General features: G+C 38.9%; 54 protein-coding genes, 1 tRNA gene and 3 pseudogenes. 29 read left to right on the top strand and 29 right to left on the bottom strand.

Features of this window, described 5'->3' with window-relative positions:
• The first annotated feature begins 54 nt into the window (after positions 1 to 54).
• Together MKL51_RS06715 and MKL51_RS06710 are read left to right on the top strand one after the other, a co-directional pair.
• A complete protein-coding gene (locus tag MKL51_RS06715) occupies positions 55 to 1,080 on the top strand; it encodes an IS30-like element ISAba125 family transposase (protein WP_004994718.1) in 1,026 nt (341 codons plus the stop codon).
• A 7-nt stretch (positions 1,081 to 1,087) separates the two neighbouring features.
• A pseudogene (locus MKL51_RS06710) lies at positions 1,088 to 1,168 on the top strand (hypothetical protein); the annotation flags it as partial.
• Between the two features lie 18 nt (positions 1,169 to 1,186).
• Here the strand turns inward: MKL51_RS06710 and rlmKL are convergent.
• A complete protein-coding gene (rlmKL, locus tag MKL51_RS06705; protein ID WP_002121585.1) occupies positions 1,187 to 3,397 on the bottom strand; it encodes a bifunctional 23S rRNA (guanine(2069)-N(7))-methyltransferase RlmK/23S rRNA (guanine(2445)-N(2))-methyltransferase RlmL in 2,211 nt (736 codons plus the stop codon).
• 239 nt (positions 3,398 to 3,636) lie between these two features.
• Here rlmKL and MKL51_RS06700 point away from each other — a divergent pair, with 239 nt between their 5' ends.
• From MKL51_RS06700 to MKL51_RS06680, 5 genes are all read left to right on the top strand, one after another.
• Positions 3,637 to 3,981 (top strand): hypothetical protein, encoded by a 345-nt coding sequence (locus MKL51_RS06700; protein ID WP_002121583.1) that lies wholly within the window; start codon positions 3,637 to 3,639, stop codon positions 3,979 to 3,981.
• 124 nt (positions 3,982 to 4,105) lie between these two features.
• Positions 4,106 to 5,122, top strand: coding sequence for an aspartate carbamoyltransferase catalytic subunit (locus MKL51_RS06695; RefSeq protein ID WP_002121555.1), 1,017 nt, complete (start codon positions 4,106 to 4,108; stop codon positions 5,120 to 5,122).
• A 12-nt stretch (positions 5,123 to 5,134) separates the two neighbouring features.
• A complete protein-coding gene (locus MKL51_RS06690; RefSeq protein ID WP_002121616.1) occupies positions 5,135 to 6,370 on the top strand; it encodes a dihydroorotase in 1,236 nt (411 codons plus the stop codon).
• A gap of 213 nt (positions 6,371 to 6,583) precedes the next feature.
• Complete coding sequence (locus tag MKL51_RS06685; RefSeq protein WP_002121601.1) at positions 6,584 to 8,005, top strand: OmpA family protein; 1,422 nt, start codon at positions 6,584 to 6,586, stop codon at positions 8,003 to 8,005.
• A 93-nt stretch (positions 8,006 to 8,098) separates the two neighbouring features.
• Entirely contained in the window at positions 8,099 to 8,878 is a 780-nt protein-coding gene (locus tag MKL51_RS06680; RefSeq protein WP_002121590.1) for a Rossmann-like and DUF2520 domain-containing protein, read from the top strand.
• A 13-nt stretch (positions 8,879 to 8,891) separates the two neighbouring features.
• Here the strand turns inward: MKL51_RS06680 and MKL51_RS06675 are convergent, their stop codons facing one another.
• Entirely contained in the window at positions 8,892 to 9,518 is a 627-nt protein-coding gene (locus tag MKL51_RS06675; RefSeq protein WP_002121564.1) for a glutathione S-transferase family protein, read from the bottom strand.
• 172 nt (positions 9,519 to 9,690) lie between these two features.
• Positions 9,691 to 10,407, bottom strand: a complete 717-nt coding sequence (trmB, locus tag MKL51_RS06670; protein ID WP_002121537.1) for a tRNA (guanosine(46)-N7)-methyltransferase TrmB — start codon at positions 10,405 to 10,407, stop codon at positions 9,691 to 9,693.
• Positions 10,408 to 10,552: 145 nt separating this feature from the next.
• Between trmB and MKL51_RS06665 the strand changes: the two genes are divergently transcribed.
• Positions 10,553 to 12,991: an ExeM/NucH family extracellular endonuclease gene (locus tag MKL51_RS06665; RefSeq protein WP_002121532.1), complete on the top strand. Its 2,439-nt coding sequence runs from the start codon at positions 10,553 to 10,555 to the stop codon at positions 12,989 to 12,991.
• A gap of 207 nt (positions 12,992 to 13,198) precedes the next feature.
• The gene (locus MKL51_RS06660; RefSeq protein WP_002121577.1) at positions 13,199 to 13,810 is read left to right on the top strand and encodes a glutathione binding-like protein; all 612 of its coding nucleotides are present in this window, start codon (positions 13,199 to 13,201) and stop codon (positions 13,808 to 13,810) included.
• A 61-nt stretch (positions 13,811 to 13,871) separates the two neighbouring features.
• On the opposite strand, the gene MKL51_RS06655 is transcribed toward MKL51_RS06660, so the two are convergent.
• Positions 13,872 to 14,216: a hypothetical protein gene (locus MKL51_RS06655; protein ID WP_002121546.1), complete on the bottom strand. Its 345-nt coding sequence runs from the start codon at positions 14,214 to 14,216 to the stop codon at positions 13,872 to 13,874.
• 172 nt (positions 14,217 to 14,388) lie between these two features.
• On the bottom strand, positions 14,389 to 15,954 hold the full coding sequence (gene ahpF, locus MKL51_RS06650) for an alkyl hydroperoxide reductase subunit F (RefSeq protein ID WP_017481372.1): 1,566 nt from the start codon (positions 15,952 to 15,954) through the stop codon (positions 14,389 to 14,391).
• Between the two features lie 256 nt (positions 15,955 to 16,210).
• On the opposite strand from ahpF, the gene MKL51_RS06645 reads away from it, so the two are divergent.
• Positions 16,211 to 16,429, top strand: coding sequence for a DUF1653 domain-containing protein (locus MKL51_RS06645; RefSeq protein WP_002119929.1), 219 nt, complete (start codon positions 16,211 to 16,213; stop codon positions 16,427 to 16,429).
• A gap of 45 nt (positions 16,430 to 16,474) precedes the next feature.
• Complete coding sequence (locus MKL51_RS06640) at positions 16,475 to 17,062, top strand: O-methyltransferase (RefSeq protein WP_005802662.1); 588 nt, start codon at positions 16,475 to 16,477, stop codon at positions 17,060 to 17,062.
• A 65-nt stretch (positions 17,063 to 17,127) separates the two neighbouring features.
• On the opposite strand, the gene MKL51_RS06635 is transcribed toward MKL51_RS06640, so the two are convergent.
• Positions 17,128 to 17,343, bottom strand: a complete 216-nt coding sequence (locus MKL51_RS06635) for a KTSC domain-containing protein (protein ID WP_005070287.1) — start codon at positions 17,341 to 17,343, stop codon at positions 17,128 to 17,130.
• Between the two features lie 195 nt (positions 17,344 to 17,538).
• Complete coding sequence (gene ahpC / locus MKL51_RS06630; protein ID WP_003652649.1) at positions 17,539 to 18,102, bottom strand: alkyl hydroperoxide reductase subunit C; 564 nt, start codon at positions 18,100 to 18,102, stop codon at positions 17,539 to 17,541.
• Between the two features lie 352 nt (positions 18,103 to 18,454).
• Here ahpC and hrpA point away from each other — a divergent pair, with 352 nt between their 5' ends.
• Both hrpA and MKL51_RS06620 read left to right on the top strand, forming a co-directional pair.
• A complete protein-coding gene (gene hrpA, locus MKL51_RS06625) occupies positions 18,455 to 22,312 on the top strand; it encodes an ATP-dependent RNA helicase HrpA (protein ID WP_005802660.1) in 3,858 nt (1,285 codons plus the stop codon).
• A gap of 95 nt (positions 22,313 to 22,407) precedes the next feature.
• Complete coding sequence (locus MKL51_RS06620; RefSeq protein ID WP_005802658.1) at positions 22,408 to 23,514, top strand: beta-ketoacyl-ACP synthase III; 1,107 nt, start codon at positions 22,408 to 22,410, stop codon at positions 23,512 to 23,514.
• A 101-nt stretch (positions 23,515 to 23,615) separates the two neighbouring features.
• On the opposite strand, the gene MKL51_RS06615 is transcribed toward MKL51_RS06620, so the two are convergent.
• The 7 genes and pseudogenes from MKL51_RS06615 to benA form a co-directional block, all read right to left on the bottom strand.
• On the bottom strand, positions 23,616 to 24,872 hold the full coding sequence (locus tag MKL51_RS06615; protein ID WP_017481373.1) for an OprD family outer membrane porin: 1,257 nt from the start codon (positions 24,870 to 24,872) through the stop codon (positions 23,616 to 23,618).
• A 44-nt stretch (positions 24,873 to 24,916) separates the two neighbouring features.
• Positions 24,917 to 26,275, bottom strand: a complete 1,359-nt coding sequence (locus MKL51_RS06610) for an aromatic acid/H+ symport family MFS transporter (protein ID WP_017481374.1) — start codon at positions 26,273 to 26,275, stop codon at positions 24,917 to 24,919.
• A 478-nt stretch (positions 26,276 to 26,753) separates the two neighbouring features.
• Entirely contained in the window at positions 26,754 to 27,947 is a 1,194-nt protein-coding gene (gene benE, locus MKL51_RS06605) for a benzoate/H(+) symporter BenE (protein WP_270904253.1), read from the bottom strand.
• A 57-nt stretch (positions 27,948 to 28,004) separates the two neighbouring features.
• Positions 28,005 to 28,790 carry a 1,6-dihydroxycyclohexa-2,4-diene-1-carboxylate dehydrogenase gene (locus MKL51_RS06600; RefSeq protein ID WP_017481376.1) on the bottom strand — a complete coding sequence of 262 codons (786 nt, stop codon included), beginning with the start codon at positions 28,788 to 28,790 and terminating at the stop codon, positions 28,005 to 28,007.
• Between the two features lie 18 nt (positions 28,791 to 28,808).
• Positions 28,809 to 29,825 (bottom strand): benzoate 1,2-dioxygenase electron transfer component BenC, encoded by a 1,017-nt coding sequence (benC, locus tag MKL51_RS06595; RefSeq protein WP_017481377.1) that lies wholly within the window; start codon positions 29,823 to 29,825, stop codon positions 28,809 to 28,811.
• A gap of 52 nt (positions 29,826 to 29,877) precedes the next feature.
• A pseudogene (benB, locus tag MKL51_RS06590) lies at positions 29,878 to 30,397 on the bottom strand (benzoate 1,2-dioxygenase small subunit).
• Positions 30,394 to 31,776, bottom strand: a complete 1,383-nt coding sequence (gene benA / locus MKL51_RS06585) for a benzoate 1,2-dioxygenase large subunit (RefSeq protein ID WP_270904252.1) — start codon at positions 31,774 to 31,776, stop codon at positions 30,394 to 30,396. The pseudogene benB and the gene benA overlap by 4 nt, the downstream one beginning before the upstream one ends.
• Positions 31,777 to 31,882: 106 nt before the next feature.
• Between benA and MKL51_RS06580 the strand changes: the two are divergent.
• Positions 31,883 to 32,012, top strand: a pseudogene (locus MKL51_RS06580) (hypothetical protein).
• A 44-nt stretch (positions 32,013 to 32,056) separates the two neighbouring features.
• Positions 32,057 to 33,016, top strand: a complete 960-nt coding sequence (locus MKL51_RS06575) for a LysR family transcriptional regulator (RefSeq protein WP_004702719.1) — start codon at positions 32,057 to 32,059, stop codon at positions 33,014 to 33,016.
• Positions 33,017 to 33,064: 48 nt separating this feature from the next.
• On the opposite strand, the gene MKL51_RS06570 is transcribed toward MKL51_RS06575, so the two are convergent.
• From MKL51_RS06570 to MKL51_RS06540, 7 genes are all read right to left on the bottom strand, one after another.
• Positions 33,065 to 33,946 (bottom strand): SphA family protein, encoded by an 882-nt coding sequence (locus tag MKL51_RS06570; protein WP_017481379.1) that lies wholly within the window; start codon positions 33,944 to 33,946, stop codon positions 33,065 to 33,067.
• Between the two features lie 184 nt (positions 33,947 to 34,130).
• The gene (locus tag MKL51_RS06565; protein ID WP_017481380.1) at positions 34,131 to 35,192 is read right to left on the bottom strand and encodes an NADH:ubiquinone reductase (Na(+)-transporting) subunit F; all 1,062 of its coding nucleotides are present in this window, start codon (positions 35,190 to 35,192) and stop codon (positions 34,131 to 34,133) included.
• Positions 35,193 to 35,206: 14 nt separating this feature from the next.
• On the bottom strand, positions 35,207 to 35,569 hold the full coding sequence (locus MKL51_RS06560) for a phenol hydroxylase subunit P4 (RefSeq protein ID WP_017481381.1): 363 nt from the start codon (positions 35,567 to 35,569) through the stop codon (positions 35,207 to 35,209).
• A gap of 59 nt (positions 35,570 to 35,628) precedes the next feature.
• On the bottom strand, positions 35,629 to 37,155 hold the full coding sequence (locus MKL51_RS06555) for an aromatic/alkene/methane monooxygenase hydroxylase/oxygenase subunit alpha (RefSeq protein ID WP_017481382.1): 1,527 nt from the start codon (positions 37,153 to 37,155) through the stop codon (positions 35,629 to 35,631).
• A gap of 45 nt (positions 37,156 to 37,200) precedes the next feature.
• A complete protein-coding gene (locus tag MKL51_RS06550; protein ID WP_000049450.1) occupies positions 37,201 to 37,467 on the bottom strand; it encodes an MmoB/DmpM family protein in 267 nt (88 codons plus the stop codon).
• Positions 37,468 to 37,478: 11 nt separating this feature from the next.
• Positions 37,479 to 38,480 (bottom strand): aromatic/alkene monooxygenase hydroxylase subunit beta, encoded by a 1,002-nt coding sequence (locus MKL51_RS06545; protein WP_017481383.1) that lies wholly within the window; start codon positions 38,478 to 38,480, stop codon positions 37,479 to 37,481.
• A gap of 21 nt (positions 38,481 to 38,501) precedes the next feature.
• Complete coding sequence (locus tag MKL51_RS06540) at positions 38,502 to 38,789, bottom strand: phenol hydroxylase subunit (protein ID WP_000193471.1); 288 nt, start codon at positions 38,787 to 38,789, stop codon at positions 38,502 to 38,504.
• Between the two features lie 370 nt (positions 38,790 to 39,159).
• Between MKL51_RS06540 and mobR the strand changes: the two genes are divergently transcribed.
• The gene (gene mobR / locus MKL51_RS06530; protein WP_017481384.1) at positions 39,160 to 40,830 is read left to right on the top strand and encodes a phenol degradation transcriptional regulator MobR; all 1,671 of its coding nucleotides are present in this window, start codon (positions 39,160 to 39,162) and stop codon (positions 40,828 to 40,830) included.
• Positions 40,831 to 40,886: 56 nt separating this feature from the next.
• Here the strand turns inward: mobR and MKL51_RS06525 are convergent, their stop codons facing one another.
• Positions 40,887 to 41,087, bottom strand: coding sequence for a heavy-metal-associated domain-containing protein (locus tag MKL51_RS06525; protein WP_078210158.1), 201 nt, complete (start codon positions 41,085 to 41,087; stop codon positions 40,887 to 40,889).
• A gap of 166 nt (positions 41,088 to 41,253) precedes the next feature.
• Here MKL51_RS06525 and MKL51_RS06520 point away from each other — a divergent pair, with 166 nt between their 5' ends.
• The 3 genes from MKL51_RS06520 (at position 41,254) to MKL51_RS06510 (ending at position 44,638) form a co-directional block, all read left to right on the top strand.
• On the top strand, positions 41,254 to 43,725 hold the full coding sequence (locus tag MKL51_RS06520; protein ID WP_017481385.1) for a heavy metal translocating P-type ATPase: 2,472 nt from the start codon (positions 41,254 to 41,256) through the stop codon (positions 43,723 to 43,725).
• Between the two features lie 75 nt (positions 43,726 to 43,800).
• Positions 43,801 to 44,202 (top strand): Cu(I)-responsive transcriptional regulator, encoded by a 402-nt coding sequence (gene cueR, locus MKL51_RS06515; protein WP_005070253.1) that lies wholly within the window; start codon positions 43,801 to 43,803, stop codon positions 44,200 to 44,202.
• Between the two features lie 28 nt (positions 44,203 to 44,230).
• Entirely contained in the window at positions 44,231 to 44,638 is a 408-nt protein-coding gene (locus tag MKL51_RS06510; RefSeq protein WP_017481386.1) for a GFA family protein, read from the top strand.
• A gap of 607 nt (positions 44,639 to 45,245) precedes the next feature.
• Here MKL51_RS06510 and MKL51_RS06505 read toward each other — a convergent pair.
• Both MKL51_RS06505 and MKL51_RS06500 read right to left on the bottom strand, forming a co-directional pair.
• Positions 45,246 to 45,602 carry a four-helix bundle copper-binding protein gene (locus MKL51_RS06505; protein ID WP_017481387.1) on the bottom strand — a complete coding sequence of 119 codons (357 nt, stop codon included), beginning with the start codon at positions 45,600 to 45,602 and terminating at the stop codon, positions 45,246 to 45,248.
• 459 nt (positions 45,603 to 46,061) lie between these two features.
• The gene (locus MKL51_RS06500; protein WP_030039608.1) at positions 46,062 to 46,391 is read right to left on the bottom strand and encodes a hypothetical protein; all 330 of its coding nucleotides are present in this window, start codon (positions 46,389 to 46,391) and stop codon (positions 46,062 to 46,064) included.
• A 439-nt stretch (positions 46,392 to 46,830) separates the two neighbouring features.
• On the opposite strand from MKL51_RS06500, the gene MKL51_RS06495 reads away from it, so the two are divergent.
• Both MKL51_RS06495 and MKL51_RS06490 read left to right on the top strand, forming a co-directional pair.
• Positions 46,831 to 47,424 carry a LysE family translocator gene (locus MKL51_RS06495; RefSeq protein ID WP_005802640.1) on the top strand — a complete coding sequence of 198 codons (594 nt, stop codon included), beginning with the start codon at positions 46,831 to 46,833 and terminating at the stop codon, positions 47,422 to 47,424.
• A 48-nt stretch (positions 47,425 to 47,472) separates the two neighbouring features.
• Positions 47,473 to 47,691, top strand: coding sequence for a hypothetical protein (locus MKL51_RS06490; protein ID WP_017481389.1), 219 nt, complete (start codon positions 47,473 to 47,475; stop codon positions 47,689 to 47,691).
• Positions 47,692 to 47,944: 253 nt separating this feature from the next.
• Here the strand turns inward: MKL51_RS06490 and xseB are convergent, their stop codons facing one another.
• Both xseB and xseA read right to left on the bottom strand, forming a co-directional pair.
• Positions 47,945 to 48,139, bottom strand: a complete 195-nt coding sequence (xseB, locus tag MKL51_RS06485; RefSeq protein WP_002119890.1) for an exodeoxyribonuclease VII small subunit — start codon at positions 48,137 to 48,139, stop codon at positions 47,945 to 47,947.
• Positions 48,129 to 49,394 (bottom strand): exodeoxyribonuclease VII large subunit, encoded by a 1,266-nt coding sequence (gene xseA, locus MKL51_RS06480; RefSeq protein ID WP_017481390.1) that lies wholly within the window; start codon positions 49,392 to 49,394, stop codon positions 48,129 to 48,131. Before xseA ends, xseB begins: the two co-directional genes overlap by 11 nt.
• Positions 49,395 to 49,649: 255 nt before the next feature.
• Between xseA and MKL51_RS06475 the strand changes: the two genes are divergently transcribed.
• A tRNA-Met gene (locus MKL51_RS06475) sits at positions 49,650 to 49,726 on the top strand.
• 175 nt (positions 49,727 to 49,901) lie between these two features.
• Positions 49,902 to 50,135, top strand: coding sequence for a hypothetical protein (locus MKL51_RS06470; RefSeq protein WP_005070233.1), 234 nt, complete (start codon positions 49,902 to 49,904; stop codon positions 50,133 to 50,135).
• A gap of 152 nt (positions 50,136 to 50,287) precedes the next feature.
• Here the strand turns inward: MKL51_RS06470 and MKL51_RS06465 are convergent, their stop codons facing one another.
• Positions 50,288 to 50,959 carry an XRE family transcriptional regulator gene (locus MKL51_RS06465; protein ID WP_017481391.1) on the bottom strand — a complete coding sequence of 224 codons (672 nt, stop codon included), beginning with the start codon at positions 50,957 to 50,959 and terminating at the stop codon, positions 50,288 to 50,290.
• Between the two features lie 672 nt (positions 50,960 to 51,631).
• Here MKL51_RS06465 and MKL51_RS06460 point away from each other — a divergent pair.
• The 3 genes from MKL51_RS06460 (at position 51,632) to MKL51_RS06450 (ending at position 53,061) form a co-directional block, all read left to right on the top strand.
• Positions 51,632 to 51,886: a hypothetical protein gene (locus tag MKL51_RS06460; protein ID WP_017481392.1), complete on the top strand. Its 255-nt coding sequence runs from the start codon at positions 51,632 to 51,634 to the stop codon at positions 51,884 to 51,886.
• A 209-nt stretch (positions 51,887 to 52,095) separates the two neighbouring features.
• Entirely contained in the window at positions 52,096 to 52,485 is a 390-nt protein-coding gene (locus MKL51_RS06455; RefSeq protein ID WP_002119864.1) for a hypothetical protein, read from the top strand.
• Positions 52,486 to 52,515: 30 nt separating this feature from the next.
• A complete protein-coding gene (locus MKL51_RS06450) occupies positions 52,516 to 53,061 on the top strand; it encodes a glycoside hydrolase family 108 protein (RefSeq protein ID WP_017481393.1) in 546 nt (181 codons plus the stop codon).
• A 96-nt stretch (positions 53,062 to 53,157) separates the two neighbouring features.
• On the opposite strand, the gene MKL51_RS06445 is transcribed toward MKL51_RS06450, so the two are convergent.
• The gene (locus MKL51_RS06445) at positions 53,158 to 53,775 is read right to left on the bottom strand and encodes a LysE family translocator (RefSeq protein ID WP_017481394.1); all 618 of its coding nucleotides are present in this window, start codon (positions 53,773 to 53,775) and stop codon (positions 53,158 to 53,160) included.
• 239 nt (positions 53,776 to 54,014) lie between these two features.
• Between MKL51_RS06445 and MKL51_RS06440 the strand changes: the two genes are divergently transcribed.
• The 3 genes from MKL51_RS06440 (at position 54,015) to MKL51_RS06430 (ending at position 55,953) form a co-directional block, all read left to right on the top strand.
• Positions 54,015 to 54,947 carry an LpxL/LpxP family acyltransferase gene (locus MKL51_RS06440; RefSeq protein ID WP_017481395.1) on the top strand — a complete coding sequence of 311 codons (933 nt, stop codon included), beginning with the start codon at positions 54,015 to 54,017 and terminating at the stop codon, positions 54,945 to 54,947.
• Positions 54,948 to 55,290: 343 nt separating this feature from the next.
• Positions 55,291 to 55,506 carry a cold-shock protein gene (locus tag MKL51_RS06435; RefSeq protein ID WP_005070223.1) on the top strand — a complete coding sequence of 72 codons (216 nt, stop codon included), beginning with the start codon at positions 55,291 to 55,293 and terminating at the stop codon, positions 55,504 to 55,506.
• Positions 55,507 to 55,728: 222 nt separating this feature from the next.
• Positions 55,729 to 55,953 carry a hypothetical protein gene (locus MKL51_RS06430; protein WP_002117453.1) on the top strand — a complete coding sequence of 75 codons (225 nt, stop codon included), beginning with the start codon at positions 55,729 to 55,731 and terminating at the stop codon, positions 55,951 to 55,953.
• Between the two features lie 337 nt (positions 55,954 to 56,290).
• On the opposite strand, the gene MKL51_RS06425 is transcribed toward MKL51_RS06430, so the two are convergent.
• Positions 56,291 to 57,316, bottom strand: coding sequence for an IS30-like element ISAba125 family transposase (locus MKL51_RS06425; protein WP_004994718.1), 1,026 nt, complete (start codon positions 57,314 to 57,316; stop codon positions 56,291 to 56,293).
• Between the last annotated feature and the right edge of the window lie 54 nt (positions 57,317 to 57,370).

The following is a 57,370-nucleotide window of genomic DNA, read 5'->3' as shown; positions in this document are numbered from 1 at the left end:
GGCAGAGTAAAACTTGAAGTGCGACATAAACCACCTAATTAATTTAAAGGGTTTATGGAGTATATAAAATTGTCATACCATCATCTTAACTTTGAAGATCGTACTGCATTAATGCTTGAGTCAAGAAAAGAAGGCTTTTCAGCCAGAAAATTTGCTGAACTCATTAAAAGACATCCTAGTACGATCTATCGTGAGCTTAAAAGAAATAGCATCAATGACGTTTATCAAGCTCGATATGCTTCTGATAACACCTTCGCTAGACGTAGACGTGGTCACAGAAAACTCAAAATCGATTCAATCCTCTGGAAATTTATTGTTGAAGCGATCCGTTGTTTATGGTCTCCTCAGCAAATAGCAAAGCGTTTAAAGACATTTCCTGATTTGGATCAAACAATGAATGTAAGCCATACAACGATTTATTCAACGATACGAGCATTACCCAAGGGTGAGTTGAAAAAAGACTTATTATCCTGTCTGCGTCATGAAAATAAAAAGCGAAAAGCTAACGGTGAACCTAAAAAAGATTCTATATTACAGGATATTAAAACTATTCATGAGCGCCCAGCCGAAGTTCAAGAAAGAAAAATACCGGGTCATTGGGAAGCTGATTTAATTAAAGGTAAAGACAATAAAAGTTCGATAGCAACACTTATTGAACGAAATACACGGCTCTGTATCTTGGCAACATTACCTGATGCAAAGGCAGAATCAGTGCGCAAGGCTTTAACTGAAGCTCTGAAATATTTACCTGCAGAACTGCGTAAAACGTTGACCTATGACCGTGGACGCGAGATGTCAGAACATAAAATACTCGAAGAAGATTTAGGCATAGATGTATATTTCTGTGACCCACATTCACCTTGGCAAAAAGGCACATGCGAAAATATGAATGGTTTAATTAGGCAATATTTACCTAAAGGGATTGATTTAAATCAGGCAGATCAGCATTATTTAAATCAAGTTGCCATGTCACTGAATACTCGTCCTAGAAAGGCGTTAGATTGGCTTACACCATTAGAGAAATTTGCTCAGCTTGTTGATTATCATATGGCTTTTGAAACTGTCGCACCTCATGTTTGAATTCGCCCCCGAAAGAGCAGACCGATTTACCAAATATGATTTTGAATCAAAAAATGTTCATGGTGAGGTTATTATTACCGTGAAGTAATAATAACCTCTAATCTTATTAATATTGATCTAGACCAGGATGCTGGATTTTCCATGCACGGTGGATTTTCTGATTACGTTTAAAATCAGGGCCAATGGTTTCAGAAGTGATTTCTTCAACCTGAAAAATAGCTTCGATCTCTTCATCCATTTCAAAACCACGATAGTTGTTTGAGAAATAGAGCGTTCCTTCACTGTTTAAACGATTCATTGCACGTTTAATGAGTGAAACATGGTCACGTTGGACGTCGAAAGTACCATAGAACTTTTTAGAGTTTGAGAATGTCGGTGGATCGATAAAAATAAGGTCATATTGTTCGTGACCTTCTTTTAACCACTCAAAACAGTCGCTCGCAAAGAACATGTGCTGTTCATCTGCGTGATCTACAGTCAGGCCATTTAAAACGAAGTTTTCTTTTGACCAGCTTAAGTAGGTATTAGATAAGTCTACACTTGTCGTGCTTGCAGCACCGCCTAAAGCAGCATGTAAGCTTGCTGTAGAGGTGTAGCTATATAAGTTCAAGAAGTGCTTACCACGAGCTTCTTGAGCAATACGTAAACGCATTTGACGGTGGTCGAGGAATAAACCTGTATCTAGGTAATCTGTCAGGTTAACTAAAATTTTAGCTTTACCTTCCTGAACGATAAAACGTTTTGAAGCTGTGCTTTGTTTTGTATATTGATTTGTACCAGTTTGGCGCGCACGTGTCTTAATGAAGATAGCATCGCGGTTTAAACCAGTAACAGCACGAATTGCAGCGAGTGCTAAATTAAAACGTTTTTTTGCTTTTTCAGGATCGATTGTTTTTGGTGGTGCATATTCCTGCACATGTAAGCGATCGCCATATAAATCTACAGCGACATTAAAGTCAGGTAAGTCTGCATCATACAAACGTAAGCAATAAACATTTTCTTTCGTTGCCCATTTTTTCAATGCAGCCATATTTTTTTGCAAACGATTAGCAAAATCTTGAGCTTCTTCCATTTCAATAGGTTGAGCTTGCCAAGTTGCTAAGAATGGCTGAGTTACTTTTTCTGGCTTAATTGAACCAAAACGAATGTAAATTGGTAACTTACCATTCATTAAACGTAAGGTTTCAGGTGCTTCAAACGCTAAAACATCGGCTTGTTCAATTTGCGCTGCAATAATTGCTGCATATTGATTTGGGAAATGTTTTTGTAGAAGTGCAGATAGACCTAAGTAAAGAGAGCGGTTAGATGCTTTATCACCTAAACGTTCACCATATGGAGGGTTAGTCACAATAAATGCAGTTTTGCCTTCAGCTGAAAAATCAGGCCAGTCCGCTAAAGTACGTTCTTCAATCTGAATTTGACCTAATACTTTTTCAAAACCTGCCGCAATAATATTTTCACGAGTAGCTTTTACAGCTTCCCAGTCTGCATCGTAGGCATAAAACTTAGGTAAAGGTAATTCAAGCGCCTTTTCGTGACGTTCTGCTGCTTCAGCTTTAAGTGAAAGCCAAAGTTCACGGTCATGACCATGCCAACCATTAAAACCAAAACGGCGTACAAGTCCTGGTGCACGGTCAGTTAAAATCATTAATGCTTCAATAATAAATGTACCTGAACCACACATCGGGTCGAGCACAATCTCTGGGTTGCGCTGTTGAAGCTGAGCTTTTTGTAAGATTGCCGCAGCAAGGTTTTCTTTGATTGGTGCATCCGTCATATAACGACGGTAACCACGTTTATGTAATGAATCACCTGATAAATCTAGGCAATATGTATGCTCAGTTTTACCTGCTAAAACATACAACGTAATTTCTGGTTGTTTAGTATCAATGCTCGGACGACGACCTACAGCTTCCATAAAGGAATCTACAACACCATCTTTTGCTCTAAGTGTTGCAAATTGAGTGTTAACCTTAATTTCACGTTCAGCATGTAAGCGAATAGCGAAGGTACTTTGTGGTGCAAAAATAAGTGACCAATCAAAGCTAATCGCACCTTCATAAAGCTCTTCTGCTACATCACGTGCATCGTGTGTATGTTCAAGTTCATAAGTATGAATAGGCAATAAAACACGAGAAGCAAGGCGCGACCACATACAGATGCGGTAAGCATGTTCAAGCGTCCCTTCAATGATTAAACGTCCTGCTTTACGTTCTGTCACTTTGGTGCCAAGCTGTTCTATTTCTTCTTGTAAGAGGGCTTCTAAACCATCAGCACAAGTAATCCAATAGTGGTTTAAACGTAAAGAGGTATTCATAAACTCGATTGACCAAAACATATAAATATTAACGATGCAAAGTTTAACTTATTTTGATGTGTAAAGGTTTTTAAATTATTGCAACCTATCATAATCCAACCAATAAACTGATTTTTAAAGATTAAAACAATTAAAGTGGTATGTATTTTGCTAACTCAATCCTATCAAGGGTTATTTAATTAACAAACATAGCCAGTTTTTAACCACTTTATTATTTTAAATTGATGGGGTAATTATAAATGAAAGACATGATGGGGAATGGTTTTATTGCTAATGCAGATGCTTTCTCAGTATCTACACAAATATATGTACGCATGCGTAGGGTGACGGGGCGGGTAATAGATGCAATGTACGTTGTCCAAAATAAAGATTATGCAAAATATGTCATTGCGCTGGCACTAGAATCAGAGGATGACGAATTAAAACGATGTGTTGAACGATTGAAATCGTTGGTTGATACAATACCTGAGCCTTCTCAAAAAGAAAAAATTGCTGTTGTTAAAGTCGATGAAGAGTCGGAAATTACCGCCGAGGATATTTATCGGGCACAAGTTCCGCACCATTACATTGGTGCATTAAGGTAATTGCCAATAAGGTTCTAAATTTTCTGGTCAATTTAGGGCCTTATTCTGTAAAGTTCTTCTGCGAAAAGAGCGGAATTCAGCTACACTATGCACGTTTTCGCGATTCGACCCATAGGAATCCATTATGCATATTGCAGCGTTGCATCAACCGAGCCAGGTTCAGCTCAATCAAGACGGAAATTTAAAACATTTTTTAACGATTGAGGGACTTTCAAAAGAAAACCTCACCAAGATTTTAGATACCGCACAAAGCTTTTTAGACGATAATAATAATTTAATTAACCGTCCGCTCTTAGAGGGATTGACGGTTATGAATCTCTTCTTTGAAAACTCCACACGTACCCGTACTACTTTTGAAGCAGCAGCAAAACGTTTGTCTGCCAATGTACTGAACATTGATATTGCACGTTCAAGTACTTCAAAAGGTGAAACTCTGCGCGATACGCTCTGGAACCTTGAAGCAATGGCAGCGGATATCTTTGTTGTTCGCCATTCATCTTCGGGTGCTGCACATTTCATTGCTAAAGATGTATGTCCAAAGGTCGCGATTATTAATGCAGGGGATGGACGTCATGCTCATCCGACGCAAGCGATGCTTGATATGCTGACTATTCGCCGTGAAACTAAAAAACCATTTGAAGATTTAAGCGTTGCTATTATCGGGGATATTAAACACTCTCGTGTAGCACGTTCGGATGTAGCTGCATTACAAACTCTAGGTTGTAAAGACATTCGTGTGATTGCACCGAATACATTATTGCCAGTGGGCTTTTCGGAATATGGCGAGCACGTTCGTTTGTTTAACAAGATGGATGAAGGTATTACCGATTGTGATGTGATTATTGCCTTACGTATTCAAAACGAACGTATTGACTCTCCAGCGTTATCTTCACAGTCTGAATTTTACAGAATGTATGGTTTAAACAAAGAACGTCTTGGTTTAGCTAAACCAGATTGCATTGTGATGCATCCGGGACCAATGAACCGTGGTGTAGAAATTGATTCAAGTGTTGCTGATGGAGATCAGTCGGTTATTTTAAAACAAGTAACCAATGGTATTGCAGTTCGTATGGCCGTATTGGCGTTATCGATGCAAGGCCAACTCCAAGAGCAAGGTTTAATTGAAGCGATTACGTTGTAAGGAATGGATCACATGAGTATTGTAAAAATTGAAAATGTACGTGTGTTAGACCCAATCCAAAAAACAGACAGCGTACAAACTGTATATATTGAAAATGGCAAGTTGGTTGCTCCAGTAGAGCAAGTGGAGCAAACCATTGACGGCCAAGGCAAATGGTTAATGCCAACCATGGTTGATTTATGCGCGCGTTTGCGTGAGCCGGGTCAACAGCAACATGGGACATTGAAATCGGAAGGTAAGGCAGCACGTGGCAATGGTATTTTGCATGTTATTACACCACCTGATTCAAAGCCGATTGTACAAGACAACGGTGCTCTCATTCATGGCTTGATTGAAAAGGCATGGCATGATGGGGGCATTCATATGCATATCATTGGTGCTCAGACCCAAGGTTTAAATGGTAAGCAACCAGCAAACATGGCGGGCCTGAAAAAAGGTGGTTGTACTGCTGTTTCTAATGCGAATGCTGCTTTTGAAAATGACGATGTAGTTATTCGTACCTTGGAATATGCAGCGGGTCTTGGTCTAACGGTTGTGTTTTATGCTGAAGAGCCACAGATTGCTAAAGACGGATGTGCACACGAAGGCTTTATTGCTTCTCGCCAAGGTTTGCCAATGATTCCGGCAATTGCTGAAACTGTGGCGATTGCGAAATATTTGCTTATGATTGAAGCAACTGGCGTAAAAGCCCACTTTGGTTTGTTATCTTGTGGTGCAGCGGTTGAATTAATCCGCGCAGCAAAAGCAAAAGGTTTACCTGTGACTGCCGATGTAGCAATGCATCAGTTGCATTTAACTGAACACTTAACTGATGGTTTCAATTCGCTAGCACATGTTCGTCCACCATTGCGTTCTGAGCAAGATAAAGAACTTTTACGTCAAGGTTTAAAAGAGGGCGTGATTGATGCAATTTGTACGCATCACGAACCTTTAAGCAGCTCCGCAAAAATGGCACCATTTGCTGAAACTCAACCGGGCATTACTGCTTTTGATACTTATGTATCTTTAGGCATTCAACTCATTAATGAAGGCTTATTTGAACCTTTAGAGTGGGTGGAGAAAGTGACTAGCGTACCTGCGCAGGTTGCCAATATGACTACGCGTTGGAAAGATGAAGCAGGATGGGTGTTAGTCGATCCTGAATTAAGCTGGACAGTAAGCAAAGACACGATTTTATCGCAAGGGAAAAATACTCCATTGTTGGGCCAAAACCTTAGCGGTAAAGTACTTCAAACTTTTGCTAACTGATAAAGTGGTTATTTAAAGTAAATTTAAAATATAAACAGGTAGATCAATAAGATCTGCCTGTTTTGTAAAGACTAGATGCAAATTTGTATATAAATTATTTAAAAAACAATAAAACATTGAACGCAGATTAGAATAAAAAACTATCAGCAAAGAGAAGTATTTGAATAATCAAAAGTTGCTGGTTACGACGTATAAAATTCGGGAGAATAACCAATGTCGATAAACCCTATAGAACTGCTTAAAGAAAAAGTATCATCAACTATATTAAATAATCAGGACGGATACCTAGGCGAAAAATCGAATGCTTTATCTAAGTTTTATCCAATTTTACTTTCATTGTTAGCTGCTAAACCTGATCTTATTGGACAATTAAAAAATAGTTTGACTCCTTCATTATCAGACCTCTTTTCTCATAATGACCAAATCAAGAATACGGTACTTACTCATTTAAGCGGTACGGCACCAAATAATGAAATCGAAAGTACACTCAATAGTGCAATTAAACCCAGCCTTAATGCAATTTCGGATGTTGCCGGAAATGATCAACAAAGTATTGTGAATTATTTACGTCAGCATGCCGAAACAATTCGTTCACATTTACCGGGATGGGCTGTTGGCCTATTAGCGCCACTAGGGCTTGGTGCAGGCTTGTCTTCTGTTACACCGTCAACAGCACCACCACTTGCCGCTGCGACTGAAAATACAGGCAAATCTCGTGGATTCTTGCCTATTATTGCACTCATTATTCTGGGTCTTATCATTGCTTGGTTATGGCGTTCTTGCCAACATAAGGAGGCTGTGCCAGCACCAGAACCAACGGGTGCAAGTGGTGTTGAAGCTACTACCGCAGCTGCACCTGCGAGTTTAACATTAAGCACAGATGATAAAGGTGCTGTGAGCCAGTGTCAGGCAGGTATTGGAGATCAAGGATTCTTAGCAACACTACAAACTCAAGTTAAACAGGTTTTCTCATCAACCCAAGATTGTAATGTTGATACTAGTCAAACATATGCAGCTGGATTTACAGATAAAGATGCACTTGCTGGCGTGCTTGGTGCCTTAAAAGGTGTGCCAAATGCATCTTTAGAATGGATAGGTGACAAAATTACTTTGAAAGCAGGTGATGCAGCAGCATTAGCAGCATTAACCGCAAAAGTAAAAGCTCTTGTTCCTCACACTGAAGTTGTTTCTACTGCACCAGAAACAGCTGAGCAATCTGTAAGCAATAGTTTAACTGCTTCGCAAACTGCTCTAGGCTCAATTGATCCGAATAATGTCGATGTAAATGCTTTAGTAAAAGCACTTAACTTGCAAATCATTAACTTTGCGAGTGGCTCAAGTGATATTCCAGCAGACAACAAAGCCATTCTTGATCAAGCTGCAACACTTTTAAATAAAGTCAGTGGTGTGAAATTAAATGTGGGTGGTCATACTGACTCGACAGGTAATGCAGCAGCAAATAAAGCTTTATCACAACGCCGTGCTCAAGCAGTAGTTGACTATTTAATATCTAAAGGTGTAGACGGGACTAAATTAGTTGCACAAGGCCATGGCTCTGATCAGCCTGTTGCAGAGAATACAACAGAAGAAGGACGTTTTAAAAACCGTCGTATTGAGTTTTCAGTAGCTCAATAATATTCTGATTTATGAAAAATTAGATATTTTAATTTGAAAAAAGCTTCTCATTTTGAGAAGCTTTTTTGTTGAAATAAATAGTGTTGGATCGATATGAAAATCAGTTTGGTGGGAAGTGGGCGAGTTGCCTTTCATTTGGCAAAGGCTTTATTGGGCCAAGGTCATCACATCGTACAAGTCTATGCGCGTGATTTTGAGAAAACCCAAAAGTTTGCAGTGCAATTTCAGGCAAAAGCATGTCAGTCACTTCAACAATTCCAATCAACTGATCTTATTATTTTAGCGGTTTCAGACAGTGCAATTGCAGAGCTTGTAAAACAGATTCATGAATTGTTTCCTGAAACACTTATGGTTCATACCTCTGGTAGCACAGATATTGAAGTCATTAGTCATGTGCATACAAAAGCAGGGGTATTTTATCCATTACAAACATTTAGCCTTGAGAGAGACGTTGACTGGTCTGCAACACCATTATTTGTTGAAGCGGTAACAGATACTGATCAAGAACTACTTTCAGATTTAGCAAATAGTCTAAGTAAACGAGTATATCAATACACCTCAAAACAGCGTTTAACTTTGCATTTGGCAGCTGTGTTTGCTTGTAACTTTAGTAACTATTGTTTTGATATGGCAAAGCAGGTTGTAGATAAAGAGCAGGTCGACTTTAGCTTGCTCTATCCTTTAATTATAGAAACAGCAAAAAAAGCGACTGAAAATGATCCAAAGCAAATGCAAACAGGGCCTGCAGTAAGGGGAGATCAGAATATCTTGGCAATGCATCAAGACTTATTAGCTCAAGCAAATCAAGATGACTTAAAACAGGTCTATCAACTTTTAAGTGATGGCATCGTGAAGCGCCATCACTCGGACTAAAGCTTGCTTAAAATTAAGGTTCGCCGTTATTGCCCCATTTTAAGAAACCAGCACGTTGATTTAAACGTTCAAAATATTGGTCGACATGCTTAAGCGTTGGATGGTCAAAAGGAGTGGCCTTCCAGCGTTGTACAGACAGACCAATTGGAATATCGGCCAAGCTAAATTGTGAACCAGCAACATAGGCCTGAGTTTTTTCAAGTTGTTGATCGAGAATCTGTATATGATGATTCCAGTCATCAATACCTTGTTGTAATAAGTTTGGATCTTGATGATCTGGAGAATGTCTCAAGAGAGACATAATTGTATAAGTCCAGCTGTTATTCAGTTCGATGGCTTGCCAATCAATCCACTGATCAACAAAGAATCTTTCTTTCGCTTGAGTAGGGTAAAGCTGATGTTCTTTATCGTAAGCATTTGCCAAATAACGGATAATACTGTTGGACTGCCAAAGGACTAAATCGCCATCTAAAACAACAGGAATTTGCCCATTTGGGTTTAATTGTAAATATTCAGGTGATTGAGCGGAGCGAAAGCCTCGTCCCCAATCTTCTCTTTCATATTCAAGATTTAGTTCTTCGCACAACCATAAGACTTTGCGTACATTAATGGAGTTATCGCGCCCTAAAATTTTTAACATGTGGTGTCCTTAGTATTTTTAGTGTGGCAAGTACCAGTTTCTATAAATAGCTAGATTCGCTTAGATTGGCAATTATTAATTAGAAAGAAGAAATACTATAGATCAGATATATTTAATTTCTTTTTATATAAAAAAGAAAAGGCCTAGTTTATTACTAAGCCTTTTTTATTATTTACTTAATCTTTTTAAAAATAAAGTCATTAATCTTATGACCTGACTCAATACCACGGCGTTCAAACTTAGTCACTGGGCGCCACTCTGGACGAGGGTAGCTGTTGCCTTTACCCGCCAAGTTTTCAAGATCTGGACGGTTGTCTAAAATATCAAGCATCCATTCAGCATACGGTTCCCAGTCTGTTGCTGCGTGGAATGTACCACCAAGCTCAAGTTTTTGTTCAACCAATTGCATACGCTCATGAATAACAAAACGACGTTTGAAATGACGTTTCTTTTGCCATGGGTCTGGGAAGTAAAGTTGTACGCAGTTAATGCTGTTGTCTGGCATTTCACGTAAAACCTGAATCGCGTCTGCATCAAGTACACGTAAGTTTTTAAGTTCCGCCATACCTGCTTCATAAAGACACTGAGCAATACCAGGTACGTGAACTTCAATACCCACATAGTTGCGTTCAGGGTTTGCTTTTGCCATAAGCACTAATGAACGACCCATACCAAAACCGATTTCAACAGTTAAAGGACGTTCTGGATGTTCGAAGTGCTGACGTAAGTCACCAACAGGATATTCCAAAATTAAATCGCGATGTTGTTCTAATGCCGTGCGTTGAGACGTATTAAGTGGTGCTGAACGACGCATAAACGTCACAATTTCACGGTGTTCAGGCAAATTGTCTAAGTCTGCAATTTGCGTTTCTAACTGATCGATCGACATAACCTTGGCAATATTGAAATTCAAATGCGGTATTTTAAGTCTTCATGTGGTCAAGTCAAATGTTTCGGTGTTTTTCTTCATGTAGATGTCATGTTCAATATTTAATCTAAGAATCTATATAAATTTCAAATGAACATATTTACTCATGAAAACTTTTCAATTACGCACACTTTCTGTGCTATTAGGGGCACTTGGTGCTTTTACATATAGTCCTTGGGCACAAGCACAGCTCATGTTTAGTCAATATGTTGACGGCAGTAGTAACCGCAAAGGTTTGGAAATTTATAATCCAGATGCGACTACAGTTAATTTAGCCGACTATGAAATTCAACAATTTAATAATGGCGGTACAGCAAAAACAGCGACTTTCCGTTTACAAGGATCGTTAACCAGTAAGCAGAAGTTTTTAGTAGGTCGTTCTGAGTTGCAGGCTGAACTTGGCAGTAAAGTAAATCAGATCGCTGCATTATCTTTTAATGGAGATGATGCGGTTGTACTTGTGTATAAAGGTACGCCTGTAGACCGTTTTGGGCGTATTGGTGAGCGACCAGAAACAGGATGGGGAACAGCCGTTTCGAGCTTAGGAAATAGTTTTAAGCGTATTGAAACTGAGAACTCAGCTTTAAGTATTGATGCAACTGCAGCATTTGATTTGGACCGTTCATGGTCAGCTTGGACAAACCGAAATGACTTTTCAAATTTATCTGGCTCAATAACACAGCCACCTGTTGAAACGGTGAGTTGTTCAAGCTCCGATACACCAATTGCTGATTTATCAACCGCAGCACAAAACCAGAGCTATACTGTACGTGGGGTAATTACTGCCGACTACCGCTATGCCAATGGTTTCTCTGGTTTTTATGTGCAGACACCAGATACGAAAGCGCGTGCAAATGTCAGCAATGCTATTTTTGTTTATATTCCAAATAGTAGCACTATAAAAGGCGGACAAGTTGGCGATGAGGTTATTTTGCGTGGTCGTTTAACAACTTATCAAAACCAATTGCAATTAGATCAATTACAACAAGATATTCAAACTTGTAATAGCAATATGGCAAATCAGGTGCAGCCGATTAGCCTTGAACTTCCATTTGCTAGCTTAACAGGTGGTTCAACTCATTCTCCGCAGCGTTATCAAGGTATGTTGGTTAAATTACCTCAGACTTTAACGGTAAGCGAGAACTACAATTATGGCCGTTATGGTGAATTATCTCTAAGCTTAGGTCGCTTATATATTCCGACTAATTTATATCCAGCGTTATCTCCTGAAGCTAAAGCTCTTGCTCAGAAGAATTTATCGTCGAAAATTATTTTTGATGACGGCTATAACAATCAAAACCGTACTCCGTGGTTACCGACAAATTTTAGTGCTGCTAATACGCTACGTTCAGGTTATCAACTTAAAAATGCTGAAGGTATTTTAGAATATCGTTTTAATGGTTGGCGTGTGCAACCAGTGCTTGGACGCAATCAACCTGAAGTAATTACTCAAACAAACCCGCGTCAAAGTGTCATTACCAAAAATGCTAATCACATTCGCGTAGCTTCATTTAACGTTTTGAACTATGACAATGGCGCAACGGGTTTCCCAACGGAGCGCGGTGCAACGACACAAGCTGAGTTTGATAAACAGCATCGTAAAATTGTGAGTGCATTAAAAGCGATTGATGCTGATGTGTATGGTTTAATGGAAATTGCGAACAATGGTTATGGTCCGAACAGTGCAATTGCTCATTTAACCAGTGCTTTAGGTAGTGATTGGAAATACGTTGTTCCTGAAAACTTAGACCGTTTAGGTGGTGATGCGATTGCGGTTGCTATTATTTATAACAGCAAGCGTGTTAAGCCTTTGAATAAACCCGTTGTGCTTGATTTGGGTGACAAGAACCGAACAACATTGGCGCAAAGTTTCCAAGCCGTTCGTGGTAATAAAACCTTTACCGTTATTCCAAATCACTTAAAATCGAAAAGCTGTAGTGGGGTGGATGCTAGCTCTATTGATGCAGACCAAAAAGATGGTCAAGGCTGTTGGAACCCGACTCGTGTGAAAGCAGTTGATCAAATTGTGCAGTGGTTAGCAAAAAATCCAACTCAAGTGCCTAAGCAAAATGCTTTACTTGTAGGGGATATGAATAGCTACGCAAAAGAAGAACCTATTTTGTCATTTGAAAAAGCGAACTACAAAGTTTTGTTGAACGACGCTAAGGTAGGACAGGGTGCAGAGGCATATAGCTATGTGTTTGGTGTTGCGAGTGATGCCAATGGAAATGGTGGAGCGGGTAATTTAGACCATGCAATTGCTGATGCAGCTCTATATCCAAAAGTAGTCAGAACCTTTGCATGGCATATCAATGCAGATGAGCCAACCGTTTTAGATTACAACGAAGAATATAAAACTGATGAGCAAAAGGCATTGTTCTATGCTGAAGATGCTTATCGTTCTTCGGATCATGATCCAGTAATTGTTGATCTGGATTTAAATGGTAAAGATTCAAGCCAGCCTGATGATGATAAGAAAAACGGTATTTTTGATTTCTTAACTGAATTAATGAATTGGATTAGCCAGCTTTTTAAACGTAATTAATGGAAAAATTGCGTGACGTAAATGTGTTTTATCATATTTTAAACAATCGTCACGCAAGACAACTTGCAAGGAATAAATTTTTCAAGAATATTAGATGGTGTAAGTATTTTATAAGTTTACGCTTTTTTACAATTAAAGAATTGTGCAAACCTTGCAGGTTTTCTAGAAGCAATTTAAAACGTTAATATGAGATAACAAGGATCAGATATGAAATTATATTATTCGCCAGGCGCATGTTCTTTAGCTGCACATATTATTTTAAATGAAATTAATGTTGATTTTGACTTGGAACGAGTAAATTTAAAAACACATAAAACAGAAAAAGGTGCAGATTATTACGAGATTAATCCAAAAGGATATGTACCAGCTTTAGAAATTAACCCTGGTTTAATGTTAACTGAGAACGTGGCGATTTTACCTTTCCTTGCCCAGCACGATCCTAAGCAGGATTTAATTCCGCCATCGGGTATGGGCCGTGCGAAAGTATTGGAATGGTTGGGTTATTTGAACTCTGAATTGCATGATGCTTATGCAGTTTTCTTTGGGGCACCGTTAACGAGCGATGAAAAAACCAAAGCTTATGCAGAAATCGACCGTCTTTTAAAATATATCGATAACTATTTGTCTGAATCTGATTACGATTATTTGGTAAATGATAATTTTGGTCCAGCAGATGCTTATCTATTTGTTTTAACAAATTGGTCAAACTCAATTGAGCATGACTTAACACCTTATAAGCACATTATTGCATTACGCAATAAAGTTGCAGAGCGTCAATCTGTACAAATTGCGATGCGTGACGAAGGCTTAATTTCATAAAAGATTTTAAGAGCCAAAAAAAAGCCCCTAATCAATAGGGGCTTTTTTATACTAAAAACGATTAGTGTTGAGCGTCTTTTTTCACTTCAGCAGCGGTATTCTCAACAGCTTGAGCTGTATCAGCAGTCGCTTTACGTGCAGTCGCTTCTGTTTCAGCTGCAGCTTTAGCAGTCGCGTCAGCAGCGTGATCGGTTGCAGCATCGATCTTCTCAGCAGCATTATCAGTTGCAGTTGCAATATCGTCAGCAGCTTTATCACCAGCAGATTTGATATCAGCACTTGCTTGTTGAGCAGCATTTTCTAAGTGTTCACCTGTAGTCGCACCAGTTTCTGGAGCTTTATCTTTATTACAACCAACAAGGGCAACAGTCGCAGCAAGACCTAAAGCAACAAGTAATTTATTCATTGTGTTTTTCCTTCTAATTCATGGCATCCAAATATGGATGTCTAAAATATAAACATAAAGTAAATGATTAATAAAGATCGAAAATTGTTAAAAAGTTGTAACTCTAGTATTAAAAAAGCCTAGCATTTTGTAATGCTAGGCTTGAAATAAATAATAATGATTTTGACCGATTTTACTGCCCAGAACGGATGATGTAATCAAACGCAGAGAGTGATGCTTTAGCACCTTCACCTGTAGCAATAATGATTTGCTTGTAAGGTACAGTCGTACAGTCACCCGCAGCAAATACACCTTGCACATTGGTTTCGTTGCGGTCATTCACAATGATCTCGCCACGGTTGGTTAATTCAACTTCACTGTCTTTCAAGAAGTCAGTGTTTGGCAGTAAACCAATCTGTACAAAGATCCCTGCAAGCTCGACCACATGCTCTTCATCCGTCGCACGGTCTTTATATTTAAGACCAGTCACTTGTGATCCGTCACCTAACACTTCTGTACTTAAGGCATTCATAATCACCGTTGTGTTTGGCAAGCTATGCAATTTGTTTTGCAAGACTTGGTCTGCACGAAGTTTGGTATCGAATTCAACCAGAGTTACATGCTCAACAATCCCCGCAAGATCAATTGCAGCTTCTACGCCTGAGTTACCACCACCAATCACAGCAACACGTTTACCTTTGAACAGTGGACCATCACAGTGTGGGCAGTACGCGACACCACGGGTACGGTATTCTTGCTCACCCGGTACATTCATCTCTCTCCAACGTGCACCTGTAGAAAGGATTACAGTTTTTGATTCAAGTTTTGCACCGTTTTCAAGTTCAACTGCAACCAGACCGTTTTCAGTTTGGTTTGCACCTGTGATTTTGCTGACACGTTGCAGGTTCATGATATCGACATCGTATTCACGAACATGTGCTTCCATCTCGGCAGCAAACTTAGGACCTTGAGTCTTTTGCACAGACGTGAAGTTTTCAATGTCCATGGTGTCCATGACCTGACCACCAAAGCGTTCAGCCACGATACCTGTGTTAATACCTTTACGTGCAGCATAGATTGCAGCTGTTGCACCTGCAGGGCCACCACCAATCACCAATACATCAAACGCATCTTTGGCATTCAGTACTGCTGCATCTTTTTCAGCCGAGTTGGTGTCAAGTTTTGCCACAATCTCTTCAAGGGTCATACGACCTTGACCAATGTGCTCGTTGTCTTGGAACACCATTGGTACAGCCATGATTTTGCGTTGTTCCACTTCGTCTTGGAAGAATGAACCATCAATCATGGTTGCTGTTGTGTTCGGGTTATAAATCGCGATCAGGTTAAGCGCCTGTACTACATCAGGACAGTTATGACAGCTTAAGGATACAAACACATCAAAGTTTGCTTTGAGGTTTAAGCCTTTAATCTGATTTAAAACTTCATCCGACACTTTAGGTGCATAGCCAGACACTTGTAACAGTGCCAAGATCAAAGATGTAAACTCATGGCCCATAGGTAAGCCTGCAAAGAACACACGAGGCTGTTCACCTGCTTTAGCCACACCAAAGCTTGGACGACGTGTATTGTTACCGTCAAAACGGGCAGTGACTTGGTCAGATAGTTCAGCAATTTCTGTCACTAACTCTTTAATTTGAGCCGCTTTATCTGATTCATCTAAAGCAGCAACTAATTCGATTGGACTTTCTAGACGTTCTAAATAAGCTTTTAATTGAGTTTTAATGTTTTGATCTAACATCTGTTTTTACTCCAATGCATCCAAATTCTTTCAATAGATGCATAGTACGTGAAAACACAGAATAGGTAAAACAGTATGTTTTTATATATTTAATCGGTTTTTTGAATTATTAAAAACATTCATAAATAAGATCAATAATTTATTTCTAAAATATTCTTTTTTATCTTTTGTAGTGTTTTAAAGTGAAAGTATTTAAAAATTTATATATGTTATATGGCTGTAAAGATTTTATGTCATAACATTAAAAGGTACTTTCATGTCATTGCAACGCGGCATTTATCAGCATTATAAAGGTAATCTCTATCAAGTTTTTTCTGTAGCAAAACACAGCGAGACTGAAGAAGAGTTAGTCGTTTATCAGTGTCTTTATGGTGACTATTCAACTTGGGTACGTCCGCTAGAGATGTTTACTGAAACGGTGCAAATGGCTGATGGAAGTATCGTGCCGCGCTTTAAGTTAATTCAAAGCACTTAACTCAAACGACTTTTATATAAAATAACGATCTTAAAGGGTGAATATATGCCAAATACTTTTTTCTTACAAAGAGTTGCCGATTTATATGACACCTTTAAGCGACATGATGCTCAGCAGACAGATCGTTTGCTGCGGTATCGTAATATTGAGGCGGAGTCTGCAAAATTACTATCGCAATTTATTCGGATGCAGCAAGCCAAATCAATTTTAGAAATTGGGACTTCAACAGGTTACTCTACTTTATGGCTTGCTGAGGCTGCTCAAGCTACTCATGGAAAAGTAACCACGCTTGAAATTGATGCCAATCGTAGTAATGAAGCTAAACGCCATGCGACTGAACTGGCATTAGAGGAATTGGTAGATTTTTGGGTTGGAGATGCAGCCGATTACCTAAAAGAAACTCAGGAAACTTTCGATTTTATTCTGTTAGATGCTGAGCGACCTGCTTACGAGAATTATTGGCCAGATTTAAAATGTTTAATGAAGCCAAAAGGTGGCGTACTCATTATTGATAATGTTATTTCACATGCGGCTGAAGTCAGTTCATTCTTAGCTTTAATTAAAAAAGATGAAAATTTTATGAGCAGTATTTTGCCTGTAGGCGCTGGTTTATGCATTGTAGTGGCAAGGTAAGCCATTTAAAAAAATGATTTATTCATTCATAAAGGCCTGTTCAAAGCAGGCCTTATTTTATTATGTTATGAAGCATTCACTAAAGATAGGCGAGTAAAGTGTAAATCGAATTCTAAATATTTATGTACAAAAGCAGCTTTGTCTGTTGATCGCAATAAGTTGTCATAAATAAATTCTGGTACAGGATGATAAAGTTCGCCTGAACCATCGCTATAAAATATTTTTAGATGACGTGAAGTCGCATTGTATTTCCATGAAGTGACTGCCACAGTATTCGCCATAAATTTTTCCCCTTTTATTTCATATTACTTAAGCTCAAAAAAACATCGGTTATTTATTCGACATTACTCAAACTTCATGTAATGGGGAAGGGCATAATTGTAAAAGTATCAGTAGAAAATGTGATGTGCTTATTCAAAACAAAAGAACCATCCGATGAGGGATGGTTCTTTGAGTTTTTAAAATCTAATAAGAGATTAGATTTTACCAACTAGGTCGATAGATGGAGCAAGAGTAGCTTCGCCTTCTTTCCATTTAGCTGGGCAAACTTCACCTGGGTGAGCGTGTACGTATTGAGCAGCTTTTACTTTACGAAGAAGTTCAGATGCGTCACGGCCGATACCACCAGCGTTGAGTTCAACGATTTGGATTTTACCTTCTGGATCGATAACGAAAGTACCACGGTCAGCTAAACCTTCAGATTCGATAAGAACGTCGAAGTTTTTAGAAAGAGTCCAAGTTGGGTCACCAACTAATGGGTATTGGATTTTTTTGATTTCTTCAGAAGTGTCGTGCCAAGCTTTGTGAGTGAAGTGTGTATCAGTAGATACAGCATAAATTTCAACACCAAGTTTTTGGAATTCAGCGTAGTTGTCAGCTAAGTCACCAAGTTCAGTTGGACAAACGAAAGTGAAGTCAGCTGGATAGAAGAATACAACAGACCATTTACCTTTAAGGTTAGTTTCGTTAACTTCAACAAATTGGCCGTTGTGGTAAGCAGTTGCTTGGAATGGTTTAACTTCAGTATTAATCAAGCTCATCATTGTCTCCATGATTGAGGTTTATATTTAAACTTGTTTACGAGATGTAGAATAAATAAAAATTCTTTATTGGGGAAATAGTATTTTTACATGACTAAAATCGGAAAATCGAATAAGTGATAAATTTACGATTTTTAAGTCCCCAAACACTGTATTCGATTTGACTGCAAAAACATGTAAATCAAATGACAGTTATCGTAAAAGAAACTTGCCTAACAACATGAAGTCTACTTAGCCAAAATTCAAGGGTAAAATTTTAAAAAATTAAAAATATATAAAAAACCAACTGTTTTACCTTATGGTCATTAGAGCGTAAAATAGAGGATTGTTGTATTTTCAGGAAAATTTGTCTGTGCAGAATGATTTAAATATTGATCAGTGGGTGATGGCAAGAGATCGTTACCGTTTAAATCGTTTGCGTAAAGATAAAAAAGCCAATACAGCAGAGATTGAAAAATTATTTGAACAATCTAATGCCAAAGTAAGGCAGCGATTTGAACGTCTCCCTAAAATTAAACTGAATCAGGACTTACCTGTTTCTCAATATGCAGACCGTTTAATTGATGCGATTCAAAAGCATCAGGTGATTATTGTGGCAGGTGAAACAGGTTCAGGTAAAACCACTCAGCTTCCTCAAATTGCAATGCTAGCAGGCCGTGGCTTAACGGGAATGATTGGTCATACCCAACCACGTCGTTTAGCTGCACGTAGTGTTTCTCAGCGTATTGCAGAAGAAGTCGGCGAAAAGCTTGGCGAATCTATCGGTTTTAAAATCCGTTTTAATGTACAAGGTTCGCAGGACTCAATCGTACGGTTAATGACCGATGGTATTTTGCTTGCCGAGTTAGGTAATGACCGTTATTTGTCTAAATATGACACGATCATTATTGATGAAGCGCATGAACGCTCACTCAATATCGATTTTATTATGGGTTATTTAAAGCAGTTACTGCCAAAACGCCCAGATCTAAAAGTTATCGTGACTTCGGCAACTTTAGATGTAAATCGCTTTAGTAATTACTTTAATGACGCACCTATTTTTGAAGTAGAAGGGCGTAGTTATCCTGTCGAAGTACTTTATCGCCCAATTTCAGAAATGAATATTGGTGGCAGTGATGACGATGAGTTTGATGATTTTGAAGAAAACCTACCTCGTGCAGTTGTACAGGCTGTAGAAGAATGCTTTGCTGATGCAGAAGCAAAAGGTCATCCAGAACATGCCGATATTCTAATTTTCTCAAGCACAGAGCAAGAAATTCGAGAATTGCAGGAAACCTTGCAAAAGTACGGGCCAAGACATACCGAAATTTTACCGTTGTATGCGCGTTTAGCCGTTTCTGAACAACAGAAGATCTTCAGCCCTGGCGGAAAGGGTCGTCGTATTATTATTGCGACCAACGTGGCCGAAACTGCACTTACGGTTCCGAATATTCGTTATGTGATTGATAGCGGTTTTGCTCGTATATCGCGTTATAACTATCGTTCACGTGTACAACGCTTACCAATTGAAGCAATTTCTCAAGCCGCAGCCAATCAGCGTAAAGGGCGTTGTGGTCGTATTGCTCCGGGTGTGTGTATCCGTTTATATAGCGAAGAAGACTTTTTAAGTCGTCCTGAATTTACCGAACCTGAAATTAAAAGAACCAACTTAGCATCTGTTATTTTGCAAATGCAGAGTTTAGGGTTAGGTGAGTTAGAAAACTTCGATTTTATTGAGCCGCCAGATTTCCGTCTAGTTAATGATGGCCGTAAGTTGCTGATTGAGTTAGGCGCACTTAACGAGAAGAAAAATGAGCTGACTAAAGTTGGGCAAATGATGGCGCGTATGCCAATTGACCCACGTTTGGCACGTATGATCCTGGGCGGTGCTCATTTTGGCGTACTCAAAGAAATCTTAATTGTGGTAAGTGCTTTAGCGGTTCAGGACCCGCGTGAGCGTCCAGCAGATAAACAAATGCAAGCTGACCAAAAGCATGCATTATTCAAAGAAGCGGATTCAGATTTTCTGTTTTATTTGAAGCTTTGGGAGACTTTAAATCCTAAAGGCGAAGCAGGCATGTCTGAAAATAAACGGCGTCAATTTGCCAAGCAGCATTTCTTAAGCTGGTTGCGTTTACGTGAGTGGAAGCAGACACACCAGCAATTGGTTGAGTTAGCTGAAGGCTTAAAACTCAGCTTTAATGAAAAACCTGCGAATTATGAAAACTTGCATCGTGCATTGCTGACAGGTTTATTATCGTTCATTGCCAATAAAACTGATGAACGAAATACCTTTATGGCAGTGCGTCAGCAAAAGGCTAAAGTTTTCCCTGCAAGTACTTTGCATAAAACCAATACCTCTTGGGTGATGGCTTTTGAGATGGTCGAAACCTCTCAAGTGTACTTACGTACTTTAGCCAAAATTGACCCTGAATGGATTTTACTTGCTGCACGCGACTTGTTGAAATATCACTATTTCGAGCCACATTGGTCTAAGAAAGCTGGGATCGTCAATGCATATGCGCAAATTTCTTTATTTGGTTTAATTATTGAGCCAAAACGGTTAATTAATTTTGAGAAAGTTGACCAACCTGCTGCTCATGAGATTTTCTTACGCGATGCATTAACTACTGGTAATTTGGGTACAGTTCCACCATTTTTAAAACATAACTTGCTTAAACTTGAAGAAGTAGAGCGAGTTGAAGATAAATTACGTCGCCGCGATTTGGTGGTCGATGAAGAAACAATTTATCAGTTTTATGCGTCGAAAATTCCTGAGGAAATCGCGAGTCGCCGTAGTTTTGAAGACTGGCGTGCAACGGTAGAAGCGAATCATCCGCGTTATTTATTTATTGACGATGATGCGCTCTGGCTCAATGATCGGCCAACTACGCAGCAATTCCCAGATCATTTACACAATGGGCAGCTGCGTTTAGCAACCACATATCATTTTGACCCGAGCCATGACGAAGATGGTGCTACTGTTCAAATTCCTGTACAGGCGCTGCCTCAAGTCGATGAAAATATCTGGTCATGGGGAATTCCGGGTTGGCGCCAAGATTTAATTGAGGCTTTACTCAAAGCTTTACCTAAAGACAAGCGTCGTAATGTGGTGCCAATTCCTGATACAGCTCGTAAGCTCATGCAAGGGGTTGATGCAGTACATTTACGTGAACATATTTTTAGTTATTTAGCTTTTGCCTTACGTGGCGAGCAAATTACTGAAAAAGATTTCTCGTTTGAACGTATTGATCCATATTTGGTGCCTTTCATTAAAGTGATTGATGAAAAAGGTAAGCTGATTGCGAAAGGTCGTGATTTACCTGAGTTAAAAGCACGTTGCCGCGTAGAAACGCATCGTCCAGTGAAACAGCAAAAAGGTGAGTTTAAGGACTTTCCTGAAAACTTTACTTTCGAGGCTTCTCATAAAGTCACGGGCGTTGTAGTTAAACAATATCAGGCTTTAGTTCCGACCAAGGCTTTTGCTGACCTCGAAGCTAAAGATGAGTCAGGCATTGTTATTCAAACGTTTAATGATCAAGCTGAGGCGATTAAACAGCACCGCGAAGGGATTATTCGTCTGGTACATATGCAACTGGGTGATTTGGTCCGCCAGTTGAAAAAGCAGATTTCAAAACCGCTCGCATTGGCTTATTCACCTTTGGGCGATAAAGCTAAACTTGAGCAGATGTTGGTCTATGCAACGTTGCAGATGGCAATTACGACTTTGCCAATTAACGCTGACGAATTTAATAAGCTGCTAGATCAGGTCAAAAAACAATTTTTGAGTTATGGTCAGCAAGCACTTGAGCAATTAAGTGATATTTATATTCAGTGGCAACAAATCCGTCGTCAGCTTTTAGTACTTGATCCAGACGTATTTGGACGCAGTATTGATGATATTGAAGATCAGTTAGATTTAATGTCACTTGGCAATTTTGTTTACCGCCAACCAGTCGATCTTTGGCAGGAATACCCGCGTTATTTAAAAGCACTGCTATTGCGTTTAGATCGATTGCCAAATAATCTACAGCGAGATCATGCTGCAATTGACGATGTCGATCCATGGATGGACAAGGTGTTTAAGTTCAAAAACGATCCAAAAATCAAAGAATTGTATTTGATGTTGGAAGAATTTCGCATTTCTTTATTTTCTCAACCGATGAAAACCAAGATGCCTATTTCGCCAACTCGACTGCAAAAGTTATGGGATCGTTTGGGAATCAGTTAAGATAGATCGGGGTCTGTTTATGCTGTTGTTTAGCCTACAACGCAATTTATAAATGAAAGATTAACAGACCCTATTCATTTTTTTAGGAGTTTTACATGGGCATTCGTATCACAGGTACTGGGTTATTTCACCCAACAGAAATCATTTCTAATGAAGAACTGGCCGACAGTTTAAATGCTTATGTGGAACAATATAACCAAGAGAATGCAGAGAAAATTGCAGCAGGTGAGCTAGAAGAGTTACGTGGTTCTAGTGCTGAATTTATTGAAAAAGCGTCTGGTATTAAGCGCCGTTACGTGATTGAGAAATCAGGTATCCTCGATCCAACACGTTTACGTCCTCGTTTGTCTGAACGTTCAAATGATGAACTTTCACTTCAAGCAGAGTGGGGCGTGATTGCTGCGAAGCAGGCAATGGAAAATGCAGGCGTAACTGCTGAAGATATCGATGTTGTAATTTTGGCATGCTCAAACATGCAGCGTGCTTATCCGGCTGTAGCGATTGAAATTCAGTCAGCACTTGGCATTCAAGGTTATGCCTACGACATGAACGTTGCATGTTCAGCTGCAACTTTTGGTTTGAAACAAGCGGCAGATGCAATTCGTTCAGGCGCTCGTCGTGTTTTATTGGTGAACGTTGAGATTACATCGGGTCACTTAGATTACCGTAACCGTGATTGTCACTTCATTTTTGGTGATGTTGCAACGGCTTCTATTATTGAAGAAACGACTACTAAAACTGGTTTTGAAATTTTAGATATTCATTTATTTACTCAATTTTCAAACAACATTCGCAATAACTTCGGTTTCTTAAACCGTAGTGAAGATGCAGTGGTTGACGACAAGTTATTCCGTCAAGATGGTCGCAAAGTATTTAAAGATGTTTGTCCATTGGTGGCAAAAATCATTAATGCGCAGTTGGAAAAAATGCAGTTAACTGCAAACGATATTAAGCGTTTTTGGTTACATCAAGCCAATGCCAACATGAATGAATTAATCTTGAAATATGTGGCTGGTAAAGAGGCAGATTTAAGCCGTGCTCCAATTATTCTAGATGAGTTTGCCAATACCTCTTCAGCAGGTGTGATTATTGCTTTACACCGTACAGGCCATGAAGTAGATAATGGCGAATATGGTGTGATTTCATCTTTCGGTGCTGGTTATTCAGTCGGTTCGATTGTTGTACAAAAGCACGTTGCTTAAGTTGCAAAGTTAATTAAAAAACGCTCGTAAGAGTGTTTTTTTATGGGTCGAAAATAATAAAGCGGACTAAAATTAACCCGCTTCAATTGAATCAAAAATGATTAAAACTTTTTGGTGTAGTTTACAAACAGGCGATCTTCACCAAAGTCATTGCCATGTTTTACGTTGTAATCAATACGAATGTATTGCAGGGCAACACCCTTTAAGAATGGCTGTTGAAACGCATAGTTTAAAATTACATTCGACTCAGTTTCATGATTTTTTTCGCCATTGGCCGCTTTAAAATCATGGCCATAGACATATTTAACCATTGCATTTAAGCCCGGAACATAATCTTTAAAGTCGTAGCCATACATCACATGGTAAGACTTTTCGTCTTCTTTAAAGAAACCAGTAGCATTCCAGTTAATGAAATAGGTCTCTGGTAAAAAGCCATCTGGTAGAGGGTAAGCCGACTCACCGATAATCTGTTGATAACCCAAACCAAAGGTATGGTTTTTTACTTTAAGAGTCTCTAGCACCCCAATGTTTTGCGCATCAATATCAAAAGTATTGCCGTCATCTTTTGCATTGAAGTATTTAAACTTAGAGGTGAGGGCAAAATTAGGTTGTTTCCAATTATGCTCAAGTCCAACATAGTGCTTGTTGTAGAGATCTTCTAAATTACCAAAGTAGTATTCGCCCTTGAGTGATGGCGTAAATTGATAGCGCAGATCTATGTAATTTAAACCATCAGATTCTTTAGTAACCCCATTTGCTGTGAACGAGAACTTTTTAAAGTCTTCTTCATTACGTGGTGATACTTTTTCAACCCGGCCAATTTCTGCATAGAGCTGATCTGAAAGTTGCGATTTAAGGTTGGTTCCCCAATAAGAGGCAAGTAATTGTCGGCTTGCATCCACAGCCGTTACAGGCAAATCTAGCCAGAGTTCACCGACACTTAAAAGGGTTTTGTCATATCCTAGTTTTAAAGTGGCGCCGTATTTTAAGAAGTCAGATGCTTGTGATTGAGTTTCTTTATTAAAAGGCAAAACCGTGTCTGCGACGTGTTTATCTGAACTTAAGCGCACAGCATATTGAACAGAAGCATCTGCACCAATTGTAATGGGCTTATCTGCAATTTGCAGAGGGGTGTCATGCATTTTCGACTTATAAAATAAAGATGCTGCCTGAGACCAACTGCCAGTATCTTTGAGTGCATCATTATCAAAATTACGATTGATATAGGCATTTTTTAAAGTGAATTTCCATTCATCTTCGGGCTGCTGATTTGGATTTGCAGCGAATGAATTGCCACACATCAATACTAAGGTCGCGAAAGTTAAAGCACGTGGCTTAAAGCAGTGTAATAATTCCATAATCCATTTCCAAAAAGATGCGCCAGTCCTCGGCGCATTTATGTTTACTGCTGGGCAAGCGTGTTTTGAGGGTTAAAAGTTGATGGCGTTTGTGCAGCAACAGAGGCTTTTAGATTGACCATAAATATTGCAAGTGCTGCAATCACACCCGGAATTGCAATCGCTAAGAAATTCATTTGGTGAGGAAGCTCAAGTGTGAGTAGGGCCCCTGTTAAAACTGGTCCAATAATTGCGCCAATACGACCAATTCCAGATGCCCAGCCCATGCCAGTTGAACGAAGTGCTGTCGGATAGAACTGTGCAACGAAAGTGTAGAGTAAGATTTGTGAACCAATTGTGGCAGCACCAGCAATCGCAATCAGGCTATATAAAATAAATTGTGGACTATTAATGCCAAGCAGAATTAAAGCTGCTGATCCCACAATAAACATGATCGTAATAACAGGTTTTAAATGGAATCTGTCTGCTAAAGCACCACCACCAATTGCACCGACCATACCGCCAATATTAAGTGCAAAGAGGAATAACATGCTCGCACCTAATGAGTAGCCCGCTTGCAGCATGAGTTTAGGTAACCAGCTTCCTAAGGCATACACCATGAGTAAGCACATAAAGAAAGCAATCCAGAACATAAATGTGCTGAAGGTACGGCCTTGTTGGAAAAGCGCACGGACAGGTGCATCTGTGGTTGTGCTTTCGTTTAACACCAGTTGTGTATTGGCGTTTACCTGCGTTTCTGGCGCAATCTTACAAACAATACTTTTTGCCTGCTCGCTATGGTTTGATTTCACTAAAAAGGCGAGAGATTCAGGCAAAAATTTCCAAATGAGTGGGAGTAGTAAAAGAGGAATACCCGCAATTAAAAACATGATTTGCCAGCCCATATCTTTAACGAGCCATGCGCCGAGTAGCGCTGATGTCATGCCACCAATTGCGTAACCACTAAACATGATTGCGACCAATGTACTGCGGATTTTTTTGGGTGCGTATTCGGTCATAAGCGCAACGACGTTTGGCATAACGCCACCAATCCCAAGGCCTGCAATAAAGCGCAAAATAGCAAACTCAGTTGGTCCTTTGGCAAAGGCACCTATAAAGGTAAATCCGCTAAATAAGGTGACACAAATCAGGATGGTTTTTTTTCGCCCTAGTTTGTCTGAAAGTGTGCCGAAAATCATGGCACCAAACATCATCCCGAATAGAGCAGCACTGGCGAGTAAACCAGCTTCTACCGCAGTTAATGACCATTGCTGCATTAACAGAGGAAGAGCAACCCCATAAATAACTAAATCATATCCATCAAAAATAATAATAAGTAAGCACCAGATTAAAACTTTCCAATGAAAAGATGTAAAACTGGCTTTATCAATTAACTCATTAATATTAACCTTGCTCGTATCCATTTTCTTCACCTCCAATTTGTGAAGCATCGCGTTATTTTTTAATAAACTATTTTGTTATTGGATTAGAGTCAAAAACCTAATTGATATATCTTTATGTCTTTAAGGTATTGTGCTTTTATTAATTTAATTATTTGAAAAATATATATTTATTTTTATTGTTTTATCTGTCTTTGTTGTGTCTTTAAAATAGGGTTAAATATTGTATGATGAGAATTTTAAGGATTTTATAGATGTTTTTTATATATATTTTATTGATGATAATCGCAGCTAAAAATATCGTTAAATTTATATTATGAGTTGAAGTAAAAATATAAAAACAAAATACTAAAATCTATTATTTAATTATTTTAGAGATTCATCTTAAAAATTAAATTTAATCTATATTTAATAAAAATCACCAAGTCAGAATTAGCAAATTATTTGCATCCTGATTTGGCGATTGAGGCTTTATTTTAGTGGCGGGCGCTTAGATAAAAAATTAATTTATGACTGGAGTTGAGCGTGGTGTGAGAATGAAATGGGCGATTACACCAATACAAATACCCCAAAAGACTGAGCTTAATCCAAGGAAATGCATGCCTGATGCAGTAGCTAAAAAGGTAATAAGTGCAGCATCGCGTTGATTGTCATTCTTCATGGCAACAGAAATATTGGTGGCAATAGCACCTAGCAAAGCTAAACCTGCCAGTGCTGCCACCAACTCTTTAGGAAGTAAGCTAAATAGCATGACAATACTGCCAGCAAATAAGCCACCTAAAATATAAAAAATCCCGTTGGCGATTCCTGCGATGTAACGTTTTTCTTTCAGTTCATGTGCATCTTTGCCCATGCATAAAGCTGCGGTAATTGAGGCAAGCACAATCGTAATACCGCCGACACAGGCAACAGCTAAAGAGGCAATACTAGTGGCCGTAATAATGGGTTTGGCTGGGGTATCGTAACCGCTGAGTTTCATAATCGCCATACCCGGTAAAAATTGGCCGGTTAAGCTGACTAAAATGAGAGGAACAGCGAGATTCAATGTTGAGTTCCAGGTCCATTCTGGGCTAATCCACTGTGGAATAGCTAAACTAAAACTCACATCAACCGGATTCATTTTGCCTAAAAAGAGGCTTAATAAAACTCCGGCAGCTAAGACCCAAATCATGGTGTAGCGCGGCATTAAACGTTTGGCAATTAAAAAGACAATGAGCATGCTAAAGACAATAAAAGGCATGCTATCAGACGCGGTAAATAGGCCAATACCAAATTGAAAAAGAATACCCGCCATCATGCCGGCAGCGACATCTTGGGGAATCCACTTCAGTAACTTGTCGAAGTAACCTGTAACGCCAATTAAAAAAATAACGATGGCAGAAGTAATATAGGCGGCTACCGCTTCATTCAGTGAGACATTTGGAAATAGGGTAACTAACAGGGCAGTACCCGGTGCAGACCATGCGGTTATGACAGGCGTTTTATATTTAATTGAAAGATAAATACCTGAAACGGCGGCACCAATTGAGATTCCCCAAATCCATGACACCATCATATCAGTGGAAACATGGACACGCTGAGCAGCTTGGAAAAAAATAATCAGTGAGCCTGAGTAAGAAATTAAAACCGCAAGAAAGCCAGCAACTGTTGCTGATATGGACCAGTCATTTTTTAATGTCTTTAACAGGGTTGCCATGTGTGATTGCCTCCATGCAAATCATGTTATTTACCCAATCATGCAAAAAGATCAGGGTTAACCCTGATCTCCACCTCCGACTGAAATAACCGAGCCAGTCATATATGATGCTTCGTCTGATGCAAGAAATAAAATTGCATTGACTTGTTCTTGAATTGTGCCATAACGGGCCATAAATGTTCGATCTATGGTTTGATCAACCACTTGCTGCATCCAGTCTTTTTCATTTTGATTTAACGGATTGGAATTGCGTGGTACTTTCCGAGGTGGTGCTTCAGTTCCACCAGTAGCAACGGCATTGACTCGGATTCCGTCTTTGGCATGTTCAAAAGCAAGCGATGCTGTTAGAGCATTTACGCCACCTTTAGATGCCGAGTAGGGAATACGGTTAATACCACGGGTTGCAATTGAAGATACATTTACAATAACACCTGCTTGTTGCTTAATCATGGCGGGTAGCACAGCGCGGCAACACCATAACGTTGGAAACAACGAGCGATTCACTTCCTTAATGATCTCTTCTTCAGAAAACTCTTCAAAAGGTTTCATCCAGATCGCGCCACCCACATTATTAATCAGGATATCTACCCGACCGTAGCGTTCAATGGCTTTTGCAACAACCGCTTGCGCACCTGCATAGGTTTCAAGGTCGGCATTAATCGTGACAGCATCGCCACCTGCACTCTGAATTTCTTTGAGAACTTCTTCAACATATTCAGAGCGGTCAGCCATAACGACTTGTCCACCCTCAGCTGCAACTTGTAGTGCCACGCCACGACCAATGCCTTGAGCGCTACCCGTAACAATCACGACTTTATTAGTAAATCTTTGACGGTTTGACATAGATAACTTCTCCACCTATTAATTCGCAGAGAATTTTTCAAACAAGAAATTAGCAGGTTTGATATTTTCAGTTTCTAACCAGCCACGTACAGCTTCTACCATTGGTACTGGGCCACATAGATAAACATCGACATCCCCACCGTTTAACCATTCACTTTCAATATGACCAGTGACATAGCCTTTGCGCTCATGGTTGCTCTCAGGGCTTGCGACTACAGTTCGATATTCAAACCATGGGAATTTTGCCTGCAACTCATTGAGTTTTTCTAGAGCCACCAAATCAAAGTCATTGGTGACGCCAAAGACTAAACGAACTGGTTGTTCTGAACCTTTTTCTTCAAGCACTTGTAACATTGACATAAATGGGGCAATCCCAGTACCGCCTGCGAGCATCAGCACTGGACGCGCTACATTACGTAAATAGAAGCTACCGAATGGACCGGTAAATGTCATTTTGTCGCCAGCTTGGGCATTTTTGCTCAAGAATTCACTCATTTTGCCGTTCGGTACATTACGTACCACAAAGCCTGTTAAGCGATTGCCCGGTTTTGAGCTAAATGAATATGAACGTGTTTCGCCAGTTTCAGGAATTGCAACGTTGACGTATTGACCTGCAAGGAAATGAATATCCGGTTGGCCTTCATCAAGTTGAATATCAAATGTGATGGTTGAATCTGATAAGTTTTCAACGCGAGCTAATGTACCTTGGAAGCTATGAATTTCTGTTTTGCAAACATCTGACGACGCCTGAATCTGGAATACCGCATCGGAAGTTGGGCGACATTGGCAAGCAAGAATATAACCTTGCTCAGCTTCTTCAGGGGTTAATGCATCTTCAATATAGGTTTCTTCTGGCATGTCATAACTACCGGACTCGCAAAATGCGCGGCAAGTTCCACATGCACCATCACGGCAATCCAAAGGAATATTAATTTTTTGGCGATAGGCTGCGTCAGATAGGGTTTCGCCTTGAGCTACGTTAATGAAACGTGTAACACCATCTTCAAATTGAAGTGCGATATTGTGGTTTGACATGGCATGTATCCTACAAAATATTTGAAACTTTTACCCTCAGCCAACAGTCCGTTTAGCTGAGGGGGTATGTCTTAAAGGTGGTAAATATCAATCACTTGATTGATGTAGTCATTTTTCAAAACGACATACTTGCTCAAGATTTTTGGTTGATCACCTGAAAAATCGATCACATAACGTGACATACCGAAATAGCTGTAATTTGTCTTGTAACGGAAACTCAATGTATTCCAGTTAAAGCGAACAGTAACTTTGTCGCCGTCGCGCTCTACGACTTCAACGTTGGCAATATTGTGACTTGTGCGTGTGTCTGGCATGGTTGCAGATGAGCGCTCGGTTTTAATACGGAACACACGATCCTCTAAACCTTGACGGTCTGGATAATAAATAAGTGAAATTTCAGACTGTGGATCTTCAGTTAATCTATCGTCGTCATCCCAAGCTGGCATCCAGAAAGACGCTTCGGGTGCATAGCATTCAATCCAATCTTCCCATTGTTCATCATCTAAAAAGCGAGCTTCACGATAGAGAAACTGAGCAATATTTTCTAAAGTTGCTTTGTCTTGAGCACTCATGCTGTTTCTCCCTGATCAGCAATTTCTTTCTCTGATGCAATCGCATGTTTCATAGTGTGTAACCAATATTGATGTTGGGCAAGATAAAGACCTTCATCTTCAGTTTTGATACCACTTAACATTGGTTTTAAACCGATTTCGTTCGCTGCATCGTCTGGTCCATAAATCCAGTGTTTAGAACCGCGGCACATGTCATTCCACTCAAGTGCAATACCTGCGTAGCCTGCCTGACAAGCACGGAATTCTTCTAAATCGTCTGGTGTTGCCATGCCTGAAGCATTAAAGAAATCTTCATATTGACGGATACGACGTGCGCGAGCTTCTGGTGCTTCGCCTTTAGGCGCGATACAGTAAATGGTGACTTCGGTTCTATTGACAGAAAGTGGGCGAAGTACACGAATTTGCGAACCGAACTGATCCATCAAATAAACGTTTGGATAGAGACACAAGTTACGTGAACGCTCAATCATCCATTTCGACATCGCTTCACCGTATTTCTCGGTGTATTCATCTGCTTTCGGGAAGTTTGGACGGTCTTCTGGGTTTGCCCATTGTGTCCAAAGCAACATGTGGCCATTTTTAAAGCCATACGAGCCACCGCCTTGTTTACCCCAAGAACCTGCACTCATGGCACGGATGTTATCGGCAGCTTGTGTTTCTTTGCGGTGTTGAGTTGTTGCTGCGTAGTTCCAGTGCACAGCAGAAACATGATAACCATCGGCACCATTTTCAGCGGTGTGTTTCCAGTTGCCTTCGTAGGTATAGGTAGATGAACCACGTAAAACTTCAAGGCCATGTTCAGACTGGTCAACAATCATGTCGATGATTTTGGTGGTTTCACCCAAGAATTCTTCAAGTGAAGGAACATCGGGATTTAAGCTACCAAATAAGAAACCTTTGTAGCTCTCAAAACGAGCCACTTTTTTAAGGTCATGTGAGCCTTCTTGGTTAAAGCAGTCCGAGTAACCAGCTTCGCTTGGGTCTTTAACCTTGAGTAATTTACCTGAGTTGTTAAACGTCCAGCCGTGGAAAGGGCAGGTATATGTTGCTTTGTTACCACGCTTGTGACGGCAAAGTTGTGCTCCGCGGTGTGAACACGCATTGATCATGGCATTGAGTTCGCCGTTACGGTTGCGGGCAATAATGACCGGCTGACGACCAATGTAAGTGGTGTAGTAGTCATTATTATTCGGAATTTGGCTTTCGTGTGCTAAGTAAACCCAATTACCTTCGAAGATATATTTCATTTCGAGGTCAAATAGGGCTTCGTCAGTAAACACTGAGCGATGAAGTTTAAATTCACCTGTATCGATGTTATCGACAAGTAATTCATCAATACGGTCAAGATGGCTAGTATTGATTACAGGAATACGTGGCATGTCCGTTCTCCGACTTTCCAAAAGTGTGGAAGTCACCAAGGCCTTAGCTACGATTTACAAGGTCTTGATATCCTAATATTGTCAATGAAGCGCATGAGTGCGCTGGATGTTTAACCGTGAATTGATGAAGATGAATCACTGGAAGATTGGCAAGAGGGCTTTTTCACAAAGCAATTCATCACTTCATCGGTTTGTTGCTTGTATATACCTTAAAAGAATGGTTAAACTGTGTCTAAGACTGAATTTGCATTTTTTTATATCTTAAAGGTATGGATGCCTTATGGAACTAAGACATTTACGGTATTTTGTGGCTGTTGTTGAAGAGCAGAGCTTTACAAAAGCTGCGGAAAAACTATTTATTGCTCAACCACCTTTGAGTCGACAGATTCAAAATTTGGAAAGTGAGCTTGGAATTCAACTGTTTGAGCGTGGAAGCCGTCCTTTACAGACAACCCCAGCCGGACATTTCTTTTATCAGCATGCCCTTAAACTTTTGTCGAATGCTGAAGAAATAAAAAGTATGACCAAACGTATTGGTCTGATTGAACGCAGTGTGACCATCGGTTTTGTCGGGTCTTTACTCTATGGTTTACTGCCTCGAATCATTTATTTATTTCGGCAACAACAACCTCATTTGAATATTCAATTGATGGAGTTAAGTACGACTGAGCAACTACAGGCATTAAAAGAAGGGCGTATTGATGTTGGATTTGGACGTCTAAGAATTAGTGATCCTGCGGTGAGACGTATTTTGCTACGTAAAGAACGCTTGGTGGTTGCTGCGCATACGAGTCATCCGATTGCTCAGCGTACAGAAGGGGTATATTTGGCCGATCTCATTGATGAAAAGATGTTTATGTATCCCACTTCTCCAAAGCCTAATTTTTCGACCCAGCTTTTAAATATTTTTGCCGAGCATAGTTTGGTTCCAAAAAATATGCATGAAATACGGGAAATTCAGCTGGCTTTGGGCTTGGTAGCAGCGGGTGAAGGTTTGTGTATTATTCCTGCCAGTGCCGATACCATTCGTTTTCCTCATTTAAATTACATTCCGATTTTAGATAACGGTGCAGTCAGTCCGATTTTTATTACTGCTCGTGCAATGGACCGAAGTGAAGACTTACAGCTTTTGTTTGACTGTATTTATCAGGTTTATGATTTAGAAGGTATTCCATATAAGCGCACCGTTTTCACGCTCGATCAGAATCCGATAGATGATTCAGACGGTATCGATTTTTAAATAAAGCAGGGCATAGCCTCAAAAGCTGAAGCTATGCGTTGATGTGTTTTAGAAAGCCCAAATCAATTTTAGCCAGCTGGTATGGCCTTCGGGACGATATTCGACTTCGGTTTCTTTTAAAAATTTGGCTTCAATAGACCAGTTTTTATCGGCATATTGAATGCCTGGACCAATTGCAAAAGCCTGTCCTTTAAACCCAATGTCATTTCCATTTACTTTGTCATCTGTAGTTTGTTTAAAAGCATAGCCTTCAACTGCCACTTTTAGTTTGGGGTTAATGCGGTAGCCTAAGCTATAGTCACCCGCAATGTATTGGCCAGACTGGTAGTCGGTCGCGTCGTTACGTGTATTCCAGCTATAAGACAGTTTAGTTGAAAGATCTAAACCTGCCGCGTTGGCATAACTATAGGCAAGAATAGGTCGAATGGTGTGATAGTTTTTCCCTAGATTGGCTTCAACTGGATGTGTCGTACTTGGAGTGTCATATTCACCTGTTGCCAGCACAGTTTCTAGGGCTGCAATCCAGTGATGATTTCCTTGATGCCAGCCGAGCATACCACCCAAAATCAAGTCTCCGAGACCTTGGTTTGAGTCAGCTATTCCATTTACTTTGAGTCTTAGATCAACCAAAGGCTGCGCTGCATAAAACCCGAGTTGTCCATCCAGAATTTTTTGATCGGTCATCCAGACCAACCGCGGAACCACGGCGTTGACATCAACATGGAACTGATCGGGACCATTTTGAAACTCTGATGCGTGATAATTTTGATAATAACTGAGTAGATAAACCCCAGCAGGTGGTAAGGCACCCGCCATCATACCTTCGGCACCTAAAGCAAAAGAGTCCGAGCCGTTTTCTGTCGCAAATGCAGAGGGAAGGTAAAGGGCGCTGGTTACACCACATATGATTGCAGCAATTTTGTTATTCATAGAATGTCCTATTCTGTGTTGTTTGGCTTGTCACTAAAAAAACGTTATTCCTTAACGGTCTTTAAAATTTGAGTCTGTTTAACCTGTAAATTTGGAATGCAGAACTCCTATGAGCTTTGTATTTTCTTTATAAATTACAGATACAAAGCTCATTTGAAAAAGTGGAGTGCTTAAAGGTTTATCTTTAAATATGTTTGAATAAGGCCGAACGTGACTGTCCAGCAGCACCATCGGCTGCACTTAAGAAGCGTTCAGTGTGAATGTCCCGTTCGAATAAGCGACTTTGCATGAGTGTTGAAATTGCCGAGTCGATCATGATTGGTGGGCCGCACAAATACGCTTTGTGTCCACCACATCGATTTTCAAAGTAATCGGCAACAGCCTCATGTACAAATCCGGTAAATCCAGTCCATTGGTCTTCTGGTTTTGGTGCATTCAGGGCAGGGATATAGCGGAAGTTCGGATGGTCTTTTACGAGCTGTTCAAACAATTCTCGGTTGTATAGCTCTGCCAAGTCTCGTGCTCCTTGGAAGAGGTAAATCGTGCGACTATCTCCAGACTCAAGCAAATCTAAAATCATCGATTGTGGACTTGAAAGACCTGAACCACCCGCAATGAAAATGGCATTTTGATCATCTGACTTACGTACGAAAAATTGACCATAAGGGCCTGAAATATCAAGCTGATCACCTGTGGCAAGTTGTTCATGTACATAAGTCGTCGCTGCACCGCCTTCAACTTTACGAATATGAAGCTCAACGATGCCGACTTCACTTGGTGAATTGGCAATTGAAAATGCACGTGTTCCTTCAATGTCTGGAAATTGGACATTGATATATTGGCCAGCTTGGAATTCGATTGGACGATCTAGTTGTAGTCGGATTCCTTTAATGGTTGGCGACAGGTCTTTTATTTCAATGACTGTCGCTTGATAGTCTTGAACCAAATGACCTAAGAAATCTGGGTCTTCATCGACATCGGCTTCAATGACCATATCGGATTGTGGTTTGCAGCAGCAGGCAAGCACCTTATTTTCATCACGTTCAATATCCATGAGTGCAAATGGCGAGGCTTCACCGACATCATAAAAACCGTCGGTGACTTGAACCTTACATGTCCCGCAAGTGCCATGACCACAGGCAAAGGGTAACCAAACGCCTTGACGTAAAGCAGCATCTAAAATGGTTTGGTCTTCTTCTACTTCAATCGTTGTTCCGATCGGTTCAATGGTGACTTGATAACTCATGACACACCTCCGAATTAAACGTAGCTATCGTTATAGCCATTTAACTCTGGCGTAACGAAACGAAGTAATGACTTATGACCAAAACCAAGCTCTGCCAAGCTTTGTGTACTCTCTGGACTGATTGTTTGACCATCTAAGGTGTATTGCACTTTTGACCAATCAGTTTTGGCAAAATCTGGATGTTGGGCAAAACCACCTGTAATTTGTTGCTCAATCAACTGACCAAAAGTTTGTTGAGGCGAGGCAAGTATGGCATGTGCCGAGCAAAAAAGTGTGTGATGATCCCAACCCACGTAAAGTAAGAATTGATCGCCATAATTTTTTTGCAGATCAAGCGGTTCAAATTGATAGTTGTTGTGTATCGCGCGAACAGTCATGTTCAATCTCCTTATTTCCTATCAGGCAGCTTGATGACTGCCTGAACAATTCCTTGTGCTTAAGCTGCGTTGCCTTTCCATTTTTTCCAGCGCTGTTGGTCTGGGGAACCTTCAATATCCAGATTGTCGGCACCGACATTCATGCGGTAATAATCGCGGAGCATAGTTTCGAGGTCACCGCCACCACAGTTGCCCTGCAAAATTTGATTTACAGGTAGCCATGCTTGTATATATTTTTCAGGCTCGCGCTCGAAAATGTCATGACAGCCATCTGAACAGGTGTGGTAGCGTTCGCCTTGGTAAATGCTATGGCGATAACTAAACTGAGTCGGATCATCGCCCATTTCGGTAAAGGTCATTGGAATCTGACAAACCTGACAAAGCTGTGGTAAACCTGCGCTGTAGAAGCGTTTACCTTCGGCTTCCATTTGGCGAGCCAACTCCCATTTTGGACGGTAGTATTTATCGAAAGTGTCTGGATATTTAGCAGATAGCCAATCCATTTCTTCGTCAGTTGGAATCCATGTATGGAAACCAGCAGCATGACCAAAGTTGTAGAAAATCCACCATGCTTGATGTGAGACATGCTCTTTTTCTTTTACAATGACATCGCTATATTTCGGCATGTGAATGCCATAACGGCTCAAATCTTTAAATAGCGCACCGCCTGCCTGTTCAAAATAAACTTCCCAAGCTTCTTTCCACGACATCACTTTATTTGGCAGCATGTAATCCATCATCATGCCCACAATTGAAAGCAAACGCGTTCCCCGCCAGAACCATTTATCAATCCATTCCTGAACAATAGGTACGTTGTCCTCATGTTGTTCGAGCAAGAATTTCACGATTTCCAGACCAAGCGTCATGTGGCGCGCTTCATCTGACTGTGCACTAAAACCAAAGGTCACGGTTGCCATATCGCCGTTATAAGCTGCACCCGACATAAAAGGCACAAATAGCAAGTTGGTAAGTACATATTCAAAAGCAAAACTAATGGCTAATAAAAATTCGAAAGGGCCAGCAGAACGGGCGTCTTCAAAAAATGATTTAGGCACAGACAAATACCAAACGCGGTCATGCATGTGTGCCCAATCCTGAAAGCCATCAAAGAACTTGTTGTAATGGCTCATGGCATGAATTTGAGTCTGTACATGACGCAGCTCATCAATCGACTGCATCTGAGAAGCAATACGTGCTCCAATACCACTAAACTGGCGACCTACATGGGCATAGCCTTGATAAGCCTGATATTCAAGTGGAGTCACCGCTGTTAAAAAGAGTTTGATCGCATTTAAGTAACGTTCATTGCTGACATTCATCTGACCGTTGTTTTGAGCAAAGGCATCAAAAATGGCATAAAGTTTTTTCTCTTTTTCTGCCTGATATTTCCAGTAAGCATCCATAGTTAAACGGAATGGATCTTCCCATTTAGACCAGTCCGTAATTTTGATACCTTCAAACTCTTCATAAGGGAAAGCATCTTTACGGTTAGCATAAGAAAAGTCCCAGTCCAGATCACGGGTTAATGCACGGTAACGATCTTTCGCATTTAATTTTTTGCTGGTTTCTTTCGTTTGAGTTGTCATGATTGATCATCCTTAAATCTTTGTTAAACAACGTCTATGTTGTGATTAATTCCAATGAAGGCGGAAAGTATCGTCATCTTCTTCGACGTTACCGCCCAGCGTAATCATGTTGAGTTGTAATGATTGGATGTCCCAATCTTGGCCTAGTTTTTCAGATACGGTTTCAGCTTTAATCACCAAATCAGTTTCACTTTCAATGCGAATCATGGCTGGTAAATACTGAATTGAAGCTTCCGGATTATCTTCTTCAATCGCCTCGAGGATGTAGCGTGATGTATCGTTGTCTTGTAATGCGAGATAGACTTTAGACATGTTGCTTATCCTTAAGCTTTTGTCAGTTCTGGTTGTAGGCCGAGTTTTTTTGCGCGATCAATCACAACTTGTTCTGCTTGATCGACTGCATCTGCTGTTAAGGCTGCTGTTGCCCATGGTGTAAAGGCCGCTTTTACTTGAGCTAAAGACTGAGTGAACCATTCATTTAATAGTTGTTTATTGTGATCGGATTCCGCTGCGGCAGTTTTAATGACGGTGTCTGACCACTTACGTAAATCACCTAAAGTATCTTTCATAAATTCAGTCAGCATGGCTAAGTCACGAGCATTTTGAGTGACTAACCACTGATCAAACTGTTGATAGACAAGCTCTGTCACAAAGCCGTCAATCACAAGGTTCTGTAATAAGAAAAGTTTGAAGTAGTCTTGCTCGGTGAGGCTTTCTTCACACAGACGGCGTAGGCCTTGCCATGCAGGGTGTTGCATCCAAGCCTGTTTTGCCTGTCGTAATGAATCGCCGCTATTACCATCTAAAGCTAAGCCAATCCGTGAGATGTACTGCGCTATACCTAAATGATCCATTGCGGCATAAATACAAGCTTGGGTTAGCACGGTGCCATAACCATAGGCACTGCCAGACATCATGTGTAAGTTTGCAGTTTGTTCAATGTGGCGAAATGGCAATAGGTACTCAATGACCTTAGCTTTGACTTCGTCAGACAAATGTTCTGCAAGCTGACGTTTTTCAAAAAAAGCAAAATTACTTTCGGCGGTGTCTTGTAACCGCGCACGGTGCTGAACATAAGTTCCATAATAGAATTGACGTGGATCTTTAAATGCATACCAATCTTGCATTTGCAGGGCAGTATGGGTTTTATCATTTAAGGTCTTTTCAGGTTTCCACAAAGGACGATAGTGAAAGTTAGTTTCTGCCTGTACATCGAAACTTACTTCTTGATATCGAGTTGCTGGCTTACTACCAAATCGTCTTTCGATATAGGCATAGTTCTGGCGGATAGGTTCGACATTTGACGTTTTGATTTCTAAAGTCATGGCTTTATCTCCTTATATTTTTTACATCTGATCATCGTGATCGTTGCTATTACGTTGCGTGCCGACTAAGGTTGCTTCAGTGCCATAGCGCCATTTTTCTTCCTGAGCATCATTAAAAGCTTGCTGTTCTTGGGTCATTTCAACCACTTGATTAGTCTTACAAAAATCATTAAATGCATGTTTAGGCAAAACCAGTTCCACAAATAGACTTGGGTCGTGAATGGCAAAATCGAACTCAATAAACTCTGCGTTTAAGTCGCCAGTGACCCGAATATATTTGGTTAATGCTTCGACTTGAGGTTGCGTCATGCTGTACTCCATCAAGACATGGTCTTGAAATTGATGAATGCTCCTTGCTCTTGCTACTAGCTTTACAAAAGCTATGCCAACTTTATTTTTATAATTGAAAACAATTACTTACTGTTTTTATTGAAAGTGCAGCGTTTTTAAAATTCACCATTTCATTAATTTTTTTGAATGGTGAAATAGATATATTCATGATTTGATGAAGAGGGCCGTAAAAATTTCTTTTTAGAATGTTTGAGGCTTTAAAAAGGAGAGATTTAGAAATACTTTTTTAGTATGAAGTTATGTCTTTAAGGTACTAGGACATTTATCTGGTTCTTCGATAAGATGAGATAAAACCCAAATGTGTTTAATGGATTAAAACAGATCACTCATGGCTCGAGTAAAATACGATACAACGGGACGATACGCAGATCATCCGCAAGAAATTCATGATCTGCTGTCTAAACTGCACTTTGATACTGCCCACGGCCAAATCTGGTTTGATGAATATCGGATGCTGCTTTTACACACCAGCATTATGGGGTATTTGCGTAAAGATTTAGCGCACATGATTGGACTTGAACGAACCAAGCGTTTTTTTATTCGATTGGGGTATCATGCTGGATTAAAAGATGCAGAAGTTACAACAAAAATGCGTCCCGATTTAAATGAACACGATGCTTTTATGGCGGGTCCACAAATGCATGCGATTCGCGGAATGGTTCAAGTACAGGCCAACCAGCTCAATTTAAGCCACGATAAAAAACAGTTTTATGCCGATTTAAATTGGCTTAACTCTTTTGAAGCCGATGTGCATTTAGAGCATTTTGGTCCAAGTGATGAACCTGCATGCTGGATGCTTCTTGGTTATGCGTGCGGCTACAGTAGTTTTGCGACGGGCATGACCATTATTTATCAAGAAATAGAGTGTAAAGCTTGCGGCCACGAGCATTGCCGTATTATCGGTAAGCCTTTAGAAGAGTGGGGAAATGCTGATGAGCTGATTCAGTTCATGTCTCCCGAACCTATGGAAAAAGAACTGATTGCATTGCAGGCTGAACTGTTTGAATTAAAAAAATCAATTTATAGCGACAGTGAAGCCGATTACCAATTATTTAGTTCTGTGGGTAAGTCAGCATCTTATAAACAGGTCTGTGCATTATTAACAAAAGCAGCAGGTTCGAAAGTTTCTATTTTGCTACAAGGTGAAACCGGCGTTGGTAAAGAAGCTTTTGCTCGAGGAGTTCATGCAAATAGCCAAAGAAAAGACCAACCTTTTATTGCAGTAAACTGTGCAGCGATCCCACCAGAGTTAATTGAGTCTGAATTATTCGGGGTAGAAAAAGGGGCTTATACAGGAGCGCATCAATCTCGCTTGGGCAAGTTTGAACGAGCCAATGGCGGTACTATTTTTTTAGACGAAGTGATTGAGCTTTCACCTCGTGCACAAGCAGCACTATTACGCATTTTGCAAGAAGGTGAATTTGAGCGAGTCGGAGATTCACAGACACGTATTTTAGATGTCCGTGTAATTACAGCAACCAATGAAGATCTTGAGCAGGCTGTAAAAACAGGGCGATTTCGGGCAGATTTGTATTATCGCTTAAATATTTTTCCAGTGCAGATCCCGCCTTTGCGAGAGCGCCGAGAAGATATTCCTTTATTGGTTGAACACTTTCTTCATCGCTTTGAAAAAATGTACGGCAAAACCATTCAGGATGTAAGTGAAAAGACCAAAGTTTTTATGCAGCAATATGAATGGCCGGGAAATATTCGTGAGTTGGAAAACTTATTAGAAAGGGCTGTTTTATTAACGGATGATCAGCAACTGATTAAGTTAAATGCCATTTTCCCACAGATCAAGCATGACCCAGAGCAGGCTGTAGTTGTTGAAACCGACTTTGAGCAATTGTTGCAGGCAGAGTTTAATTTAGAAGAACACGAGAAGCAGTTAATTTTAACGGCTTTAAAAAAGGCAAATTATAATGTGTCTGAAGCGGCACGTTTATTGGGGCTAACTCGGGCAGCATTAGATTATCGAATTAAAAAATTTCAGCTTTGAGTCAATATCAATAAACACAAAATAAAGGCCTAACTTTAAACGTTAGGCCTTATTGATTATTGCACTTTCGCTGGGAAACCATCTTCTTCAAGTGCTTCGGTAATTTTATCGATGCTTTCACTGCTTTCAACGGTCACGATTTTGGTTGCTAAGTCTACATCTACTTTTGCATTTGGGTCGACGTCCTGAATCGTTGCAGTCACACCACGTGCGCAGCCGCCACATGTCATATTTTCAATAAGTAGTTTCATGTTCATACTCCATCAAGAATGAGATGTTTGTTTGGATAACACTGAGTCTAAACCTTGTCATGATTGTAAGGTCAAGACCAAATTTTTAAAAAAATATGCTTGACCTTCCCATGATGGGAATCTGTATGCTCAATACAGAATATTAAATTTTGCAGATTTGCAGAGGTGTTTGATGGACTCAAAAAACACAAAATTGCCAGCATATAGTGAAACACTCTCAATTGAGGGCATGACCTGTGCCTCGTGTGTAGGTCGTGTCGAAAAAGCACTTAAGAAAGTTGAAAATATAGAGATTGCTAACGTTAATTTGGCAACAGAAAAAGCGGTTGTTTATTCAAATCAACCAATCCAGCGCGAAGCACTGGTTAAAGCAGTTGAACGAGCAGGTTATGATGTTCCCAAAGCTGCGCCAGTTGAGTTGTCTATTGAGGGCATGACCTGTGCATCTTGTGTTGCACGTGTAGAAAAAGCCCTTAAAAAAGTAGACGGTGTTCAACAAGCTACGGTCAACTTAGCAACAGAGCAGGCTTGGGTACAAGCAGATGCATCAGTTAATGTTGAAGACTTAATTCGCGCTGTTAAAAAAGCAGGTTACGACGCTAAAGCATCTGAAAAAAATCAAGATGAGCAACTCGATAAAAAAGCGTCAGAGTTAGATCAGCTAAAAAAAGATTTGATCATTTCGATTGTGTTGGCCTTACCTGTGTTTATTTTGGAAATGGGTTCACATCTCATTCCAGCTTTTCACATGTGGATCATGGACACGATTGGTCAATACAACAGCTGGCTTTTACAGTTTGCTTTGACTACATTAGTGCTCGTTTTTCCAGGTCGCCGTTTTTATCAAAAAGGGATTCCAGCCCTGTGGCGTTTGGCACCAGATATGAACTCGCTAGTGGCAGTTGGAACCTTGGCTGCCTACAGTTTCTCGGTCGTAGCAACCTTTATGCCGCATGTGTTACCACAAGGCACGGTCAATGTTTACTTTGAAGCGGCTGCCGTTATTGTCAGTTTAATTTTACTCGGACGTTATTTTGAAGCCAAAGCTAAAGGACGTACTTCGCAAGCGATTCAACATTTGGTAGGAATGCAGCCTAAAACAGCCCGTATTCAACGTGACGGTCAAGTGGTTGAAGTTGCTGTTGCTGAAGTGGTCAGTGGAACTATCGTAGAAATTCGTCCGGGTGAACGTGTGCCAGTCGATGGTGAAGTGGTTGAAGGGCACAGCTACATTGATGAATCTATGATTACGGGTGAACCTGTCCCAGTCGAAAAAGTAGTGGGACAACAGGTGGTCGGTGGTACGGTCAATCAAAACGGAACACTGAACATTCGGGCAACCGCGGTGGGTAGCTCATCTGTACTTTCACAAATTATTCGTATGGTTGAGCAAGCCCAAGGTTCTAAACTTCCGATTCAGGGTTTGGTCGATAAAGTCACTATGTGGTTTGTACCTGTAGTGATGTTAATTGCTGCAATTACTTTCTTGGTTTGGTTTATTTGGGGACCAGAGCCTGCGCTCACTTTTGGTCTGGTGAATGCTGTTGCGGTACTAATTATTGCGTGTCCTTGTGCGATGGGACTTGCAACACCAACTTCTATTATGGTCGGTACTGGACGTGGTGCTGAGTTAGGTGTCTTGTTCCGTAAAGGTGAAGCTTTGCAGCTTTTACAAGAAGCGCAGGTCGTTGCAGTTGATAAAACGGGTACACTCACCGAAGGCAAACCGACACTGACTGACTTTAATGTGCAACAGGGCTTTGAACGCAAACAAGTGCTGACTTTAGTTGCCTCAGTCGAAGCCAAGTCTGAACACCCGATTGCACTCGCGATTGTTCAAGCAGCAGAAAGTGAAGGCCTAAACTTATTACCAGTAACAGCATTTAATTCGATTACAGGCTCAGGTATTGAAGCGGAAGTTTTAGGTCAAAAAGTACAAATTGGCGCAGATCGTTATATGCATCAACTTGGTTTAGACACTAGCTCATTCCAAGCGATTGCTGCTCAATTGGGTGAAGAAGGCAAAACACCGCTATACGTTGCTATTGATCAGAAACTTGCTGCAATTATTGCCGTGGCAGACCCAATTAAAGAAACAACCTATGCTGCGATTGAGGTCTTGCATCAATTAGGTCTCAAGGTTGCCATGATTACAGGAGACAACCGTCATACGGCGCAAGCAATTGCCAAAAAGCTGAACATTGATGAAGTTGTGGCAGAGGTTTTACCCGAAGGCAAAGTGGACACAGTTCGCCAACTGCAAAAACAATATGGTCGTTTGGCCTTTGTAGGTGATGGCATTAACGATGCACCAGCCTTGGCGCAAGCAGATGTCGGTTTAGCCATTGGTACAGGCACAGATGTTGCCATTGAAGCTGCAGATGTGGTGCTGATGTCAGGTAGTTTAAAAGGCGTGCCGAATGCAATTGCATTAAGTAAAGCCACCATGCGAAACATACGTCAAAACCTGTTCTGGGCATTTGTATATAACGTAGCCCTAATTCCAATTGCAGCAGGTGCGCTATATCCAGCATTTGGCGTTTTACTCTCGCCAATGTTTGCAGCAGGTGCAATGGCACTTTCTTCGGTTTTTGTTTTAGGTAATGCATTACGCTTAAAACGCTTTCATGCGCCAGTACAGTAAGCGTGCTGAAAATCAACTTTTGGTTTAAGATCATGACAGCAGATCTTAAACCAAATTTAGTATTTGAGGTGTGAGATGAATATTGGTCAGGCATCCAAACATTCGGGCATTTCGGCGAAAATGATTCGCTACTATGAAGAAATCGGTTTACTTGAAGCAGCTCAGCGTTCTGCTTCAGGCTATCGCATTTATTCAGAAACAGACCTTAAAACTTTAAACTTTTTAAAACATGCCCGAGAGTTAGGTTTTTCATCTGAACAGATGAAAGAACTCATTTCGCTTTGGAAAAATACAGATCGGCACAGTGCAGAGGTGAAAGCCTTAACCGTAAAACACATTGCCGAATTAAAACAGAAAATTGCCCATCTTCAAGAAATGGTCAATATTTTGCAGGCTTCAGCCGATGATTGCTGCGGCAACCAGCAAGCTTCTTGTGCCATTTTAGATCATATTGAAAAAGGGGTGGGTGTAAGCTAAAACTTATAAAAATAAAAAAGGTAGAATCATGATTTATACAGCTTCTTGTCTTTGCAATGGCGTTCAACTCAACATTAATGCTGAATTAAATCCTATTATGGTTTGTCATTGTAAGCAATGCCAAAAAGCACAAGGGGCTGCTTTTGCTGCCATCACTCAAGTACAAAAAAGCGATTTAGAGATTGTACAGGGTGAAAATCTTTTGCAAGCGTATTTTGCTTCTCCAAACAAAAAGAGAGTGTTCTGTAAAACTTGCGGTTCACCGATCTGGAGTGAACGTCTAGATAAGCCAGAAGTGGTACGCCTGAGGGTCGGACTTATTAATGAAGAAATATCGACGCCAGTCATCTCTCATGCTTTTGTCAATTCACAAGTGAAGTGGTATCCAATTTGTGATGACGCTCGTCAATATCCAAATGGGGTAGAAAACTCTTAAATATTAAGGAGAGATCGTATTTTGTTCATTTGTAAAAAAACGTGAACAAGACTAGTCATGAATAAATAATGTGCTATAAATGTACCTAAGGTAATCGTAATATCTCCTCGCTCCACAGGGAAACTTGGGACAGGGCAAAAGATACGATAAAACCTTACATATAGCTAGCAAAGAGCAAACAAGAGTTGGATAGACACAACGCTTATATTGCTCACCGTTGCAGAAAAGCCCGTGAAACGGGCTTTTTTAATGCCTGTAAAAAAGCTATTTCTTATTTGGAAATATTTTATATTTTTAAACTATTTATGAAAAAGTAATGTAAAAATAATAAAATATTTCAAATATACAGACTTTTCTGTATTGCAATTTGTTTTTATTAAGGGTACATTTGGTTAACGGTTTAAAGTTCAAGTTTAATAATGAACTCATGGTCGTTGTGGGAGATCTAAGAGCCTGCATTTTCCCCAAGATGCGGGTTTTTTTTATGCCTATAAAAAAGTAAAAATTGTAATCAGCTTAAATAAAAAATACCTAATCTATAGTTATTTAAAAATTTTAATGAGCCTACGATCTAAAGATTGCGTAGGCTTAAAGTTGTGAATACCACTTAGGAGCGATATGCCAGACAAGCTTGTGCGCAAGCAAGGCACGCTTTAGCACAAACTTGGCAGTGTTCATGGTCATGTTTACTGCATTCTGCTGCACAAAGTTGACAAGCGTTCGCACAAAGTTGCATGGCTGATTCTGCTAGTTCAGAGTTTCTGAGTTCTAAAGACGTACAAAGTTGGCAGGTTTCTACACATGTCATGCAATGCTTAATACATTCACGCATCATACTTACATGTTCTTCTTGCAAACATGCCGCTGCACATGTTTTGCAGGCAATCATACATTCAATGCAGGTTTGAATTGAGGTAGAGGTATTACAAAATAAAGAAGAGTCGGTTTCTTGTTGAGTTTCCATAAAAGTTCTCCTGTCGAAGACTATTATTAAAAAACAGAATATTGTTATCTATTTTCATTTTATAAAATCATTTGTTTGCTAGGTGAGTTTGAAATGAAAGGTCTACAAACGCTCAATAGGGTTTAACCTCGTATAAGAATGTTACATCTAGCTAATTCAGTTATAAATTTCAAAACTACTTGTCTAGCATTAGGTTTAAAATTTGATTTGATATAATACTTTTGGCTAATTTCTTATTGTGCGAAAATTGGGCAAATTATCAGTGTGAACTTTAAGGGCACACGAAATGGAAAACGTTAATCAATTTGCTCACGGAGCTGAGCATGAAGTCCACATACATTGCAAACGATCATTAAGCACTTTAATACTGAGTATGCTCGTATTAATTACAACTGGTCGTTAAAAGAAAAAGCACCTAAGGGTGCTTTTTCTATATGAGTTTAAAGTAAATACCTTTAATTAAGAGTCTATAAAGCCACGCCGTTTTTTGTAGGCTTTACGGTCATAAGAAGGGATGTTTGATTGCTGGAGATCAATCGCGAGTTGTTTCTTGCGTTGAAACTGAACTTCACTTAGAAGAGCAGCATAAATTTTGGGGCGGACAGTTTTAAACTTTTCTACATCCAATGGAATCGTATCTTCATTCTTAACAATGTACAGCACAGAGCCATTGCCATTCGTTTCATAAACCGTCCAACCTACTCGCACAATGTAGAGTCCGGTTTTCTGATTCTTACCTAAATAAGATTTAAAACCATCTGGATGAGGGCGAACATAAGCATTCATCATGCATCCTCCATCATCTGATTTATTTGATGAAAGCGACAATCAAAGAATTGATGGGGAACGGGACATCATATTCAGTAAAATCACGATTTCTAGTTGTTTATATATTGATCAATTTTCAAATTTCAAGTCAGAAAAAAGCGTTTATTAAATAAGCTAAATAAGGGTTAAATATTAAAAATAACGGCTTATTTTTCTGTGAAAAAAAAGCTTGATTTAATGGTTTAGCGAGCATAAAAAATAGCGCTTATTCTATGTTTCTGTGATCGATTTTGCATATTTAAAATTATTGAAATAGTAAGTGAATTTGTAGTCAGGTGGAGTTAATTATTTGTTTTAAAATTAAAAAAAAATTCAATATTTCTTGTTACAACCATTATGTCGACAATAGATATTCCTTTTTGACATATTTCGCCTAGCATAACTAAAGAGTTCGTTGCCTATGGTGTCATTTATGTTTATTGGACTTGTGGTCACCATTTTGTTGACTCCAGGCCCAACAAATACATTGTTAGCCTCGGCTGGAATACAAGCAGGGGTGAAGCAGTCTCTTAAACTTATTCCTGCTGAAGTGATGGGTTATCTCATTGCAATTACTTCATGGGGTGTTTTGCTTGAGTCAGTTTCACATTTTATCCCTTGGCTTCCTGCCTTATTAAAGTTAATAAGTGCAACTTTTATTCTCTACCTTGCATTTAAACTTTGGATAACATCAACAAATGATATCAAATTAGACAGCCCACTAATTACGCCTAAGGCTTTATTTGTTGCAACACTTTTAAATCCTAAAGCTTTACTCTTTGCTTCTGCTATTTTTCCACATGCAGCATGGGAAGTGCTTCACGTTTATTTTGTGCATATTGCTATTTTTTTATCATTAATTACACCCATTGCATTTTTATGGATTGCTTTTGGAACCGTATTAATTTCAAACAAAGTAACTTGGTTAAACCAACGTAATTTACAACGTACGGCTGCATTTATTTTAACTTTTTTTGCGATGCCAATCGGCTATTCTGCGATTAGCTCATTTTAAACTTAACCCTTTATTTATATTAAAAAATTTAATTTTCAGGAGATTTTCATGACAAGATTAAAAGTAATTATCAAGGATCAGTTTGATAAAGAATCAATTGCTTTGGCAAAAGTTAGACCCATGAATGACCACGTGCTTGAGCTTCATAAAAGTGTTGAACATATTGAAATTAATGACGATATTATTTTGCCCAATATGGATTTGCTCTATGAAAACCCTAAAGACGGCAAAATTTATCAGTTAATTGGTCCATTCAGTGAGGAATAACTCTTAAATTAAATTTAACAATAACCATGAGTAAAGTTTGTGTTTTGTATGGTCTTAATAGAAGTCATTTAGTTAAGAGATGGTGAAAATTAAGCCAAACTAACGTATAGACACAATTAAAATATTGAACATCTAAAATGGTTATGGGACTATGCCTGTGTAAAAATGTGACCTAATCCACATTTTTGCATTTCAGGATTAAGTGGATTTCACTAAGCCCATTCCTTCAATGAGAAGTAGGAGTGGGCTTTTTTTATTCTTTAAATGTCTCATCTAGAGCTTGTTGAACGGCTTCAATACGTGACTTGCATGCTTTATAAGCCGTAATAGATTCTTCAACAATTTTCATTAAATTATCGATATCCGGGCTTTCCTGAGATTCAAGTAATTCGGCATTTTTCTTCAAAATGTCATGACCATCTTTAAACGTTAACTCTTCATTCTTCATTTGGAATTACCTGCGTAATGTTGGCTTCAACCACACCATCTTGCATCTCAATAGCAATGGCGGGGCTTGAAATTTGATGTATAGAGCGAATCGCTTTTCCTTCTGATCTAACAATTGCATAGCCCTTGGCTTGAACCTGTTTCGGGTTTTGCAAAAGGATTTCCTTCATCAAAGATTCGATTTGGGCTAATGAAAATTTAACTTGTTGTTGTGAGCTAAACTGAATACGTTCTTTCATCTGGTCAAGCAAACGATGTGCCGAGCTAAGTTGACTCTGTGCTGAAGATTTTATGTGATGAAGCAGTTGATCATTCTTGCTTTGATAGGTCGTGATTTGATGCTGAGAAAGTAGCTTAATCGTTTGCAGACTATCTACAGCTTCTTGGACGCGTTCAACAATGTGGTTGCGAATACCAGCAATCACTTTACTTGGTGTGTCAAACGAACGGTGTGCAATCTCATCTAAGATAGTACGGTCTTTTTCATGACCAATACCTACCCAAATCGGTACACTGCGTTTGCAAAGTAGGGCGGCAAGTTCATAATCATTTAAATAAGCTAAATCATTCACCGATCCACCACCGCGAATAATCACAATCAAATCAGGTGGAAAGTTAAATGTACTGGCCCATTGTCTTAAACCTGAACCTAAAGATTCAATCAAACTAGTTGCAGCCGTGTTTCCTTGAAAAGTAGCGGTGTGATACACAAAATGGCAAACCCCATTTCGCTCAAGTGCATCTGCATCTTTTTTAAAGTCACCAAGGCCCGCAGCATTTTGAGGAGCAATGACTAAAACATTTTGAATATCAAAAGGAGTGGGAAGAAGTTTATTTTTATGGATTAAACCTTCTTGAGTAAGTCGTTCAATAATTTGCTGATAACGTTTAGCAATTTCACCCAATGTAAAACTTGAGTCAATCTCTTCGATGTTGACCGAAAAACCATATTGAGGATCAAAACGTGCTCTAATTTTGATGAGTACATTTAAGTCACTAGAAATCTCAATCCCAGTTTCACGTTCGAACTTTAAAACAATTTTACTCGCTGAAAATTTCCAGATCGTGGCTTTACAGCTGGCAATAACTTTATCAGTCTCTGCATCTTTTTCTGCGAGCTCTAAATAGTAATGACCGCCCTTAATATTTAAATTTCGAATTTCTGCTTTTACCCAAACTGGCTCATCAAAAGCCACACGTATGACTTCCTGAACTGTGCCGAGATATTCACTAAGGGAAAACTGAGGTTCAGACATACGAACTAAAAATTAAAGGGCCAAACTAAATAGTATAAAAGCCATCCAACCAAGGCAATTGTTGTCTATGAATATCGGGTTCTATTTAAAATAAATACAACAATTTAAAGAATTAAAAATTGAAATTGATAGGTGAATTTAGACTGAACGGTTAAAATGAAAAAATAATAAAAAGAGAATTGTTAATAATTACAACCGATTAAAAAATAAAGTTTGCTTTATAAAATATATGAGCGTATAAAGCTTACTTCCAATTGCGGGGTGGAGCAGTCTGGTAGCTCGTCGGGCTCATAACCCGAAGGTCGTTGGTTCAAATCCGACTCCCGCATCCAAAAATATTATGCTCTGTGATGTACCACTTTTCATAATACGAAAATTATGAAAAGCAATTAGCTTATAAATAACCCTATATAAAGCTAAATATTAAATTCTAGACGAACTGTCCATACCCTAAATCTAGCGTTCTAATTACATACCGTAAAATCACATGAGCTCAGTGATGAGTGAATGATTGTGAATATAGTAAATGAGTGGCACATTGCCACAGCCGTAAATGGCAACGAAATTAATGTGAGGATTGTTCCTCATGTGCGTAAACAAAACTCTCTCGATGGATATCGTTGGGTCGAAGTTGGTAAAAAAATTCAACTTCAATCTGGTGAAGAAATTGAGTTAAACCAAGATGGTAAAAGCTTCTATACCGGGTTTAATCAACTTTATCGTTTAAATACATATTGTTGATAAAACCATGGTAATAAAGCGAGAAAACCTATCTCTTTTAAAGGAGATAGGTTTTTTTATGTCTACAGGTTATATGAATAATTAAAGTTATAAAAAGGCTGAAAGGATTAAAAAAGCTCGTATTATTATTTTAATTATATTTAATAACTAAATTAGCCTGCTCGCCAGAACTGTCGACCCATGACCTTAAAGTTTTTACCGTTCTCTTCTGTTACGCGTCGATCTCTAAATTTTTCATTTAAACTGTGCAAAATTAAAGAACCATCTGCTTCTTTAAAAATCTGTTTAATCATTCCTTCACCGGCAAAGTAAACCGCATAAATCTCGCCATCAATGACTTCAGTCTGTGAGATATCAATACCGACCAAATCTCCATCTTTAATGTAGTCGGTCATGCTATCGCCTTTAGCTTTAATAATACGCATGCATTCTTGTGCAACACGTTTTTCTTTAAAGAATGAAGCGGGGAAAGGAATTTTTCCATTAATAGCATCAAAGTGAAATTCAATAGATTCGCCAGTCCCGCAAGAAAAGTTAGCTTCTACAACTTCAATCCAAACATATTGATCGGTAGATTCTGCACTCACCACAGTCGGGCTTAATACATCACTTTCTCTAAAAGAATCTTCAGTATTCCCAGTCGTTAACCAATAACCATCCACTCCTAAAAATTGGGCAATTAAAGGAAGAAATGCAGATTTTAAATTTTTCCCTGACTCTAAAGCCTGATAGGCAGGTTGCGACATTTTTACAGCTTCTGCCACTTCAGCCTGAGTTTTTTTGGCTTTAATTCTAGAGTCTTTTAAACGGTCTTTAAGAGCCATAATGGTTACACCAGTAAACTTATAACAAATATATAACTTAAGTTATATCTAGTAAAACAACTATAGTTATTGACTAATAATAACTATAGTTATAATATCAGTTATATCTCAAGATGAATAGAGAAAATTTAAGTGGTGCCTAAGTCACTATTTATCGCTTTATCAAAGCTTTGAGATGGAAGCTAAATTTATTTTGTTTCTAGAGGTAGCAGAATAAAAGGGAGATAGCTCAATTATTATTTGCAAACAGGCTATCAAAACAAAAATTGGAATAAAAAAAGCCCGCTTCCGTGGATCAGGCTTAATGTTCGTCGATAAAGGGTATCAAGAACATGAAGAATTTAACAAAGATTGTGAGACCTAACAAAAGTTTCCGATATACGGCAAAGCCTTATATGAACTTTTTGGTCAAAAAATTAAGGCGTGTAAAAAGCTTAAATCCACAAAATTTAATACTTTTTTACATTTTTAGAAAAGGAAATATTTGTTTATAAATTAGTGGCTTAATTGCATATAGTTTGGTTCTTTATGATTGTTGTACCAGATGAAACGTTTTGAACACACATTTGTAGTCATAGCTTAGCTATATTGCTCAAAGAATGTATCAAAACCTCAAGAATAACAAACGATAAAGACGCCTTACTAACGAGTACATTGAGTTGGAGATAGTGAATGACTACAGCAATGCAGAACAGAGCTAAACAACTTAAAAATGCAAAACGTGGAGGGTATATCCCGACAATTGCCAAAGACGTAAACAAATATAAGGTACAAAAAATAAAAAGGGCACTTGAGGAGGCCAAGCAGATTGTAAATGAGCTTGAAGTTGACGCATTCGAATTCGATGATCAAGTCTCTATGCAAAAAGCGATTGGTGCAATCACAGTGATTGAGTTGATTGAACAAGCCTTAAACGGTGCACACTAACAGGCTTTAGCATACAAACATTCTTTCTCGGACCCCTGAAATAAATGGGGTCAAGGATAAGTTCGTCTTGCAATTTAGCGCTGCTTTAAAGCGTTAGTGTTTTTTATTGACTGTAATAAAGAAAACGAAGGGATTAATAAACATTGAAAACCACAAGTTGGTCAACGTGATGAGTTTTCAAGTTTTACCCTTTAGCGCAGGACAAAGTCATGGAAACAGTTTCTAGCAGTGGGTTAGCCACATTTTTAAATTTTTATAGTATTGCAATTATGGTGGCTCTAGCAGTCAGCTTAGTTGTCGCAGTTGTATTAATGATGCGTTTTCCTCGTTCTCCACAAGAATGGATTGTTGCTCTTATCTGTACCGTAGTTTCAAGCCTGACAGGCGGCTCATTCATTATTATGAAATGGAACCTGCATGAATGGGTATCCGATATTTGGGGAATGATCACCCTATCTGGATTCTTCTTCATTTGTGGTTTACCAGGCTGGGCTATTGTGAGATGGATATTTAACTTCATCAATAAACAAGAAGGTAAAACGATTGTAGAGGTCATTAAAGACCTAAAAAAAGCAAAAGATGATCTCCAAAATAGCTAAAGACAGCTTTAAATATAAAGGTAGAATAAAATGAATATTGATCAATACTTAGAAAAAGTTATCAGCCGAGAAGGCGGATATGTTAACCATTCATCAGATCATGGCCATGCGACTAAATTTGGCATTACAGAAGCAGTCGCTCGATCGAACGGATATCAAGGCAACATGCAAGACTTGCCCTTAAGTGTCGCCAAATCTATTTATAAGCAAAAATACTGGCTTGAACCACAGTTTGACCAGATTAATGCGATTAGCCCAGCTATTGCAGAAGAGTTACTGGATACAGCTATAAATTGTGGCATCAATTTTACAAAGCCTTTATTACAACGTGCTTTAAATCTGCTGAATAAGCAGGGGAAGGAAGGTTGGTCAAATCTTGTGGTAGATGGCCAGTACGGACCTCTTACTTTGCAAGCACTGGCTACGTACTTAAATAGACGTAATAAAGAGGGTGAAAAAGTACTTGTGCGCATTTTAAATATTATGCAAGGGCAGCATTATATTGAAATTACCGAGAACAACCCTAACTACGAAGATTTCTTTTATGGTTGGATATTAAACAGAGTAACACTCTAAAAATGTATTAGAAGAGAACATGTTTAAAGATCTAATGAGTTAAAAAGCCTAACCATGAGTTAAGGCTTTTTAACAAACAATAGGTCGAGCAATGCTTTATTGTATGATGAGTAAAATGGCAAGTAGAAAGAAAATAGCACCACTAATTTTATTGAGTATCGTGAAATTATTTCCAGCTAACATTTTCTCTTTAAAAATTGAAGAGAAGTTTGCGTAAACTAAATGAATTAAAAAACCAATAAAACAAAAGGTTAAAGAAAGAATTAAAAATTGATTTAAAATCTCTTTCTTGATATCAATAAATTGAGGGAAGAGTGCGATAAAAAATACGATTGTTTTAGGATTAAGCAAAGATGCGAATAGGCCCTGATAAAACAATTTAGATTTACTTACAGCTTTATCTTTTTGTTGATCGGTCATTAACTCTTGCGTTGCAAGTTTTTTAGTGAAGTTTTTATATCCGAGATACATTAGATAAAATGCACCAATAAACTTTAAAACCGTAAAAATAGTAGGGTTACTGGTAATAACAAGTCCTACACCGCTGGCAGAAATTACAGCAATCACAAACATACCAATAATTAACCCACTTATTCCAAACAAAGCAGTTTTAACACCATAGTTAATTGAGTTTGTGACAGTAAATAAAACTCCCGGTCCTGGGCTTAATAGGGTAAGAAATGCTATTGTTATAAATACTAAAAGACCGCTCACGCTGATATATCCTATTTATCAATTGAGGCAAGATTGTGCGCTTACTTTAAATGAGAAAATAATCGATGTATACAGAAGGTTATGTATATTTAAGTCTTAAATAGATTAAATATTTAAAATATAGATTTATATAAATAAATAGGGCATATAAAACTATAAAAGTGAAAGCAACATAAACACACAACGTTAAAAATTGAGCATGTTAGTATGCTAAGTCTATACCTCAAGAAATCTATAGTATGACGAAAAATGAACGGCAGTTTAAATCTGGCGAGTTTCAATTTTCCTTTTTATCATTTAAATATTGGGGTATATGGTTTTTAGCTTTTATTCTAATGTTATTTGCGATGTTACCTTGGGCTATTCAATGGCGCCTTGCTGATTTTCTATCAAAAATAGCATGGATATCTTTAGGTTCTCGAAGAAAAACAACGCTACGTAATTTACAGGCATGTTTTCCTGAAAAAACACCTCTACAGATTGAAACAAAGGCCAAGCAAGTTTTCGTCGACACCTTAACTGGTGTGTTTGAAGCCCTAAACGCATGGTACTGCCCAAACTGGTTTAAAAGCCGTGTTCACATAGATGGATTAGAGAACTTAACCAATAATCAGGAAAATGGCGTACTTTTATTAGGTACCCACAGTACGCTTTTAGATGCAGGTGGAGCGGCGTGTACTTTATTCTTTAATATGGACGTGGTTTACCGACCTCAAAACAATCCGTTTTTAGATTTTCTGATTCATCGTAGTCGTGCGCGAGTGTATAAAAACCAAATTGCTCGAGACAACATGCGTGGACTCATACAAAACCTTAAACATGGTCATGCGATATGGTATAGCCCAGATCAGGATTTTGGCTTAAAACAAGGCGTAATGGCATCATTTTTCGGTATTCAGGCAGCCACTGTTACAGCGCATCGCAGACTAATGGATATCTCAAAAGCAGCAGCCGTGCCTTTATATTTTTACCGTAGTGGTGATATTCGTAATCCGCAATATCATGTTTTAGTAGAGCCAAAATTAGAAAACTTCCCAAGTGGCTGTGAAGTCAGTGACGCTGAAAGGGTAAATAAGATTATTGAGAATCAAATTCGTATTGCGCCTACACAATACATGTGGTTTCACCGGCGCTTTAAAACACGCCCTGCTGGTGAACAGAAATTCTATTAATGGCGTCAGTAACTCAAGAATTAAAAGTACTTCTTTCAATTAAAATATAGAATATTAGATTTTTAATTGAAAGGATCTTTAATCAAATCAAGATGAAAGATGTGGAGTCAACACTATAAAATTTTTCTTGCTTTAATTATTTTGAATATCGATTGCAAATGATTTTGAAGCGTGTATAGTCGAGCATAACTAACAAAATATTCTTGTCATCATAAATTTCTATTTCGCAGTTTTCTTTATAAGTCTTCGGTTCATTCAGATATTTAAGTTTTCACGTCTATTTTTTAGTTAAATTGGTTTCCCCAATAATAAGTTATAATATTTTAAAATTTAGGATAAATATATGTCTACTTCTACTGGTACAGTAAAATGGTTCAATGAAACTAAAGGTTTTGGTTTTATTGCGGCTGATGAAGGTAAGGATATTTTCGCTCATTTTACCGATATTCAAACACAAGGTTTTAAGGTTCTCTTAGAAGGTCAACGTGTTGAGTTTACTGTAGTACAGGGTAAAAAAGGCCCACAAGCTTCAAATATTGTGATTCTTCAGAATTCATAATTTCATAGAGCGACTAGAGTTGTTTTAAATATATTATTTAAATAGAATATGTTTAAGGCTAAAGCGCTTTAGTAGAGATTAAAAACCCACTCTATCTTGTGGGTTTTTTATAAGTTTTAATTAAACTTATCTTTAAAAATAAAAAGCAGAATAAAAATGTGCTCTTAAAAGTGCTTCTAAATTTTTTGTTAAAATATAAGTAATTAGGTGTATGGAACTAAAATGGATATTTGTATTGGCGGTATTTTAGACGGTCAAAAGATAGAAAATCATAATGATGTTTTTAAGATAGAAGAGCACTATTCGGACAATAGCTCTCAGTATGTTAAACAGCATTTCCACCTATTTGGAAAAATATTTACCTTTTGGGTGTGCGAAGATATTGATTTACAACAGGCAATCAGAAAAGCCGAGAGAATTTTAGCGAATAAGAAAGAAACTCTTTAGTTGTTTGAACTAGAACACTTCCGTGCCTTAATTTGGTTTAAAGATTTTCTTATTAAGTAATAGATATTTTTTATATTAGCTTAATAGAATTCGTTACAGAATTTTTTACAATACTCTTGTATATGTTACACAGCTTAACATTTTTTTAGTGGTATTTACTAACAATAGTAATACATTAGGCTTAATCTAAAGTTGTTTTATTTATTGCGCGAATAAAACAAAACCCACTTTAATAATATATCTTATTAAAGTGGGTTCTTTATTCAGACGGTCATCATTAATTCAATATACATAATTAAATTATAGATAATATTTGTTGTTATAAACCTCGGCGAATTCAAACATGAGGTGCGACAGTTTCAAAAGCCATATGATAATCAACAAGCTGAGCAAATTTCTCTAATGGTGTAAGCCAATCTAACGCCTTTCTAGGACGAGTATTCAGTGACATGGCAACTTGATTTAAATAATGCTGATCTGCCTGATTTAAATCAATCCCTTTAGGTAAATATTGCCTAATTAAACCATTCATATTTTCGCATGTGCCTTTTTGCCAAGGTGAATGTGGGTCACAGAAATATACATCTATGCCTAAATCTTCTTCGAGTATTTTATGTTCTGACATCTCGCGTCCACGGTCATAGGTCAACGTTTTACGCAGTTCTGCAGGTAAATATTTCAGAGCTTCAGTTAAAGCCTTGCGCACTGATTCTGCCTTTGCATCAGGTAATGTTGCCAAGATACAGAGCCGTGTATTTCGTTCAATAAGTGTTGCTATCGAACTTTTATTGTCTTTACCTTTAATTAAATCAGCTTCCCAATGACCCGGTATTTTTCTTTCTTGAACTTCGGCTGGGCGCTCATGAATAGTTTTAATATCCTGTAATATAGAATCTTTTTTAGGTTCACCGTTAGCTTTTCGCTTTTTATTTTCATGACGCAGACAGGATAATAAGTCTTTTTTCAACTCACCCTTGGGTAATGCTCGTATCGTTGAATAAATCGTTGTATGGCTTACATTCATTGTTTGATCCAAATCAGGAAATGTCTTTAAACGCTTTGCTATTTGCTGAGGAGACCATAAACAACGGATCGCTTCAACAATAAATTTCCAGAGGATTGAATCGATTTTGAGTTTTCTGTGACCACGTCTACGTCTAGCGAAGGTGTTATCAGAAGCATATCGAGCTTGATAAACGTCATTGATGCTATTTCTTTTAAGCTCACGATAGATCGTACTAGGATGTCTTTTAATGAGTTCAGCAAATTTTCTGGCTGAAAAGCCTTCTTTTCTTGACTCAAGCATTAATGCAGTACGATCTTCAAAGTTAAGATGATGGTATGACAATTTTATATACTCCATAAACCCTTTAAATTAATTAGGTGGTTTATGTCGCACTTCAAGTTTTACTCTGCC

Origin of the sequence: Acinetobacter sp. AOR18_HL (assembly GCF_027855145.1) — a bacterium.
GTDB lineage: Bacteria > Pseudomonadota > Gammaproteobacteria > Pseudomonadales > Moraxellaceae > Acinetobacter > Acinetobacter pittii.
Note: the sequence above shows the minus strand (reverse complement) of the source record. Positions and strands in the feature narration are given on the sequence as shown.

Coding starts and splice junctions, on each gene's coding strand:
- MKL51_RS06715 (WP_004994718.1), top strand. CDS start 55: ATGGAGTATATAAAATTGTCATACCATCATCTTAACTTTGAAGATCGT.
- rlmKL (WP_002121585.1), bottom strand. CDS start 3,397: ATGAATACCTCTTTACGTTTAAACCACTATTGGATTACTTGTGCTGAT.
- MKL51_RS06700 (WP_002121583.1), top strand. CDS start 3,637: ATGAAAGACATGATGGGGAATGGTTTTATTGCTAATGCAGATGCTTTC.
- MKL51_RS06695 (WP_002121555.1), top strand. CDS start 4,106: ATGCATATTGCAGCGTTGCATCAACCGAGCCAGGTTCAGCTCAATCAA.
- MKL51_RS06690 (WP_002121616.1), top strand. CDS start 5,135: ATGAGTATTGTAAAAATTGAAAATGTACGTGTGTTAGACCCAATCCAA.
- MKL51_RS06685 (WP_002121601.1), top strand. CDS start 6,584: ATGTCGATAAACCCTATAGAACTGCTTAAAGAAAAAGTATCATCAACT.
- MKL51_RS06680 (WP_002121590.1), top strand. CDS start 8,099: ATGAAAATCAGTTTGGTGGGAAGTGGGCGAGTTGCCTTTCATTTGGCA.
- MKL51_RS06675 (WP_002121564.1), bottom strand. CDS start 9,518: ATGTTAAAAATTTTAGGGCGCGATAACTCCATTAATGTACGCAAAGTC.
- trmB (WP_002121537.1), bottom strand. CDS start 10,407: ATGTCGATCGATCAGTTAGAAACGCAAATTGCAGACTTAGACAATTTG.
- MKL51_RS06665 (WP_002121532.1), top strand. CDS start 10,553: ATGAAAACTTTTCAATTACGCACACTTTCTGTGCTATTAGGGGCACTT.
- MKL51_RS06660 (WP_002121577.1), top strand. CDS start 13,199: ATGAAATTATATTATTCGCCAGGCGCATGTTCTTTAGCTGCACATATT.
- MKL51_RS06655 (WP_002121546.1), bottom strand. CDS start 14,216: ATGAATAAATTACTTGTTGCTTTAGGTCTTGCTGCGACTGTTGCCCTT.
- ahpF (WP_017481372.1), bottom strand. CDS start 15,954: ATGTTAGATCAAAACATTAAAACTCAATTAAAAGCTTATTTAGAACGT.
- MKL51_RS06645 (WP_002119929.1), top strand. CDS start 16,211: ATGTCATTGCAACGCGGCATTTATCAGCATTATAAAGGTAATCTCTAT.
- MKL51_RS06640 (WP_005802662.1), top strand. CDS start 16,475: ATGCCAAATACTTTTTTCTTACAAAGAGTTGCCGATTTATATGACACC.
- MKL51_RS06635 (WP_005070287.1), bottom strand. CDS start 17,343: ATGGCGAATACTGTGGCAGTCACTTCATGGAAATACAATGCGACTTCA.
- ahpC (WP_003652649.1), bottom strand. CDS start 18,102: ATGAGCTTGATTAATACTGAAGTTAAACCATTCCAAGCAACTGCTTAC.
- MKL51_RS06620 (WP_005802658.1), top strand. CDS start 22,408: ATGGGCATTCGTATCACAGGTACTGGGTTATTTCACCCAACAGAAATC.
- MKL51_RS06615 (WP_017481373.1), bottom strand. CDS start 24,872: ATGGAATTATTACACTGCTTTAAGCCACGTGCTTTAACTTTCGCGACC.
- MKL51_RS06610 (WP_017481374.1), bottom strand. CDS start 26,275: ATGGATACGAGCAAGGTTAATATTAATGAGTTAATTGATAAAGCCAGT.
- benE (WP_270904253.1), bottom strand. CDS start 27,947: ATGGCAACCCTGTTAAAGACATTAAAAAATGACTGGTCCATATCAGCA.
- MKL51_RS06600 (WP_017481376.1), bottom strand. CDS start 28,790: ATGTCAAACCGTCAAAGATTTACTAATAAAGTCGTGATTGTTACGGGT.
- benC (WP_017481377.1), bottom strand. CDS start 29,825: ATGTCAAACCACAATATCGCACTTCAATTTGAAGATGGTGTTACACGT.
- benA (WP_270904252.1), bottom strand. CDS start 31,776: ATGCCACGTATTCCTGTAATCAATACTAGCCATCTTGACCGTATTGAT.
- MKL51_RS06575 (WP_004702719.1), top strand. CDS start 32,057: ATGGAACTAAGACATTTACGGTATTTTGTGGCTGTTGTTGAAGAGCAG.
- MKL51_RS06570 (WP_017481379.1), bottom strand. CDS start 33,946: ATGAATAACAAAATTGCTGCAATCATATGTGGTGTAACCAGCGCCCTT.
- MKL51_RS06565 (WP_017481380.1), bottom strand. CDS start 35,192: ATGAGTTATCAAGTCACCATTGAACCGATCGGAACAACGATTGAAGTA.
- MKL51_RS06560 (WP_017481381.1), bottom strand. CDS start 35,569: ATGACTGTTCGCGCGATACACAACAACTATCAATTTGAACCGCTTGAT.
- MKL51_RS06555 (WP_017481382.1), bottom strand. CDS start 37,155: ATGACAACTCAAACGAAAGAAACCAGCAAAAAATTAAATGCGAAAGAT.
- MKL51_RS06550 (WP_000049450.1), bottom strand. CDS start 37,467: ATGTCTAAAGTCTATCTCGCATTACAAGACAACGATACATCACGCTAC.
- MKL51_RS06545 (WP_017481383.1), bottom strand. CDS start 38,480: ATGACTTTAGAAATCAAAACGTCAAATGTCGAACCTATCCGCCAGAAC.
- MKL51_RS06540 (WP_000193471.1), bottom strand. CDS start 38,789: ATGACGCAACCTCAAGTCGAAGCATTAACCAAATATATTCGGGTCACT.
- mobR (WP_017481384.1), top strand. CDS start 39,160: ATGGCTCGAGTAAAATACGATACAACGGGACGATACGCAGATCATCCG.
- MKL51_RS06525 (WP_078210158.1), bottom strand. CDS start 41,087: ATGAACATGAAACTACTTATTGAAAATATGACATGTGGCGGCTGCGCA.
- MKL51_RS06520 (WP_017481385.1), top strand. CDS start 41,254: ATGGACTCAAAAAACACAAAATTGCCAGCATATAGTGAAACACTCTCA.
- cueR (WP_005070253.1), top strand. CDS start 43,801: ATGAATATTGGTCAGGCATCCAAACATTCGGGCATTTCGGCGAAAATG.
- MKL51_RS06510 (WP_017481386.1), top strand. CDS start 44,231: ATGATTTATACAGCTTCTTGTCTTTGCAATGGCGTTCAACTCAACATT.
- MKL51_RS06505 (WP_017481387.1), bottom strand. CDS start 45,602: ATGGAAACTCAACAAGAAACCGACTCTTCTTTATTTTGTAATACCTCT.
- MKL51_RS06500 (WP_030039608.1), bottom strand. CDS start 46,391: ATGATGAATGCTTATGTTCGCCCTCATCCAGATGGTTTTAAATCTTAT.
- MKL51_RS06495 (WP_005802640.1), top strand. CDS start 46,831: ATGGTGTCATTTATGTTTATTGGACTTGTGGTCACCATTTTGTTGACT.
- MKL51_RS06490 (WP_017481389.1), top strand. CDS start 47,473: ATGACAAGATTAAAAGTAATTATCAAGGATCAGTTTGATAAAGAATCA.
- xseB (WP_002119890.1), bottom strand. CDS start 48,139: ATGAAGAATGAAGAGTTAACGTTTAAAGATGGTCATGACATTTTGAAG.
- xseA (WP_017481390.1), bottom strand. CDS start 49,394: ATGTCTGAACCTCAGTTTTCCCTTAGTGAATATCTCGGCACAGTTCAG.
- MKL51_RS06470 (WP_005070233.1), top strand. CDS start 49,902: ATGATTGTGAATATAGTAAATGAGTGGCACATTGCCACAGCCGTAAAT.
- MKL51_RS06465 (WP_017481391.1), bottom strand. CDS start 50,959: ATGGCTCTTAAAGACCGTTTAAAAGACTCTAGAATTAAAGCCAAAAAA.
- MKL51_RS06460 (WP_017481392.1), top strand. CDS start 51,632: ATGACTACAGCAATGCAGAACAGAGCTAAACAACTTAAAAATGCAAAA.
- MKL51_RS06455 (WP_002119864.1), top strand. CDS start 52,096: ATGGAAACAGTTTCTAGCAGTGGGTTAGCCACATTTTTAAATTTTTAT.
- MKL51_RS06450 (WP_017481393.1), top strand. CDS start 52,516: ATGAATATTGATCAATACTTAGAAAAAGTTATCAGCCGAGAAGGCGGA.
- MKL51_RS06440 (WP_017481395.1), top strand. CDS start 54,015: ATGACGAAAAATGAACGGCAGTTTAAATCTGGCGAGTTTCAATTTTCC.
- MKL51_RS06435 (WP_005070223.1), top strand. CDS start 55,291: ATGTCTACTTCTACTGGTACAGTAAAATGGTTCAATGAAACTAAAGGT.
- MKL51_RS06430 (WP_002117453.1), top strand. CDS start 55,729: ATGGATATTTGTATTGGCGGTATTTTAGACGGTCAAAAGATAGAAAAT.
- MKL51_RS06425 (WP_004994718.1), bottom strand. CDS start 57,316: ATGGAGTATATAAAATTGTCATACCATCATCTTAACTTTGAAGATCGT.